Origin of the sequence: Streptomyces sp. NPDC006624 (assembly GCF_040611555.1) — a bacterium.
Taxonomy (GTDB): domain Bacteria; phylum Actinomycetota; class Actinomycetes; order Streptomycetales; family Streptomycetaceae; genus Streptomyces.
Genome location: NZ_JBEXOM010000034.1, coordinates 1 through 56,440 on the forward strand (window position 1 = coordinate 1; position 56,440 = coordinate 56,440).

General features: G+C 72.3%; 49 protein-coding genes and 2 pseudogenes. 29 read left to right on the forward strand and 22 right to left on the reverse strand.

The window, feature by feature from the left end:
• Positions 1 to 88: 88 nt before the first annotated feature.
• Positions 89 to 643 carry an NUDIX domain-containing protein gene (locus ABZY20_RS35285; protein WP_356447297.1) on the forward strand — a complete coding sequence of 185 codons (555 nt, stop codon included), beginning with the start codon at positions 89 to 91 and terminating at the stop codon, positions 641 to 643.
• 70 nt (positions 644 to 713) lie between these two features.
• On the opposite strand, the gene ABZY20_RS35290 is transcribed toward ABZY20_RS35285, so the two are convergent.
• From ABZY20_RS35290 to ABZY20_RS35320, 7 genes are all read right to left on the reverse strand, one after another.
• On the reverse strand, positions 714 to 1,481 hold the full coding sequence (locus ABZY20_RS35290; RefSeq protein ID WP_356447299.1) for an anti-sigma factor: 768 nt from the start codon (positions 1,479 to 1,481) through the stop codon (positions 714 to 716).
• Positions 1,465 to 2,025 (reverse strand): sigma-70 family RNA polymerase sigma factor, encoded by a 561-nt coding sequence (locus ABZY20_RS35295; RefSeq protein WP_356447301.1) that lies wholly within the window; start codon positions 2,023 to 2,025, stop codon positions 1,465 to 1,467. Before ABZY20_RS35295 ends, ABZY20_RS35290 begins: the two co-directional genes overlap by 17 nt.
• A 47-nt stretch (positions 2,026 to 2,072) precedes the next feature.
• Positions 2,073 to 2,756, reverse strand: coding sequence for a class F sortase (locus tag ABZY20_RS35300; RefSeq protein ID WP_356447303.1), 684 nt, complete (start codon positions 2,754 to 2,756; stop codon positions 2,073 to 2,075).
• Positions 2,757 to 2,837: 81 nt separating this feature from the next.
• Entirely contained in the window at positions 2,838 to 3,668 is an 831-nt protein-coding gene (locus tag ABZY20_RS35305; protein ID WP_356447304.1) for a DUF4397 domain-containing protein, read from the reverse strand.
• Between the two features lie 271 nt (positions 3,669 to 3,939).
• Positions 3,940 to 6,252, reverse strand: a complete 2,313-nt coding sequence (locus tag ABZY20_RS35310) for an FdhF/YdeP family oxidoreductase (RefSeq protein ID WP_356447306.1) — start codon at positions 6,250 to 6,252, stop codon at positions 3,940 to 3,942.
• 36 nt (positions 6,253 to 6,288) lie between these two features.
• Positions 6,289 to 6,909, reverse strand: a complete 621-nt coding sequence (locus ABZY20_RS35315) for an SRPBCC family protein (protein WP_356447308.1) — start codon at positions 6,907 to 6,909, stop codon at positions 6,289 to 6,291.
• A gap of 378 nt (positions 6,910 to 7,287) precedes the next feature.
• Positions 7,288 to 7,962, reverse strand: coding sequence for a DUF4232 domain-containing protein (locus ABZY20_RS35320; protein WP_356447310.1), 675 nt, complete (start codon positions 7,960 to 7,962; stop codon positions 7,288 to 7,290).
• A 608-nt stretch (positions 7,963 to 8,570) separates the two neighbouring features.
• On the opposite strand from ABZY20_RS35320, the gene ABZY20_RS35325 reads away from it, so the two are divergent.
• From ABZY20_RS35325 to ABZY20_RS35335, 3 genes are all read left to right on the forward strand, one after another.
• Positions 8,571 to 11,900, forward strand: coding sequence for a S8 family serine peptidase (locus ABZY20_RS35325; RefSeq protein WP_356447312.1), 3,330 nt, complete (start codon positions 8,571 to 8,573; stop codon positions 11,898 to 11,900).
• 187 nt (positions 11,901 to 12,087) lie between these two features.
• Positions 12,088 to 12,345: a DUF5302 domain-containing protein gene (locus tag ABZY20_RS35330; protein WP_356447314.1), complete on the forward strand. Its 258-nt coding sequence runs from the start codon at positions 12,088 to 12,090 to the stop codon at positions 12,343 to 12,345.
• A gap of 359 nt (positions 12,346 to 12,704) precedes the next feature.
• Complete coding sequence (locus ABZY20_RS35335; protein ID WP_356447316.1) at positions 12,705 to 13,238, forward strand: 2'-5' RNA ligase family protein; 534 nt, start codon at positions 12,705 to 12,707, stop codon at positions 13,236 to 13,238.
• 207 nt (positions 13,239 to 13,445) lie between these two features.
• Here the strand turns inward: ABZY20_RS35335 and ABZY20_RS35340 are convergent, their stop codons facing one another.
• The gene (locus tag ABZY20_RS35340; protein ID WP_356447318.1) at positions 13,446 to 14,651 is read right to left on the reverse strand and encodes a cysteine desulfurase-like protein; all 1,206 of its coding nucleotides are present in this window, start codon (positions 14,649 to 14,651) and stop codon (positions 13,446 to 13,448) included.
• A gap of 308 nt (positions 14,652 to 14,959) precedes the next feature.
• Positions 14,960 to 15,232: pseudogene (locus ABZY20_RS35345) on the reverse strand (hypothetical protein); the annotation flags it as partial.
• 267 nt (positions 15,233 to 15,499) lie between these two features.
• On the opposite strand from ABZY20_RS35345, the gene ABZY20_RS35350 reads away from it, so the two are divergent.
• Positions 15,500 to 16,768, forward strand: a complete 1,269-nt coding sequence (locus tag ABZY20_RS35350; protein ID WP_356447320.1) for an NlpC/P60 family protein — start codon at positions 15,500 to 15,502, stop codon at positions 16,766 to 16,768.
• A gap of 116 nt (positions 16,769 to 16,884) precedes the next feature.
• On the opposite strand, the gene ABZY20_RS35355 is transcribed toward ABZY20_RS35350, so the two are convergent.
• Complete coding sequence (locus tag ABZY20_RS35355; RefSeq protein WP_356447322.1) at positions 16,885 to 20,190, reverse strand: CHAT domain-containing protein; 3,306 nt, start codon at positions 20,188 to 20,190, stop codon at positions 16,885 to 16,887.
• A 240-nt stretch (positions 20,191 to 20,430) separates the two neighbouring features.
• Between ABZY20_RS35355 and ABZY20_RS35360 the strand changes: the two genes are divergently transcribed.
• On the forward strand, positions 20,431 to 21,069 hold the full coding sequence (locus ABZY20_RS35360) for a DUF6338 family protein (RefSeq protein ID WP_356447324.1): 639 nt from the start codon (positions 20,431 to 20,433) through the stop codon (positions 21,067 to 21,069).
• A 50-nt stretch (positions 21,070 to 21,119) separates the two neighbouring features.
• Complete coding sequence (locus ABZY20_RS35365) at positions 21,120 to 21,368, forward strand: hypothetical protein (protein ID WP_356447326.1); 249 nt, start codon at positions 21,120 to 21,122, stop codon at positions 21,366 to 21,368.
• A gap of 122 nt (positions 21,369 to 21,490) precedes the next feature.
• Here the strand turns inward: ABZY20_RS35365 and ABZY20_RS35370 are convergent, their stop codons facing one another.
• The 4 genes from ABZY20_RS35370 to ABZY20_RS35385 all read right to left on the reverse strand — a co-directional run bounded on the left by ABZY20_RS35370 (position 21,491) and on the right by ABZY20_RS35385 (position 26,467).
• The gene (locus ABZY20_RS35370; RefSeq protein ID WP_356447328.1) at positions 21,491 to 22,516 is read right to left on the reverse strand and encodes a hemolysin family protein; all 1,026 of its coding nucleotides are present in this window, start codon (positions 22,514 to 22,516) and stop codon (positions 21,491 to 21,493) included.
• Positions 22,513 to 23,847, reverse strand: a complete 1,335-nt coding sequence (locus ABZY20_RS35375; RefSeq protein WP_356447329.1) for a hemolysin family protein — start codon at positions 23,845 to 23,847, stop codon at positions 22,513 to 22,515. Before ABZY20_RS35375 ends, ABZY20_RS35370 begins: the two co-directional genes overlap by 4 nt.
• Before the next feature lie 203 nt (positions 23,848 to 24,050).
• Positions 24,051 to 25,331: a hemolysin family protein gene (locus ABZY20_RS35380; RefSeq protein ID WP_356447331.1), complete on the reverse strand. Its 1,281-nt coding sequence runs from the start codon at positions 25,329 to 25,331 to the stop codon at positions 24,051 to 24,053.
• A gap of 248 nt (positions 25,332 to 25,579) precedes the next feature.
• Positions 25,580 to 26,467 (reverse strand): universal stress protein, encoded by an 888-nt coding sequence (locus tag ABZY20_RS35385; RefSeq protein ID WP_356447333.1) that lies wholly within the window; start codon positions 26,465 to 26,467, stop codon positions 25,580 to 25,582.
• Positions 26,468 to 26,780: 313 nt separating this feature from the next.
• Here ABZY20_RS35385 and ABZY20_RS35390 point away from each other — a divergent pair, with 313 nt between their 5' ends.
• The 3 genes from ABZY20_RS35390 (at position 26,781) to ABZY20_RS35400 (ending at position 28,737) form a co-directional block, all read left to right on the forward strand.
• A complete protein-coding gene (locus ABZY20_RS35390) occupies positions 26,781 to 26,999 on the forward strand; it encodes a hypothetical protein (RefSeq protein WP_356447335.1) in 219 nt (72 codons plus the stop codon).
• Between the two features lie 97 nt (positions 27,000 to 27,096).
• A complete protein-coding gene (locus ABZY20_RS35395; protein ID WP_356447337.1) occupies positions 27,097 to 28,128 on the forward strand; it encodes a sporulation protein in 1,032 nt (343 codons plus the stop codon).
• A 153-nt stretch (positions 28,129 to 28,281) separates the two neighbouring features.
• Positions 28,282 to 28,737 (forward strand): TerB family tellurite resistance protein, encoded by a 456-nt coding sequence (locus ABZY20_RS35400; protein ID WP_356447339.1) that lies wholly within the window; start codon positions 28,282 to 28,284, stop codon positions 28,735 to 28,737.
• Positions 28,738 to 29,360: 623 nt separating this feature from the next.
• Here the strand turns inward: ABZY20_RS35400 and ABZY20_RS35405 are convergent.
• Positions 29,361 to 30,293 (reverse strand): M56 family metallopeptidase, encoded by a 933-nt coding sequence (locus ABZY20_RS35405; RefSeq protein WP_356447340.1) that lies wholly within the window; start codon positions 30,291 to 30,293, stop codon positions 29,361 to 29,363.
• A 6-nt stretch (positions 30,294 to 30,299) separates the two neighbouring features.
• On the reverse strand, positions 30,300 to 30,689 hold the full coding sequence (locus ABZY20_RS35410; RefSeq protein ID WP_356447342.1) for a BlaI/MecI/CopY family transcriptional regulator: 390 nt from the start codon (positions 30,687 to 30,689) through the stop codon (positions 30,300 to 30,302).
• Between the two features lie 112 nt (positions 30,690 to 30,801).
• Here ABZY20_RS35410 and ABZY20_RS35415 point away from each other — a divergent pair.
• From ABZY20_RS35415 to ABZY20_RS35435, 5 genes and pseudogenes are all read left to right on the forward strand, one after another.
• Positions 30,802 to 31,067: pseudogene (locus ABZY20_RS35415) on the forward strand (hypothetical protein); the annotation flags it as partial.
• Between the two features lie 139 nt (positions 31,068 to 31,206).
• Complete coding sequence (locus tag ABZY20_RS35420; protein WP_356447344.1) at positions 31,207 to 31,782, forward strand: TerD family protein; 576 nt, start codon at positions 31,207 to 31,209, stop codon at positions 31,780 to 31,782.
• Between the two features lie 827 nt (positions 31,783 to 32,609).
• Positions 32,610 to 33,191 carry a TerD family protein gene (locus ABZY20_RS35425; RefSeq protein ID WP_356447346.1) on the forward strand — a complete coding sequence of 194 codons (582 nt, stop codon included), beginning with the start codon at positions 32,610 to 32,612 and terminating at the stop codon, positions 33,189 to 33,191.
• Positions 33,192 to 33,259: 68 nt separating this feature from the next.
• The gene (locus ABZY20_RS35430) at positions 33,260 to 33,580 is read left to right on the forward strand and encodes a twin-arginine translocase TatA/TatE family subunit (RefSeq protein WP_356447348.1); all 321 of its coding nucleotides are present in this window, start codon (positions 33,260 to 33,262) and stop codon (positions 33,578 to 33,580) included.
• A gap of 79 nt (positions 33,581 to 33,659) precedes the next feature.
• Positions 33,660 to 33,923 (forward strand): GlsB/YeaQ/YmgE family stress response membrane protein, encoded by a 264-nt coding sequence (locus tag ABZY20_RS35435; RefSeq protein ID WP_356447350.1) that lies wholly within the window; start codon positions 33,660 to 33,662, stop codon positions 33,921 to 33,923.
• Between the two features lie 147 nt (positions 33,924 to 34,070).
• On the opposite strand, the gene ABZY20_RS35440 is transcribed toward ABZY20_RS35435, so the two are convergent.
• The 4 genes from ABZY20_RS35440 to ABZY20_RS35455 all read right to left on the reverse strand — a co-directional run bounded on the left by ABZY20_RS35440 (position 34,071) and on the right by ABZY20_RS35455 (position 40,930).
• Positions 34,071 to 34,469, reverse strand: coding sequence for a CU044_2847 family protein (locus ABZY20_RS35440; RefSeq protein WP_356447352.1), 399 nt, complete (start codon positions 34,467 to 34,469; stop codon positions 34,071 to 34,073).
• Between the two features lie 71 nt (positions 34,470 to 34,540).
• A complete protein-coding gene (locus ABZY20_RS35445) occupies positions 34,541 to 38,776 on the reverse strand; it encodes a trypsin-like peptidase domain-containing protein (protein ID WP_356447354.1) in 4,236 nt (1,411 codons plus the stop codon).
• Positions 38,777 to 39,510: 734 nt separating this feature from the next.
• Complete coding sequence (locus tag ABZY20_RS35450; protein ID WP_356447387.1) at positions 39,511 to 40,572, reverse strand: DUF6745 domain-containing protein; 1,062 nt, start codon at positions 40,570 to 40,572, stop codon at positions 39,511 to 39,513.
• Positions 40,573 to 40,603: 31 nt separating this feature from the next.
• A complete protein-coding gene (locus tag ABZY20_RS35455) occupies positions 40,604 to 40,930 on the reverse strand; it encodes a hypothetical protein (RefSeq protein ID WP_356447355.1) in 327 nt (108 codons plus the stop codon).
• A 288-nt stretch (positions 40,931 to 41,218) separates the two neighbouring features.
• Here ABZY20_RS35455 and ABZY20_RS35460 point away from each other — a divergent pair, with 288 nt between their 5' ends.
• From ABZY20_RS35460 to ABZY20_RS35500, 9 genes are all read left to right on the forward strand, one after another.
• Positions 41,219 to 42,172, forward strand: coding sequence for an STM4015 family protein (locus ABZY20_RS35460; protein ID WP_356447357.1), 954 nt, complete (start codon positions 41,219 to 41,221; stop codon positions 42,170 to 42,172).
• Positions 42,173 to 42,179: 7 nt separating this feature from the next.
• Positions 42,180 to 43,145, forward strand: coding sequence for an STM4015 family protein (locus tag ABZY20_RS35465; protein WP_356447359.1), 966 nt, complete (start codon positions 42,180 to 42,182; stop codon positions 43,143 to 43,145).
• Positions 43,126 to 44,310: an STM4014 family protein gene (locus ABZY20_RS35470; RefSeq protein WP_356447360.1), complete on the forward strand. Its 1,185-nt coding sequence runs from the start codon at positions 43,126 to 43,128 to the stop codon at positions 44,308 to 44,310. Before ABZY20_RS35465 ends, ABZY20_RS35470 begins: the two co-directional genes overlap by 20 nt.
• A 1-nt stretch (position 44,311) precedes the next feature.
• Positions 44,312 to 45,154: an STM4013/SEN3800 family hydrolase gene (locus tag ABZY20_RS35475; RefSeq protein ID WP_356447389.1), complete on the forward strand. Its 843-nt coding sequence runs from the start codon at positions 44,312 to 44,314 to the stop codon at positions 45,152 to 45,154.
• The gene (locus ABZY20_RS35480) at positions 45,151 to 46,530 is read left to right on the forward strand and encodes an STM4012 family radical SAM protein (RefSeq protein WP_356447362.1); all 1,380 of its coding nucleotides are present in this window, start codon (positions 45,151 to 45,153) and stop codon (positions 46,528 to 46,530) included. Before ABZY20_RS35475 ends, ABZY20_RS35480 begins: the two co-directional genes overlap by 4 nt.
• Positions 46,531 to 46,541: 11 nt before the next feature.
• Entirely contained in the window at positions 46,542 to 47,456 is a 915-nt protein-coding gene (locus tag ABZY20_RS35485) for an STM4011 family radical SAM protein (protein WP_356447364.1), read from the forward strand.
• Between the two features lie 168 nt (positions 47,457 to 47,624).
• The gene (locus tag ABZY20_RS35490; RefSeq protein WP_356447366.1) at positions 47,625 to 48,941 is read left to right on the forward strand and encodes a DUF5685 family protein; all 1,317 of its coding nucleotides are present in this window, start codon (positions 47,625 to 47,627) and stop codon (positions 48,939 to 48,941) included.
• A 52-nt stretch (positions 48,942 to 48,993) separates the two neighbouring features.
• A complete protein-coding gene (locus tag ABZY20_RS35495; RefSeq protein ID WP_356447368.1) occupies positions 48,994 to 49,650 on the forward strand; it encodes a hypothetical protein in 657 nt (218 codons plus the stop codon).
• A 227-nt stretch (positions 49,651 to 49,877) separates the two neighbouring features.
• Positions 49,878 to 50,693: a hypothetical protein gene (locus tag ABZY20_RS35500; protein ID WP_356447370.1), complete on the forward strand. Its 816-nt coding sequence runs from the start codon at positions 49,878 to 49,880 to the stop codon at positions 50,691 to 50,693.
• Positions 50,694 to 50,825: 132 nt separating this feature from the next.
• Here the strand turns inward: ABZY20_RS35500 and ABZY20_RS35505 are convergent, their stop codons facing one another.
• Positions 50,826 to 51,557 carry an alpha/beta hydrolase gene (locus tag ABZY20_RS35505; protein ID WP_356447372.1) on the reverse strand — a complete coding sequence of 244 codons (732 nt, stop codon included), beginning with the start codon at positions 51,555 to 51,557 and terminating at the stop codon, positions 50,826 to 50,828.
• A gap of 418 nt (positions 51,558 to 51,975) precedes the next feature.
• Here ABZY20_RS35505 and ABZY20_RS35510 point away from each other — a divergent pair, with 418 nt between their 5' ends.
• The 5 genes from ABZY20_RS35510 to ABZY20_RS35530 all read left to right on the forward strand — a co-directional run bounded on the left by ABZY20_RS35510 (position 51,976) and on the right by ABZY20_RS35530 (position 55,695).
• Positions 51,976 to 52,158: a hypothetical protein gene (locus tag ABZY20_RS35510; protein WP_356447374.1), complete on the forward strand. Its 183-nt coding sequence runs from the start codon at positions 51,976 to 51,978 to the stop codon at positions 52,156 to 52,158.
• Positions 52,159 to 52,263: 105 nt separating this feature from the next.
• Positions 52,264 to 52,812, forward strand: a complete 549-nt coding sequence (locus ABZY20_RS35515) for a MauE/DoxX family redox-associated membrane protein (protein WP_356447376.1) — start codon at positions 52,264 to 52,266, stop codon at positions 52,810 to 52,812.
• A gap of 14 nt (positions 52,813 to 52,826) precedes the next feature.
• Entirely contained in the window at positions 52,827 to 53,369 is a 543-nt protein-coding gene (locus ABZY20_RS35520) for a hypothetical protein (protein WP_356447377.1), read from the forward strand.
• Entirely contained in the window at positions 53,366 to 55,228 is a 1,863-nt protein-coding gene (locus tag ABZY20_RS35525) for an ABC transporter ATP-binding protein (protein WP_356447379.1), read from the forward strand. The genes ABZY20_RS35520 and ABZY20_RS35525 overlap by 4 nt, the downstream gene beginning before the upstream one ends.
• On the forward strand, positions 55,225 to 55,695 hold the full coding sequence (locus ABZY20_RS35530; RefSeq protein ID WP_356447381.1) for a S26 family signal peptidase: 471 nt from the start codon (positions 55,225 to 55,227) through the stop codon (positions 55,693 to 55,695). Before ABZY20_RS35525 ends, ABZY20_RS35530 begins: the two co-directional genes overlap by 4 nt.
• Before the next feature lie 90 nt (positions 55,696 to 55,785).
• Here ABZY20_RS35530 and ABZY20_RS35535 read toward each other — a convergent pair whose 3' ends face one another.
• Positions 55,786 to 56,259, reverse strand: a complete 474-nt coding sequence (locus ABZY20_RS35535; protein WP_356447383.1) for a helix-turn-helix transcriptional regulator — start codon at positions 56,257 to 56,259, stop codon at positions 55,786 to 55,788.
• Between the last annotated feature and the right edge of the window lie 181 nt (positions 56,260 to 56,440).

The following is a 56,440-nucleotide window of genomic DNA, read 5'->3' on the forward strand; positions in this document are numbered from 1 at the left end:
ACCAGCTGTGCCCGGTCGGCTGCTGCCCGGCCCGCGCGCCCCGGCCCGCCGCCGCGGGCGCCGACAGCCCCTACGCGTGAGGAACCCCGTGACCGGCCCCGGCGAGCGCCCCGGCCCCGGCGAGCGCCCCGGCCCCGGCCCCGGCATGGCGGCGCCCGGCGGCGAGGAGGTCGACCGGGTCGACCTCCTGGACCGGGTCGTCGGTGTCACCTCACGCGCTGCCGCCGTACGCAACGGATGGCTGCACCGCGTCGCCGGCGTCGTGTGCCGGGACACGAGCGGCAGGATCCTCGTCGTGCGGCGCTCCCCGCTCCGCCAGCGCTTCCCCGGGCGGCTCGAAGCGCTGGTCGCCGGTGCGGTGAAGGCGGGGGAGAGCTACAGGGCGGCCGCCGTCCGCGAGGTCCGCGAGGAGCTGGGGGTGGTCGTCGAGCCGCGACCGCTGGGCAGGTTCCTCGACGCGGAGAGTCCCACCCCGCATTGGATGGGGCTGTTCGAGTGCCGGATCCCCGCGGTTCGGCTCGTCGTGGACCCGGCGGAGATCGCGGAGTACGCCTGGCACACCCCCGCGGCGGTACGGGAGCTGTGCGCCGCCGGGCTGCTCACACCGGAGAGCGCCCCGGCCCTGAGCCGGGTCCGGGCCTGAGCCGGGTCCGGGACTGACGGCGGGACTGACGGCGGTGATCGCTGGCCACGACGGTTCGCCGGACCGGGGGTCAGCCGGCGTAGGGGCCGCGGACGAGGCTGTCTCCCGAGTGGTCGGGCTTGCCGTTGTAGGGCTGGACGGACACGTCGACCACTGAGTACTCGCCCAGGTCGATGTTGTTCGGCACCGGCAGCGACGCGCGGCCGTCGGGACCGAGCACCCCCATCGAGACGAGTTTGGTGTGGGTGCGGTCCATGAGCCAGACCTCGAAGTAGCCGGAGGTCTGGGGCAGGCCCTCGACCGTGATCCTGAGGGTGCGGTGCCCGTCGCTCTCGCTGAGCCGGGCGTAGCCCGCCGAGTTCGCCTGCAGCGAGTCCAGGCGGCTGCCGTCCGCCACCGACACGCTCGCCGCGTCCCGGGTCATCCACCAGGTGAGGGTGCTGCCCGCGGCGGCACCGAGGAGCGCGGCGCAGGCGGCGAGCGCCACGCTGAAACGGCTCAGCCGCCGGGCCTTCGGCCGGGCGAGGGCCGGAGCCGGACCGCTGTCGTCGTCGGCCGAGTGCGCGGCGGGATCCTCCTGGACGGCGTCCCCGGAGGGCGTGAGCCGATCCTGCGGGTCGAGGTGCAGCTCGCTCGCGATCGAGTCCCACAGGTCGGGCGGCGGCGCGAGCAGTTCGTGCTCCTGCGGTGCGGGCGTCTTCATGGCCGAGACCACGCGACTCAGGGCGGCGAGCTCCTCCGAGCAGCGTGCGCAGGTACGCACGTGCTCGTCGTCCGGAGGGGACGGGCTCTCCCCGATCGCCATCAGTGCCAGTGTCTCCTCATCCGTGTGTTCCACCGTCCACCTCCAACCGGTTCTTCATGCGGATCAGCCCGCGTCGTGTGTTGCTCTTGACGGTGCCCAGCGGCAAGCCGGTGCGCTGGGCGATCTGCGCCTGGGTGAGATCCTCGTAGAACGCCATTCTGAGCACGGTCCGCTGCTGTTCGGGAAGCTTTTCCAGCTCGTCGGCCAGCAGGACGAAGTCCAGCACGGATTCCGCCGGGCCGTCCTGCTGGTGGACGTCCGAGGCGGCCGCCGTGACGACCGCTTCGATGTCTCTGAGGTGCCGGGAGCGCCGGGTGAGCTGGTCGGCCACCTTCTTGTGGGTGATGCCCAGGAGCCACGTCTTGAGGGAACCGCGCTGTGGATCGTAGTTCTTGCGGCCCCGCCACGCTCCGACGAAGACCTGCTGGGTGACGTCCTTCGCCTCCTCGGGATCTCCCAGTTTCCGGGACGCCACGGTGAAGATCAGCGCGCCCCAGCGGCGGTACGCCTCGTTGAGGCACGACTCGTCGCCGTCGGCGAAGCCGAGGCCCAAGTCGTCGTCGGAAACGGAGTTCACAGACGCCACGCTGGCGGCCAGGACCTGGGAACCGCCCCATATCGACGTCACGTTGGCGCCTCCACGGCTGTGACGACCAGATTGTTCTGATATCCGCCGTCGTCGGGTAGGTAAGGGCCGGCGCAGGTGATCAGTGTCAGGACCGCCGGTCCCTCCCTGCGGAAGACGCCCGACGCCGCCAGGTCCCGCTTGCCGACGGTGCGGCGGGATGTGACGCGGTAGGCCACCTCGCTGCCGTCCTCGCGGTTCACCAGCACCCGATCGCCCTGCCGGACGTCGTTGAGGGCCACCAGGACGCCCAGGCCGCGGCCGTCGGAATCCACGTGGCCGACGACCACCGTCGAACCCGCGGCCGAGCCCGGCGCGGGGGAGTAGCGGTACCAGCCGACCTGCTTCGGGTCCTTCGGGACCTCCACCTGCCCGTCGGGCATGACCCCCACGGGACGGATCGCCGCGCGGACGTCGAGCCGGGGCAGCGACAGCGCCGACGGCTCGGGCACCTTCGCCGGAACCGTCGAGGAGGGAGCGCGCGACGGCCCAACCGCCGGCGGCGCGGTCTGCTGCGGTCGGGCGGCCGGCGGGGTACCGGTCGACGGGGTACCGCTCGGCGCGGGGCCGAAGTCCTCGGCACCGGACCGGGCGTCGACGACCAGGACGGCGGACACGACCAGCCCCAGCAGCGCGACGAACAGACCGGCGACGGCCAGGCGCCGTGACGAAGGCTTGCTCATGCGGAAAGACCTCTTCACCGAGAGAAGCGGCAGGGTGCCGCCGCCGAACGAACGGTGGCGGCACCCCACTTGACGAGGTCCCTAGCGAGCGGACGAACGCAGCCGGACCAGCAGACCCGCAGCGGCCAGGGCCGACACCGCGCCCAGAGACAGAGCACCGAGCGGCAGGCCCTCGTTGTGCGCCGCGGCCGCACCGCTCTCGCCGGCCGGAACACCGCTCGGCGCCGAGTGCATGCCGGTGAGGCTCTGCGTCGTGAGCTTCAGGTTCTTGTCGTCCGCGCTGCCCCAGGCGTAGACCACCGTGTTGGTGCCCTCGGCCAGGTCCAGGTCGGCCGGACCGATCGCCACGGTGTCGGTGCCGGCCAGCACCACGTCGGCGGAGACCGTACCGGCGTCCACCTCGCCCTTGGCCTCCTTCGGGTTCACCAGGTCCTCGAACACGGGCTTCTCGCCGGCGCGGACGTCGACCGCCGGAGCGGCGGCGACGTGCCGCACGGTCAGCCGGGCCTTGCCGGCGGGGACCTTGGACATGTCGTTCACGAAGGCGTCCAGCGCCGGTTCGCCGTCGGCCGTCAGATGGGCCACCAGCGTGGCGTTCGCACCCGCGGGAACGTCGACCGTCTTCTCGATGGCGGGCGAACCGTCCGGACCCTCGCCGTCCTTGAAGATCTTGATGTCGTAGGAGCCCGCGTCCAGCTTCATCGGGTCGGTCAGCGTGCCCGGCTCGAAGTCGGGGATCAGTTCCTTGTCCCCGGCGTAGACGTCCACCGTCAGGCCCGGCACGGCGTGCAGCACCGACACCGTGCCCTGATCGTCGGCGGCCTGCTGCGCGGCGAACGCGGGAGCCCCGGCGGTGACGGACAACGCGACGGCGATCCCGGCCACAGTGGCGCCCGCAACACGAGTGGTCATGGCGGTCTTCCCTTTCGATCGAGAACTGCTCGGATCCATGTGGGAAGGCATTCCGCCGACCGGCCGGGGATGGTTTCATCCGCCGCCCGAATTTTTTCGAGGTGCAGGCGACCGCCCGGCCGTGAAGGATCCACGGCTTTCCGACCGGCACGGTGATCAGCGGGCAGGACACGGGCCACCAGCGAGCGGCGGCCTCCGAGGTGCCTGGCCCGGCCGGAACGCCCGAGGGGGCCCGTTGTCCTCGCGGGCCCCCTCGGGATCGTGCCGCCGGTCAGGCAGGCGTGGGCTGCGTCCGGTCGAGGAGGGGGTCGAGACGTACGACGATGCCCTTCGACGTGGGCTGGTTGCTGATGTCGGCGACGCTGTCCAGCGGCACCAGGACGTTCGTCTCCGGGTAGTAGGCGGCGGCCGAACCCTTGGCGGCCGGGTAGGGCACGACCTCGAAGTCCTCCGCCCGGCGCTCCGAACCGTCCGCCCAGACACTCACCAGGTCGACGTGATCGCCCCGGGCCAGGCCGAGTTCGGTCAGGTCGGCCGGGTTGACGAGCACGACACGGCGGCTGCCGTGAATGCCGCGGTAACGGTCGTCGTTGGTGTACGGCACGGTGTTCCACTGATCGTGCGAGCGCAGCGTCTGCAGCAGCAGGTGGCCCTCCGGGGCCCGCGGCACCACACGCTCGTTGCAGGTGAACAAGGCCTTGCCCACCTTGTTGTTGAACACGCCCTCGTTGACCGGGTTGGGCAACTGGAAGCCCCCGGGGCGGGTCACCCGGGCGTTGAAGTCGTGGAAGCCCGGCACGACGCGCGAGATGCGGTCGCGGATGGTGCCGTAGTCCCCCTCGAACGTGGCCCAGGGGATGTCCGGCTCGCCGTCCAGGGTCCGCCGGGCGAGTCGGCACAGGATGGCGACTTCGCTGAGCAGCAGCCGGGAGGCCGGTTCGAGGCGGCCTTGCGAGGTGTGCACCTCGCTCATGGAGTTCTCGACGGTGACGAACTGCTCGCCGTCGGCCTGGACGTCACGCTCGGTGCGCCCCAGCGTCGGCAGGATCAGCGCGGTGTCGCCGCAGACCGTGTGCGAACGGTTGAGCTTGGTGGAGATGTGGGCGGTCAGCCGGCACGAGCGCATCGCCTCCTCGGTGACGTCGCTGTCGGGAGCGGCGCGCACGAAGTTGCCGGCCAGGGCGAGGAAGACCTTGACGCGGCCCTCGCGCATCGCCTTGATCGCGTTCACCGAGTCCAGGCCGTGCGGGCGCGGCGGATCGAAGCCGAACTCCTGCTGCAGGGCGTCCAGGAAGGTGTCCGGCATCCGCTCCCAGATGCCCATGGTCCGGTCGCCCTGGACGTTGCTGTGGCCGCGCACCGGACAGGCCCCGGTGCCGGCACGCCCCAGGTTGCCGCGCAGCATCAGGAAGTTGACGATCTCCCGGATGGTGGGCACGCCGTGCTTGTGCTGGGTGATGCCCATCGCCCAGCAGACGATGACGCGTTCACTCGTGAGGACCTCGTCGCGGACCTTCTCGATCTCCTCGCGCGTCAGCCCGGTCGCCGTGCGCACGTCGTCCCAGTCGACGGCACGGGCGTGCCGGGCGAACTCCTCGAAGCCGGTGGTGTGCGCGTCGATGAAGTCGTGGTCCAGGACGGTTCCCGGCCGGGCGTCCTCCGCCTCCAGCAGCAGGCGGTTGAGGGCCTGGAACAGGGCGAGGTCGCCGCCGGGCTTGATGTGCAGGAAACGGTCGGCGATCTGGGTGCCGCGCCCGACGATCCCGCTCGGCTTCTGCGGGTTCTTGAAGCGCCGCAGCCCCGCCTCCGGCAGCGGGTTGACCGCCACGATCCGGCCGCCGTTGCGCTTCGCCTCCTCCAGGGCGGAGAGCTGACGCGGGTGGTTGCTGCCCGGGTTCTGCCCGACCAGGAAGATCAGGTCGGCGTGGTGGAGGTCGTCGAGGCTGACGGTGCCCTTGCCGGTGCCCAGGGTCTCGCTCAGGGCGAAGCCGCTGGACTCGTGACACATGTTGCTGCAGTCGGGCAGATTGTTGGTGCCGAAAGCGCGGGCGAACAGCTGCAGGACGAAAGCGGCCTCGTTGCTGGCGCGGCCCGAGGTGTAGAAGACGGCCTCGTCCGGGGAGGCCAGCCCTTTCAGCTCCTGCGCGAGGACCTCCAGGGCCTCGTTCCAGCCGATCGGCTCGTAGTGCTCGGAGCCGGGCCGCTTGATCATCGGCTCGGTGAGCCGGCCCTGCTGGTTGAGCCACATGTCCGAGCGGGTGGCGAGGTCCCGGACGCTGTGGTCACGGAAGAAGCCGGCGGTGATCCGGCGCGTGGTGGCCTCGTCGTTGATGTGCTTGGCGCCGTTCTCGCAGTACTCGTTGCGATGGCGCCGGTCCGGGGCCGGATCCGCCCACGCGCAGCCGGGGCAGTCGATCCCGCCCACCTGGTTCATGGTCAGCAGGTCCACCCCGGTCTTGCGCGGGGAGGTCTGCTCCAGGGAGTACTCCAGCGCGTGCACGACCGCGGGGACTCCGGCCGCCCACTTCTTCGGCGGTGTCACGGAGAGGGTGGTCTCCGGCTCCTCACTGGGCGGGTTCTGCATCGGTTCGCCTTTCTCCTGCTTCGTCCGGCACACCGTTCAGCCGACGGGCCACTGGGCCACGCGGCTCCTGGGCGGTTCCGGGTGATCGTGCTGCACGCGGCCGTTGCGGATGGTCCCGCGCCAGGCCCCGCCCTCCTGCCCCAGTCCCTCGATGAACCGCTTGAACTCCATGAGCTCACCGCGCACCACCCGGGCCGCCAGCCGGGCGGCCCCGGACGAGCGGGTGAGGATCCTGGCCGCTCCCCGCGGTTCCAGGAGCATCCGGACGGTGATCGCGGTGCCGCCGGACTGCGTCGGCCTGAACTCCACCTCGCCCTGATGAGAGGGACTCTGCTCCAGACCGCGCCAGGCCAGGTAGGCGTCGGGATCCTGCTCCACGATCTCGACCGCGAAACGGTGACGCAGAGGCCCGTAGCCGAGGGTCCAGGCGGTCACGGTGGGCCTGATCTGCTCGACACCGCGCACCACGCCCGAGAAGCGCGGAAAGGTCTTGAACTGCGTCCACTGGTTGTACGCCGTCCGCACCGGCACCGCGATCTCGACCGTCTCCTCGACGTGCCGCTTGCGCAGCGGACGGCGGCGCGTGACGCCGTCCGTGTCGGTGCGCATCCCCGGGGTGTTCGGCACGGCCTGCCGGGCGTCGTCTTCGTGCGCCATCGTGGTCTCTCTTCCGGTGAGGAGCCGGGCGTGCGGGCACCCGGCCGCCCCTCCTGCGTCAGGGCTTCTCTTCCGGTTCCCCCATCCTGTACTTCGAGTCACCGCGGTGCGTCCCGCTCTCACCGGTCGGCGCGGCCACCGCGCAGGAGAGCCCCACCACCGGATCGCCCCACCCGCACCAGCGGCCGGGCGCCCACCCCGGCCGGTGCCGGCGGGCGAACGGCATCCTTCGCGCGTCGGTCACCTCCAGCTTCGTCCCCTGTACGCCGACCCGCCACTCCCGGTGATCCGGCGGGTGATCGACGCTCCCACCGGAACACCTGGCCGGCGCCACGCTCCCTGCCCTGCGACAACGACGCACCCCGGAGCCGGGACCGATCAGTAGGTGAGTGCGTCCTCGGCGGAGCCGAAGAAGCTGGTGACCTGGCCGTCGTTGACGGTGACGGGGCCACCGTCGATCGGCACCGTCACAGGGCTCTCAGAAGCGGTCAGCGCGACCTCGACCTTGTCGGCGCTCTTGCCGCCCGCGGTGTCCGCGCGCGAGAACATGATCCCGGCGTAGGCGCTTTCGCCGGCCTGCAGAAGCCAGTCCTTGCCGTCGGGCCCCATGTGCTCGGCGGCACCGTCGAGCCCCGGGATCGTGATCACCAGCTCGTTCGCCGGCAGCAGGCAGGGCTCGCCGCCCTCGTTCTTCGCGGTCAGCAAGGCGTGGTTGACCGGCTTGGACGCGACGGTTACATCGAAGCTCAGGTCGGTCGTCTCGCACATGCCCACACCCCCGTCCTGGTCGTCGTCGGCCCCGGACTCCGGTGACGGCGAGGTGCTGCCGGCACCGCCGGACGAGCTCCCGTCGGCGGCGCCGCCCTTGCCCGGACCTGCCGTCGAGGGCTTGGCGGAGCCCTTGTCCGTACCCGCGGCGGACGAGCTCCCTGCCGCGCTCGGAGCGGCAGCGCCCTCCTCCGCTCCGCCCTTGCAGGCGGTCAGCGCCAGGACGCCGAGCGAGAGTGCGGCCAGTGCGGCGGCGGTACGGCGCGGACGAGGTGTGTAAGCCATGAGAAGTCCCCCGGAAGTCGGAATGTTGCGGGGATCATGCCGCACGACAGCGATGCTTCTGCCTGCTCACACCGAGCAGGAGCCGATTCGGAACACGCCGGTGACACTGTGACGCGCCTCGGCATTCTCCGGACGGGCTGACAGAGCGCTGCGTCTCGCCCACGGGTGCCCACGCATTCGGTGCGGCCTGAAAATTCCAGGCGCTCGATTCTACTGAGCCGGCACCAAAAGCACGATAGGCCATCATGCGTCCTCCGTCGGGGCGTTCGACTCAACGCCCCGGGGCCGAACGACCCGACTTCCGCGCACCATGACAGATATTCAGCCACCGTGACGTGGCCAACAACGCCCGGCCTGTATTCCCCGCAACGGAATGCGCGGCAACTACGCTGTTGAGGCGTACAGTTGGGCCGTACGGCCGGGATTCCCGCCATTCGGCCATACCCGGCTTGTTCTCTTCCCGCCCTGCAAGCAACCGTCGTGGCGCAATGCCGGGAAACCTGCTTCTGTGAAGAGTGATGCGCAGCCGCCCATATCTGCTGACGGCTATTCCGTCGGGATGTCCGCGCTGAATTCCGCATCACCGCAACGATGTAGGGGGGAAGACAATGCGCACAGCACGCAGCACGGGCTTGTCGGCCCTGTGCGCGATCGCGCTCGGCGCCGCCTTGGTGACGGCGCCGGCGAGCAGCGCCGGCCAAAGTGCCGACGGCCCGCCGGCGAGTGCCGTCTCACGCACCCTCCCCTCGCGCACCCTCACCTTGGTCACCGGTGACCGGATAGGGGTGGATGCCGAGGGACGAGTGACGACCGTGCGGCCCGGGGAGGGCCGCGAGGACGTCCCGATCGCCGTGCGGCGGATCGGCGAGGACACATACGTGGTGCCGCGGGACACCGCTCGGCTCCTGCGTAAAGGGACGCTGGACCGGCGCCTGCTCAACATCACCCGCCTGCTGGAGAACGACTACGACGACGCGCATCGCCCCACCCTGCCGCTGATCGTCGCCTTCGAGGGAGCCGCGACCGCCACCAGGGCCGAAGTGCGGGAAGCCGACGGCAAGTTCGGCAGAAGACTGCCCAGCATCGGCGCCGACACGGTCGCGCAGCCCCGCCATGACGCGGTGGAGATGTGGCAGGCCCTCACCGACGAGTCCGCCGGCGGCCTGCTGCGGGCCGCGCCGGGCGTACGCAGGATCTGGCTCGACGGCACCGTACGCACCGCGCTGGACCGGAGTGTGCCGCAGATCGGGGCGCCGGAGGTGTGGAAGGCCGGGTACGACGGCACCGGTGTGAAGGTGGCCGTACTCGACACGGGAGTGGACGAAACGCACCCGGACCTGGCGGGACGTCAGGTGGCCGAGCGGAACTTCGGCGCTTCGGCGGACACGGTCGACCGCGTCGGCCACGGCACGCACGTCGCGTCCACCATCGTCGGATCCGGTGAGAAGTCGGACGGCAAGTACAAGGGGGTGGCTCCGGGAGCCCGGATCCTCGACGGCAAGGTGCTCGACGACGAGGGCTACGGCACCGACTCCGGCATCGTCGCCGGCATGCAGTGGGCCGCCGACGAGGGCGCCGACGTGATCAACATGAGCCTCGGCGGCTTCGACACCCAGGGCATCGACCCGCTGGAGCAGGCCGTCAACGCCCTGACGGCCGACAAGGGCGTGCTGTTCGTGGTCGCCGCCGGCAACGAGGGCCCGATGTCCCAGACCGTCCGCACTCCCGGCAGCGCCGCCTCCTCCCTGACCGTGGGAGCGGTGGACAAGCGCGACGGGCTGGCCGACTTCTCCAGCCGCGGCCCCACCGCCGACGGACTGCTGAAGCCGGACCTGACGGCACCGGGCGTCGACATCGTCGCTGCCAAGGCCGCACAGGGCGTCATCGGCAACCCCGGCCAGGACGGGTACGTGTCCCTGAGCGGCACCTCGATGGCCACCCCGCACGTCGCGGGCGCGGCCGCGCTGCTGGCCCAGCAGCACCCCGACTGGACGGCCGACCGCATCAAGTCCGTCCTCACGGCCTCCACCAAGGAGGTCGCCGACCTCGCGCCGACGATGCAGGGCACGGGCCGGGTCGACGCGGCGCAGTCGATCCTGCAGACACTGACCGCCTCCCCGGCCACGCTCGACTTCGGCACCCAGCAGGCCCCGCACGACGACGACCAGCCGGTGACCCGGACGGTCACGTACCGCAATGACGGCGACCGGCCGGTGACCCTGCGGCTGTCGGCGAAGGAATACACCTTCGACGGCAGCCCGGACAGTAACGGCACCTTCTCCGTCAGCCCGGCCACGCTGACCGTCCCCGCGGGCGGCACGGCCGAGGCAGCGGTCACCGCCGACACCAGCCGGCCCGCCGACAACGGCACGCTGAGTTCAGTGATCACGGCGACCGCGGACGACGGCCAGAGCGTCCGGATCACGGGCAAGGTGGTCCGCGAGGTCGACATGTACAAGCTCACGCTCAGGCACACGGGACGCAACGGCAAGGCCACCGCCGACTACTCGACCATGCTCGTCTCCCACAACACGGGGGTCTGGGAGTGGCCGTACGAGTCGGACGGCACGGTCACGCTGCGCCTGCCGGCCGGCAGCTACACCCTCGACACCACGATCACCACGACGAACGGCGAGGAGATCACCGGACTGGACTGGCTGGCGCAGCCGCTGCTCACCCTGAACCGCGACACGACGGTCAACCTGGACGCGCGCAAGGCCAGGCCGGTCGCGGTCACCGTGCCGGACACCAAGGCCGTGCAGAAGTCGGCGGTCATGGGCTACACGCTCCAGAAGGACAGCATGTGGTACGACCAGAGCCACTGGCTGACCTCCTTCAAGGGCTTCCGCACCGCGCACCTGGGCGCCAAGCTGCCGGGCAGCCAGGTGAGGGCCGGCGCCTCGGCGGTGTGGCAGGCCCCCGGGAAGGGCTCCGTGCACACCCACTACCGCATGGTGTGGAGCCGCACGGGCTCGATGTTCAACGGGCTGGCCCAGAAGGTGACCACCGGCCAACTCGCCAAAGTGACCGTGGGACTGGGCAGCGCGCTCACCGGCCGCACCGGGACGCTGAACGTGACGCCGGAATCGGCCGGCGGCCCGTACCTCGGATCGGTTGCCTTCGACCAGTCGCTGCCGGGCACCTCGGTGGAGTACCTGGGCGGCACCGGCGCACGGTGGAGCCTGTACTTCGGTTCGTACACCAGTGAGCAGCGCGACGAGGTGACGTACTACGCCCCGGTCCGCACGTACAGCCCGGGCAAGAGCTACAGCGAGCGCTTCGACACCGCGGTCACCGGGCCCTCCCTGCGGGGGGCGTACTCCGGCATCCGGCGCGACGGCGACACGCTGACCGCGCAGATCCCGCTGTTCGCCGACGGCCGGGACCACCAGGGCGACGTGGCCCTGGGCACCGCCAGGACGGTGCTGTACCGCGGCGGCACGAAGATCTGGGAGTCGAAGTCCGCACCCTACGGAGAAGGCATCCCGGTCCCCGCGGCCAGGGCCGGCTACAAGCTGACCACCGATGTCCACCGCGCGATGGGTACCGCGGCGACCAGTACCCGCGTGACCGCCGTATGGACCTTCACCTCCCAGCGGCCGGCCCGGCCCGGTGAGGAGCGGGTCAACGCCTCGGTCGTCCGCTTCACCCCGGACCTGGGCCTGACGAGCACCGCAAGGAAGGGTTCGTCGGTCAAGGTGCCGTTCACCGTCCAGGGTGCCGCCGCCGGGAAGGGCCTGAAGAAGATCACCGTCCAGGTGTCGTCCGACAACGGCAGGACCTGGAAGTCCGTCAAGGTGACCACGACCTCGAGCGGCCGGTACGTGACCGTCAAGAGCCCCTCCAAGGCCGGCGCGGTCTCGCTCCGGGTCCTGCTCACCGACACCAAGGGAGGGACGCTGACCCAGACCGTCCACCGGGCCTACCTGGTCAAGTGACGAGCGCGCCCAGCGGCGCCGATGGTCCGGTTTCCGCCCCCCCGTAGGGGAGGAAACCGGACCCGCGTCTGCGCCGGCCCGCGGGCGGATCAGGAACACGGGCGAAGGCGGCAGGTGCCACCGACCGCCCATGCCTCGGGCAGGCATGACAAGCTGTGGTCTTCATGCCCGAGCCCAGGAGGTCACCATGGCCGCAGAGTCTCAGTTGCCAGAAGGTTCGGAGCCGGCTGACGCCGATTCGGCCACCGACGAGAAGCTCGCCCTCTCGCCCGACGCCGACGGCCAGTACGACCTGAAGCGCAAGTTCCGGGAGGCGTTGGCCCGCAAGCGCGGTATGCAGGCGGATGCCGCCGACTCGGCAGCGAACCCGCACGCGTCAAAGGTCCGCGGCGCGCACGGCCCGGCCGCGCACCAGCGGTCGTTCCGGCGCAAGAGCGGCGGCTGAGCCGAGAAGGACCGCTAGATGAGGCCGGGCAGGACACGGCTCGGCAGCCACGCCAAAGGGCTGGGCTGTGTCCTGCCGGGTGGGGGAAGGTCCCGTGCGAGCGGTGCGTCAGCGGCCGGGCGCGCCGGGGTTCCGTTCGGCGGGGGTGAACCGGGGTGATCGACCGTCCCCCGGAACCGGGCGTGCGAAGGCGGGTGGCCCGGGCCCGGGCGGCGACCGCTTCTTGCGGCGCTCCTTCGCTTTCGCGGAAGGCGGGGGCGGGCCGCGATGGCGACCGCGACCGTGATCGCCACACCGCCGTCAGGTTCGGCTCACCGATCCAGATGGGGCACACACCAGGCCGTCGGTAGGCTGTGGTGGTGCGCACGGTCGAGCTCCTGTTGGATGAGGCGGCGGATCAGGCGGTTCGCGAGGCGTGGCGGCGGCTGGCGGATGCGGGCCTGCCCAGCCAGGCGCGGCACTCCTCACCGACGAACAGCCCGCACCTGACCCTGGCCGCCTGTCCGGAACTGACCGCCCCGATTCGCTGGGAGCTTTCCGGGGTGGCCGCCGCCTTGCCGCTGCCGGTGCGCTTCACCGGCGTGATCCGTTTCGAGCGGCCGACCTCGGTGCTGGCCTGGGCTCTCGACTGCGGCTTCGAGCTGTCCGGCTTGCACCGCCGGGTGTGGGAGGCGGTGGCCTCCGACAGCCCGCCCGAGACGCTCAACCCGTTCCACGCGCCTGGGCGCTGGAGCCCGCACATCACCCTCGGCCGTACCCGGCGCCCGGGTGCTTTCGCCGGCCGCCGGGTCCCTGAACTGTTGCCGGCGCCGCCGCTGGCGGTCCGGCTCACCACCCTGCGCAGTTACGACACCGCCACCGGCGCCCTGGAGGTGCTGGAGCCCCGCTCCTGAGCCGCGCCCGGCGCTGGAGCGGTGGCGAGGGAGGGCGTCGTCAGCGACCCCGTGCCGGCCCAGGTCGCCCAGCGGGCCGGTGACGGTCCTCTTCGCCCGCCCGTCGGCCGCCGCCACCCGGGCGTGACAGCGGCGGCGCCGGGATCAGAGGGCAGGTCCTTGCGCCGGTCGAGCACGGCAGACGAGCGGGGGGCGGTCCGTGGGGGTTCACCTCTCCAGGAACTCGGCCAGCGCCGCCAGCAGCCGGTCGACGTCCTGCGGGTCGTTGTAGGGGGCCAGTCCGATGCGCAGGCCGCCGGTGTCGCCGAGGCCCAGGTGGCGGGAGGTCTCGATGGCGTAGAAGTGGCTGGAGGGGGCGTGGATGTCGCGGGCGGCGAGGAAGCGGTAGGCGTCGGCGGTGTCGCGGTGCTCGAAGGTCAGCAGGAGGGTCGGGGTGCGGTCGGCGGCCCGGGAGTGGATGGTGACGCCCGGGAGCGCGGCCAGGTGCTTCTCGAGCTGGGTGCGCAGGGTGCTCTCGTGCGCCTCGAGTGCGGTGTAGGAGGCGGCCAGGCGTTCGCGTCGGGTGCCTGCGGCGTTCGTGTCCAGGCCGGCCAGGAAGTCGACGGCGGCCCGGGTACCGGCGAGCAACTCGTAAGGCAGGGTGCCCAGTTCGAAGCGCTCGGGGACCGCGTCGCTGGAGGGCAGCAGCTTGTCGGGGTGCAGGGTCCGCAGCAGCGCGGGCCGGGCGGCCAGTACGCCGTGGTGGGGGCCGAGGAACTTGTACGGGGAGCAGACGAAGAAGTCCGCCCCCAGCGCCGGCAGGTCGACCAGCGTGTGTGCGGTGTAGTGGACGCCGTCGACATGGGCGAGCGCTCCGGCCTCGTGGACCAGGCGGCAGATCTCGGCGACCGGTGGGCGGGTGCCGATCAGGTTGGAGGCGGCGGTGACGGCGACGAGGCGGGTGCGGTCGGACAGCACGGCCCGGATGTCGTCGGCCGTCAGCTCCCCGGTGGCGGGGTCGAACCCGGCCCAGCGCACGGTGGCGCCGGCCCGCTCCGCGGCCTGCACCCAGGGGCGGATGTTGGCGTCGTGGTCGAGGCGGGTGACGACGACCTCGTCACCGGGCGCCCATGAGCCGGCGAGGGTGCGGGCGAGGTCGTAGGTGAGCTGGGTGGCGCTGCGCCCGAAGACGACCCCCGCCGGGTCGGCGCCCAGCAGATCGGCCACGGCCCGGCGCGCCCCGGTGACGATCGTCTCGGCGTTGCGCTCACCCGGCGAGTACTGCCCGCGGTTGGACAGGGGCCGCGCGAGCGCGTCGGCGATCGCGTCGATGACGGGCTGTGGCGTCTGCGTGCCCCCGGGCCCGTCGAAGTGGACGGTCCCGGCGGCCAGCGCGGGGAACCGGGAGCGCAGGGCGGCGATGTCGTACGTCAACGTGGTAGCTCCTGTCGTGGTCCGGGCCAGGGGCACGAGTCAACCTCATCGGTCGGGTCGAGGGGAGATCGGCTTCCGGGGCACCGAGGGGGAGACGGTGGAACGGGGCACGGGCACGGCCTGAGCGGGGTTCGGTGAAGCCGGGCGGTTCCAGCGGCACGGGAGTCCATCGGTGAGCGGATGGGGCTTCGCGCGGGGGAGAGGGAAGCCGAAGCCCTCACCGGACTGGCCCGGCGAGTCCGGATGCTCCAGTGCCCGGTCAAGGATGCCTGCGGCGGCGCGGACCGCCGGACCGCGGCAGCCCTGTCGGACGGGTTCGGCAGAGGGCGCCGGGCCACCTCGTGGGCCCTGTCCGGTGGGACGCCGCGTATGCGCAGGGCCTCCGGTGGGACGCCGCTCATGTGCGGGACCTCCGGTGGGGCGCCGCGCATGCGCGGGACCGTCTCGGCCGGATCCGCAGCGGCCTCGTCGCCGTCCGGCTCCGGGCGGGCGACGCGCAGCTCCACCGGCGACAGCGGGGTGCCGCCCAGTGCGGGCAGGGTGACCGCCGGATCCACGGCGGTGAAGCGACCCGGGGCAATCGCCTCCTGCGAAGGTCACAGAAGCGCGTGAGGCATTTTAAGGGCTTCGATCTTCACCGGAGGGTCACAAGTTGGCTAAGTTGGCCACACTGTGCACGACTTCCACGGATCGAGGGGTCGTGCTCCCGGACGGAAGGAGTGCCCTTTCCATGGCGCTGGAACGAAGCTCGCGCCCCGGAGCGATCGTCGTCCCGGGCAGGACCGGCTCCCTTGCCCTGGAAGCCCTCACTCCCCAGGCCCGGCTCTCGCGGTGGGACGGTGCCCGCGTTGCCGCATGAGAGCGAGAAGCCGAGCCCTGACGAGATCCGACGGCGGATCGACAGCCTCTACGACCGGGCCGAAAGCGACACGGGCACCTTCAATCCGACCCGCGCCGCTTCGCTACCGCGTCAGCGGGAGGCAGCCGCCCGCGACGCGTCCCAGGCGGACGTGGAGCCGGCGGTCGGAGCGCTGGCCAGGCAGTGGTTCGACGTCGCCCGTGCCAAGCTGGGCCCGACGGTGCCGGCGTGGCAGCAGGACCGGAGGCCGCCCGCGCGACCCGGCCGCGCGTCCCAGGCGGCACCCTCCGCGCCCCAGGCGGAACGCCCCGCGGAACCCCGCGCCGCCCTCGAAGCGCCCCGGAAGCCCACCGGTGCCGCGTGGGAACTGACCGGCGGATCGGCCCAGGCGCAGGCCATGAAGTTCCTCCCGGAGCTCTCCGGCCGGCCGGCCGAACCGGCTGCGGCGGACGAGTCCATGCGGGACGACAGCGTCCGGACCGCCGCTGCGCAGCCGTTCCACGACGGCACCGTGGCGGCATGGTCACCGTACGAGCCCGTACCTTCCCCGGAACCCGAGCCCGGTCCCCAGCCCTTCGCGGCGCTGCCCGCCGTCCCAGCCCCCTCCGCGCCCGTTCACGGGGTGGATCTCCCCGTCGGCACGGCGGACACCCACGACGCCGGTCCGGTGACCGGCGCGCCCGCACCGCTTGCCACGGCCCGGCCGGCCGATCTCACCGCCTACCCCACCTCCGGCCCACCGGCGGACGTGACCGCTCCGGCCTGGAGCGTCGGCGTGCCGGAGACACCTGCTCCCGCCCCGCCGGTCCCGGACACCCTCAGGGCACCCGAAACTCCCTCCGCCCCCTACGCTCCCGGCGCTCACGACGAACCCTGGCCGCCGCCGGACGGCGGCCGCAGTCCCCGGGCCGAGCGGGCGTTCGCCTTCGCCCGCGCGCAGATCGGACGGCCCTGCGTATGGGGCGCGGCCGGGCCGGGATCGTACGACGCCCCCGGTCTCACCCAGGCCGCTTGGAAGGCTGCCGGAGTCGCACTTCCCCGGACCAGTCAGGCCCAGTGGGGAGCGGGAGTGCAGGTGCCACTTGCTGACGCCCAGACAGGTGACTTGGTGTTCTTCCACGACGACCTCGGACACGTCGGTGTCTGGAGCGGCGACGGCATGATGATCCACGCCCCGGGGCCGGGAGCGCTCATCCGTGAGGAGTCGGTGTTCTTCGCCGGCCGGTCGGCGGTCAAGGGCGTGATCCGCCCGGCCTGACACCTCTGGCCGATGTCGTCGCGACCCGGCCGGCGTCATCACGCCCCTCCGGCCAACCCGTCCCGGGCAAGGCGTACAAGAACGGCGTGGCGGTCACCGAAGCGGTGCCCGCCCGGCTACAGCCAGTCGCCCACGGCGACGAACGCGCCCCAGTGGTAGAAGTGCCGACGCTCAGCGGGCCTGCCCGCCACCGCCCGTGCCGCCCGGTGCAGGGCGTCGGCGCTGCCGTGCCCCGCGGCGAGCTGACGGTGGAAGACCGAGAACAGGGCGGCGGCGGAGCCGTCGACCACCCGCCACTGGCCGGCGATCACCGTCCGGCTCCCGCCCAGCAGCAGGGCCCGGGTCAGACCGACCGGTTCGTCACCCGCCCGGTACTCGTTCACGCCGGTCTCGCAGCCGCTGAGCACCACCAGGCCCGCGGCCACCCGCCTGCCGATCAGGTCGGAGGCGCGCAGGGTGCCGTCGGCGAGTTCCATGCCGTGCTCGAAGCCGTCGCCGGTGGACAGGCGCCCGTGCCCGGCGACATGGACCAGGGAACGCGAACCCAGTGCACCGAGCACACGGTCGCCGGTGACCTCCGCTCCGGTGGCCGCTTCCACCGACAACAGACGGGCGACGGCCCGAGCCTCGCCGGAAGCCATCGGCAGGTCACCCAGGGAGTCACCGAAGACGGCCGCGGTGCCGGTGCGTGTGGCGGTGCCGCGAGTCCCGCGGTTCAGCAGCTCCAGCAGGGCGGCGCTGCTCGGGCTGTAGGTCACGGGGTTACGCAGCAGCAGCGGCTCACCGGCGACCGGAAGGGTGTGCAGAGGAAGGTCGTGCAGGACCCCGTGCGGCACGAGGCAGACGACGTCTCCGGGCTCCGTCCAGCGGGACAGCGGTGCGACGAGCGAGGCGAAGCCGTCCCAGGCACGCGTTCCGGCGCCGGTGCGCTCCTCCATCAGCGCCCGCACGCCACCGGGCCGGTGGACGTATTGGCCGGCGAACCGGGAGAGCGCCCCGTGATCGAGCGGTACGGCCGCCACCTCGGGCTCGTCCCAGTCCTCACGCAGGCCGAACACCAGCGTCTCGCTGGGCGTGCACCGGTACTCGGCCACCACGAGCCGACGCCCCTGCGTGTGCCGCCGCTCCGCCTGCAAGGCCGCCCGCAGCGTCCCGTACCGCGGCGGCTCGGCCAGCTTGACCTGTGCGTAGGCGTCCAGAGGGCCGCCTCGCAGAGACGCCAGCAGCTGATCGATCTCCTCCCGCAGGGCCAGTTCCCCGGCGTCCGTGGCCGCCGGCCGCTGCTGCAGGTCGCGCTCGCGGGCGAGTTCCGGTGACCGCTGCCCGGCTGTTCGCGTCAGGGCCGTGAGCCCGTCCAGCAGGGTGCGGGCTTTCGCCCGCTCCAGCCATCGCAACGCCTCGCACGGGTCGGCTCTGCGGTGCCAGTGCAGTTCGAACCCGATCCGGTACACCTCGCTCTTGCCGCCGCCGGAGGCGATGCGCGCGACCTGGGTCCGCAGCGCGGGCGTCTGCGCCGTGGCGGACGCCGCCCTGAGCCGGTCGATCTCCTGCGCCGCCTCGAGGAGGAAGGTGGCAGCGCGTCCCCGGAGACGGTCACGTTCCTCGGGGGAGGGCGCATGGCGGTCCCCCGACTCCAGGGCACAGAGGCCGCGGTGGAACAGCAGGCGCCAGATCTCCCCACGGATGCCCGCCGCCACGTACCCGGTCTGCGCCTCCCGCAACCGCCGGTCCGCCTCTTCGTAGAGGTGCAGGCCACCCGTGCGGGCGATCTCCATCAGCACCAGCGCCTGGTAGCTCAGGGTGTAGGCGAGCTGGAACCCCAGCCCCAGACCGCGAGCCAGCTCCTCCGACCGCGTGAGCCAGTGCCCGCACCGCTCCCAGTCGCTGTCGAAGAAGGCGGCCTGGCCCCGCTGCTGGAACACCGAGATCAGGTGGTCGCGCGCTTCGAGCGTGCGCAGGGGCAGCAGCAGTTCCACGGCACGGTCGAACTGGCCGTCGGACTCGACGGAGGACAGGGCCCCGCAGCCCCCCTGTTTGCGGGCGAGCACGGACACCCAGGCGCGCAGGGCGAGGCATCGGGCCTCGTCGGCGGGTTCGCCGACGACACGCGCGGCGTCGGCGCCGCGCACCAGCTCCGCGTCGGCCGCGATGCTGTCGGTACGGGCGAGCAGGTTGGCGAGGGAGAGCGACACCTGAGGCAGCAGGGTGCTGGGGGAGGGGTGTGCGCGCAGCTCGCGTGCGACCTCGCGCAGGAGGGCGACGGCCTCCTCGGTGAGCTCCATGGTGGCCAGCACCGAGGCGCGCACCACGGCCTGACCGGGGAACATCCGGTCGGTCACCAGGTCCGCGCCGGCGGTGAGGGCCTCGGCGCGGCCCTGTTCGGCGCCACGGAAGGCACTGTCCACGTCACTGATCGCGAGCGCCTCGTCCGCCAGCGGGTGCCCGACGCGCTCGGTGAGTGCGGACGCTTCGACGCGGGCCCGCTCCCGGGCGGAAGCGTCCCCCTGACGCAGATGCCAGACCTCCAGTGCCTGCCACACCGCCAACTCCTGCCCCACGGCCAGTCCTTGGCGGAAGTGGATGGCGGCTTCCCCGGCGAGTGGTACGCCGTCGGGCACGCCGTACTCCAGGCACAGCCGGCCCATCACCCACAGTGCCCGGCCTTCGGCGAGGCATCCTCCGGCCTCCGCCAGGCCGTCTGCCGCCCTCTCCAAGGCTTCGGCGAGCGGCACCACGTCGGCGTCCTGCTCGCCGAACTCCCGTGCGAACCACACCTCCAGCTCCAGCTCCGCCGACGCGAAGGCCGTCTCGGCGCGGGAGAGCGCGTCGCCCCGCCGTTCGGCTTCCCCCGCTGCGGCTACCAGCAGCCGGCGGGCTCGCGGTACGTCGCTGCCGGGGCCGCGGGTGAGGAACGACGCCGCGCGCCGCAGGACGCGGTCCGCTTCCGCGGGCAGGCCGGCACGACGATAGCCGACGGCTGCCACTTCCCACGCTTCGCCCACCAGCCCGCCGGACTCGGGCAGTCGGCCACGCAGGACGCATTCCAGTCCCAAAGCCTGCGCCCGCAGGTGGGCCGCCGTCGCGGCCGCGGGGGAGTGCTCGTCGGCCTCGGCGGCGCGGTGCTCACCGTGACGGAGGAACGCGTCGAGCACCGCAGGAGTCAGCACGGCGTCCGTCGCGTGCAGGGCGGCGAAACGGCACCACAGCCCGGCGACCCCGTCTCCCGGGAACCGCCGCCGGCCCGCTTCCGCCAGGACGAGCGCATCGCGTACGAGCCCCTGCTCGAGGCGGCAGCGCAGAAGCAGGGTCCAGGTCTCCTCGTCGGCGGTGTCCGGGTCCACCGCCTCCAGCACACCGGCGTACCGCTGCCGCTCCAGCAGCCGACGGATCCGCTCCGCGCCGGGAGCAACCGCGTGCGTCATCCCCACCCCCGTGAAAAGCCAAGCACACGGCTGGCAAGGGCAGGCCGCGTTCACGGATTCTCCCGGACCCGATCCGGGCACACGCCTCGGGCCGGAATTGGTGAGGACGCGAAACGACGGCTGCGGAGCGGGCGTCGGACATCCGGGCGGACGTGGGCCGCTCAGCAGGTAGGGACGCCTCCCTGCCCCGACAACGGCGTTCCCGGCGACACCGGTTGCCCCGGGTGCGAGGCTGGCCGGATGCAGACGCCGTCCTCCGTCCAGCAGTTCGTCCTCTTGGTGCTTCTCGTCCTCCCGGGGGTCACGTTCCAGTACCTGCGCGAGCGGTGGCGGGGCCCGGTGCCCGGTGAACGCCAACTCGGCGAGCGGGTGTTGAGAGCCGTCACGGCGAGCGTGGCACTGGACGCCGTGTACGCCGTGGCCGTCGGCCCGCACCTGGTCGGCACCTTCCGCCCCGAGAAGGACGGCGGCTCGCTCTTCACGGCCCTCGCCGAGCAGCCGCGGGCGGTCGGGCTGTGGGCCGGGCTGCTCTTCCTCGGCGTGCCCGCCGCCGGCGCCGCGGCCGTCTCCTGGTGGCAACGACGCCGCACGACAGCCGTCTTCCGCCCCGCTCCCACGGCCTGGGACCACGTCTTCGGCCATTCCGGCGACGGCAGGCCGTGCTTCGTCCGCGCACGGCTCAAGGACGGCACGTGGGTGGGCGGCTGGTACGACAGCCGTTCGTACGCGTCCGGCTACCCCCACGCCTCGGACCTCTTCCTCCAGTGGTCCTACGAGATGGGCAGCGACGGCAGCTTCGGACCCCCGGTCACGGGAACCGCCGGTGTGTACCTGCGCGTTGAGAACATCGACGTACTGGAGCTGGTCGACGCGCCGTAGCCGTCCGGCCGCACGGCCACCAGCCCGTCAAGGAGGAGGGGACCCCAGTCATGTCCGATCAGCGCGTGCCGGACGAGGAGCTGACCGCGCAGGAGCGCGCCTGGCTCGACGCACCGGGAGACGACCGCGGTTTCCAGCCGACCGGTCCCGAGGCGGGGACGGTTTCCACCCCGCCGGCGCCGCCCGGCGGCAGGGCCGGCGCCTCGCCGATGCCGCAGGCGGAGGCCGAGCCCGCACCGGCGGCGCCTCCTGCCCAGCCGGCGGACGGCTCCGGCACGTCGGCGGGCGACCAGGACTGAACAGCCACCCACCGCGCGCCGTACCCTGCGCCCCTGCGCCTCGGGGCGGGCCCCTGCGCCTCCTCGTCCCAGAGCCGGAACCGCGCGAGGCGCCGCCGTCGCTCCTAGAAGCCCGGCGGCTCTCACGCGGTGGCCGGGGCGGCCGGGCCGACCAGTTCGGACAGGACGTCCTCCATGGTCACGAAGCCGATGACCTTGCCGCTCTCCCCGACGACGGCGGCCAGATGGCTGCCCTCGGCGCGCAGGGCGGTGAGGGCGTCGTCCAGCGGGGTGTCGATGCGCACGCGGGTGACCTTGTGCAGCGCGGAGCGCGGGAAGGGCCGGTCGCGGTCGGTGGCGCCCAAGGTGTCCTTGATGTGCAGGTACCCCAGGACGACGCCGTCCGCGCCGGTGACCGGGAAGCGCGAGAAGCCCGCCTCGGCCGCCAGCCGTTCCAGCCTGGCAGGGGTGACCGAGTCGTCGACGGTACGCATCCGCTGCGCCGGGACGACGATCTCGCCGACCGGCCGGGTGCCCAGCTCCAGCGCGTCCCGCAACCGCTCGCCGTCGGCCGGGCTGAGCAGGCCGGCCTCACTGGAGTCGACGACCATGCGGGCGAGCTGGTCGTCGGTGAAGACCGACTCGACCTCGTCCTTCGGCTCCACCCGCAGCAGCTTGAGCAGGGCGTTGGCGAAGGCGTTGATCCCGAACACGAACGGCCGCAGCGCCCGCGTCAGCGCCACCAGCGGCGGGCCCAGCAGCAGCGCACTGGGGACCGGGGCCGCCAGCGCGATGTTCTTCGGCACCATCTCGCCGATCAGCATGTGCAGATAGGTGGCGAGGGTGAGCGCGATGACGAACGCGATCGGGTGCACCAGGCCGTGCGGAATGTGAGCGGCTTCGAAGCCGGGCTCCAGCAGGTGCGCGATCGCCGGCTCGGCGACCGCGCCCAGCACCAGCGAGGAGACGGTGATGCCGAGCTGGGCGGTGGCCATCATCGCGGACAGGTGCTCCAGTGCCCACAGCGTCATCCGGGCCCGCTTGTCGCCCGCCTGGGCGCGCGGCTCGATCTGGCTGCGGCGCACCGAGACCAGGGCGAACTCGGCACCGACGAAGAACGCGTTGGTGAGCAGGGTCAGGGCGCCGATGGCCAGTTGCAGCGCGGTCATCGGGCTTCCTCCATGAGCTGGGCGGGCAGGGCTGCCGACTCGGTGAGGCGTATCCGGTCGGCGCGGTGGTGCTCGACCTCCAGCACCTCGAGCTGCCAGCCGTCGAGGTGCACGACGTCTCCCTTGCCGGGGATGCGGGCCAGACGCGTGGCGATGAGCCCGGCGACCGTCTCGTACGGCCCTTCCGGCGCGCTGAGTCCGATGTCCGTGAGCTGGTCGAGGCGGACACTGCCGTCCGCCTCCCACACCGCGCGCCCGTCCCGCGTCGCCGGAGCGGGGACGAGGTCGGGTGCCTCGAAGGGATCGTGCTCGTCGCGCACCTCGCCGACCACCTCCTCGACGATGTCCTCCACGGTCGCCACACCCGCCGTGCCGCCGTACTCGTCGATGACCACGGCCATGGTGCGGTGCTCGCGCAGCCGCTCCAGCAGCCGGTCGGCGGTGAGGCTGTCGGGTACCAGCAACGGCTCCGCGGTCAGCTCCGTGACCGGCGTGGCCGCCCGCTTCCCCGGCTCCAGGGCGAGCACGTCCCGGATGTGGACGGTCCCCACCACCTCGTCCAGGCTGTGGCGGTAGACCGGGAAGCGGGACAGCCCGGTCGCGTGGGAGAGGTTCGCGGCGTCGGCGGCGGTCGCGTGCACCTCCAGGGCCTTCACGTCGACCCTCGGCGTCATCACGTTCTGGGCCGTCAGTTCACCCAGGTGCAGGGTCCGCACGAACAGCTCGGCGGAGTCCGCCTCCAGGGCTCCCTCGGCGGCCGAGTGCCGGGCGAGCGCGCCCAGTTCCTCGGCGGTACGGGCGGAGGCCAGTTCCTCGGCGGGCTCCAGACCGAGGCGGCGGACGAAACGGTTCGCGGTGCCGTTCAGGTGCCCGATGAACGGGCCGAACGCGGCCGTGAACACGCGCTGCGGACCGGCGACCACCTTGGCCACCGCCAGCGGCCGGGAGATCGCCCAGTTCTTCGGCACCAGCTCGCCCACCACCATCAGCACGACGGTGGAGACGACCACGCCGAGCACCGTCGCCACCGACGAGGCGGCAGCGCCCAGGCCGATCGCCCGCAGCGGGCCGCGCAGCAGCGCCGCGAGGGACGGCTCGGCGAGCATGCCGATCACCAGGGAGGTGACGGTGATGCCCAGCTGGGCGCCGGACAGCTGCAGCGTGAGACGCCGTACGGCCTTCAGCGCACCGTCCGCGCCACGCTCGCCCGCCTCAGCGGCGCGCTCCAGGTCGGCGCGCTCGACGGTGGTCAGCGAGAACTCGGCGGCGACGAACACCGCGCAGGCCAGTGTGAGCAGGAGGGCCAGCAGGAGCAGCAGGACCTCGGTCACCGTGCCACCCCCGCTCCCTCGATCGCGGGAGTCCGGCGGGCCGTGGCACGGCTGGTACTGGGAGGCTCACCCATCGGGGGTACGTCGCTCCTTCTCGTTGCACAGGTGGACAGTGGGTGGAAACAGGATCGCCTGCTTCTACACCAACTGTAAAGGAGTCGCAAAGCGCGTCCCCCGCCCACCCCTGCCCGGCGGAGTACGGATCACCGCGGCCGGTGGCGCCGCAGCCGGACGGCCGTGATGGCGTGCCGGTGGACCTCGGCGACCTGAAAGGTCCAGTCCGCGAGCCGGACGCTGTCTCCCGGCTGCCCGGGCAGGTGCCCCAGCTGTGCCAGCACGAGGCCGGCGACGGTCGTGTACGGGCCGTGTGCGAGATCCCCGATGTCGATGCCCAGGTCGGGAAGGTCATGGACCGGGAAACCGCCGGGCACGAGCAGGGACCCGTCGGACTGGGTCCTGACGGTCGTCAGGTCGGTGTCGGTCTCGTCGTAGATCTCGCCGACGATCTCCTCCAGCAGGTCCTCGATCGTGACGATGCCGTCGACGGAGCCGTGCTCGTCGACGACGAGGGCGAACTGCTGGTGGGCGGCCATCATGCGGCGGAGGGCTTCGGAGACCTTGGTGAAGTCGGAGAAGTAGGGCGCGGGCCGGGCGAGGTCGGTGACGGGTGCGGTGTCGTCGGCGGTGGTCAGATCGCGCAGGTGGACGATGCCGACGACGTCGTCGATACGGCCGGAGCGCAGGACCGGGGCGCGGGAGTGGCCGGAGCGGGCCAGGTCGAGCCGGGCCCGAGCGGCGGGCAGATCGTCGGGCAGGCCGAACACGGCGCGGCGTGGGACGACCACGGCGCGCAGGGTGCGTTCGTGGATCTCCAGGGCGCTGGACATGATGGTGCGCTGTTCCGCGGTGAGGCCGCGCTGACTGACGACCATGTCACGCAGTTCCTCGGTGCTCGGAGGCCTGCGGGTCTCGCGCGGATCGCCCCCGAACATCCGGACGAGCAGGTCGGTGGCTCGGCTCAGCGCCCAGACGGCAGGACGTGCCGCCGTGGCCAGGACGTCCAGGGGAGTCGCCGCCAGCAGGGACCACCGCTGCGCGTACTGCATCGCCAGCCGCTTGGGAGCCAGCTCGCCCGCCACCAGGGTCACGAAGGTCAGAACCAAGGTCACCAGGGCGATGGCCAGCGGCTCCGCGGCCCCGCCGGCGAACCCGAAGAAGGGCGCCAGCGGCTCCGCCAGCGATACCGCGGCCGTCGCAGAGGCCAGGAAACCGGCCAGGGTGATGCCGATCTGGATGGTGGCCAGGAACCGGTTGGGGTCCTGAGCGAGGCGCACCAGCCGCGTCTCCCGTGCTCCGCCGCCCTCGCGCAGCCGGCGCAGTTGGCTCTCCGTCAAGGAGACCAGCGCGATCTCGGTGCCGGCGAACAGCGCGTTGAGCACGATCAGCGCTGCGATGAGGGCGATGTCGAACCCGTACCCGTCCATGCTTCCACCGTGTCACCCAGCGGGCTGCTCCACCGCACGACAGGCGCACGTCAGCGCACGTCAGCGCACGACAGGCGCGCGGGCCGGGCTCGTGACGCGTTCCCAGGGGCCGTCGGCACCACCGGACGGCACTCCCCGCGCGATGGCCCTCGCCGTGCGCGGTCCCGCCCTCGACCGGCGCGCACCCTCCCGCCGCGCAGGCGCCCCCGCACACGCAGGGCCCACCGCGGCCCGCTGTCCGCCGTGTGTCAGCGACGGGCGTCCGCGCCCCGCACCACCGCCACCGGACCGTGCGCGTGATGCAGCAGTGCCTGGCTGACCGACCCCAGCAGCAGCCCGGCGATACCGCCCCGTCCCCGGGCGCCGACCACCGTCAGCCGGGCGGAACGGCTCGCCTCGATCAACGCCTCGCGCGCCCCTCCGTGCACCACCTCGTGCCGTACGGTCACATCCGGGTGGCGCTCCCGATGGCCGGCCAGCACCTCGGACAGCAGGCGTTCCTCGCCCTGTGCGAGACCGGCCGGTCCGTCCGCGGAGCGCACCGAAACGTCCCGCGCGGCGGGCATCGGCGTGTTCCGCGCGGTCCGGGCGTGCACGGCCACCAGACCGGTCCGGTGCAGCGCGGCCTCGGCGAAGGCGAAGTCCACCGCCCGCTCTCCCGCCGGGGAGCCGTCGACGCCCACCGCGACCGGGCCGTCCGCACGCGGCTCCTCCCGCACCACGAGCACCGGGCACCGGCCGTGCGCCGCCAGATGCACCGCCGTCGAGCCCACCAGGAGCCCGGTGAACCCGCCCGTCCCGCGGGACCCGACCACCACCAGCTCGGCGGCACGCGACTGGACCTCCAGCACCGTCAGGGGTTCACCCGGCACCACGGCGGTCGAGACCGTCACCTCCGGCTCGGCGGACCCGGCGCGCCCCACCGCCTCGGCCACCAGCCGCTCCACCGCGCTCCGCACACCACCCGCCGGCGGGCCCAGCGGCGACGAACCCGGCGGCGGATGCATCGCGGGCCACAGGAAGGCGTGCACCACCCGCAGCTCGGCGCCTCGCAGCCGCGCCTCGTGCGCCGCAACCTCCACCGCCGCCAGGCCCGACGCCGACCCGTCCACACCCACAACCACCCGACCGGCCACGATGCCTCCCGGATCCCGGACGCCAGCCCCCTCACCACCACCTTCACGCCGTCCGCTCCGCCCCGCCAGAGAAACCCGGGCCCATGGCCGGGACCCTTCGGTCCCTCTCCCCGTCCCCGCCCGCACGTCTCGGACGGGGCCCGGCTGCAGGGAGCACCTCGCCGCGCGCGGCCTCGCAAGAGCGGGTTTTCGGCCGTTTCCCCCGTCCGCGGGCTGACCATGCTTCTCCCGGCCCGCCACGGCTCTATGCTTCTACTCGTTTGTAGAAGGCCCGCGGCAGGGCCGGGCCTCACGCACGCGGAAGAGGACACGCATGGCTTCGATCGACCTGGACAAGGTGCTCGACAAGGCCTGGGCGGACAAGAGTCTGTCCGAGATCCTGGCCGCTCCGGTGGGGGCGCTCAAGGGTGTTTCCGACCGGGACGGCGAGCTGCTTCAGGAGGCGTTCGGGGTCAAGACCGTAGCCGACCTGGCCGAGTTGAAGTACGTCCGCTGGGCGCAGGCCCTCGCCGCGCTGGATGCGGCCAAGTAGCGCCTCCGCGCACACAGCCGCGGGGCCGCGCGCCCGCCCCGGCGCGCGGCCCCGCACCCGAACGAGACACACGCACGCATAAGGAGTGGACGCCATCATGGTGTTCAAACGACTGCTCGGATCACTGGGCGTGGGCGGACCCACCGTCGACACGGTCCTCGACCCGGGAGCCGCCCGCCCCGGCGGCGCGCTGACCGGCCAGGTTCACCTCAAGGGCGGGGACGCGGACTTCGACATCGAGCACATCACCCTGGAGCTCGTGGCGCGGGTGGAGGCCGAGCACGACGAGGGCGAGAGCGAGGGCGTCGTCGCCTTCGAGCGGTTCACCGTCGGGGGAGGCTTCCGGCTCGGCGCGGGCGAGCAGCACGGCGTCCCGTTCACCGTGACGCTGCCGTGGGAGACACCCGTCACCGAGCTCTACGGACAGGGCCTGGGCATCGTCCTCGGCGTACGCACCGAGCTGGCGGTGGCCGGCGCGAAGGACAAGGGCGACCTGGACCAGCTGAACATCGCCCCGCTGCCGGCGCAGGAGGCGATCCTGGAGGCCCTCGGGCAGCTGGGCTTCGGCTTCAAGTCCGCCGACCTCGAGTACGGACGCATCGGCGGCACCGGCCAGCAGCTGCCCTTCTACCAGGAGATCGAGCTCACCCCGGCGCCGCAGTACGCGCACCAGGTCAACGAGATCGAGGTGACCTTCCTGGCCCACCCGGGTGGCATGGAGGTCGTCCTGGAGGCCGACAAGCGCGGTGGCCTCTTCTCCGGCGGCCATGACGCCCTGAACCGCTTCACCGTCGGCCATCACGACTCCCGTGACTGGAACGCCGAAGTGGACGGCTGGATCCGCCAGTTGGTCGAGCAGCGCGCGGCGCACGGGTCCCATGGCGCCTACGGTCACGGTTCCCACGGTGCCTACGGTCACGGTGACCCGTACCCCGGGCACGGGGACGGCGGACACCACGGTCACGGTGACCACCACGGCGGCCACCACCGTTCCGGCCCCGGTATGGGCACCGTCGTCGCCGCGGGTGCCGCCGGACTCGCGGTCGGTGTCGTCGGCGGCATGGTCGCGGCCGAAGTCGTGGACGAGGTCGGGGACTTCTTCGAGGGCGAAGAGGAGGACGAGGGCTGACACCGGGCCGCCCCGGCGGAGGGCCGAGGGCGCGGCAGCAGGGAGCGGGAGGCGCAGGTACCCGCTCCCTGCTGGTAACTTCTACAGTGCTGTAGAGGAAACGCCGCCCGGAGCATCCGGTCCGGGCGTCCTCCCGACCCGTACGGAGTTCTCATGACCCTGTGGGACCGCCTCAAGGAGTCCGCATCGACGATGCAGACCCAGCTCATGGCGAAGAAGAACGACCTGAAGAGCGGCGCCTTCCGCGACGCGAGCATGGCGATGTGCGCGCTGGTCGCCGCCGCGGACGGAACCGTCGACCCGTCCGAACGGCAGCGCGTGGCCCAGCTCATCGCCACCAACGAGGTGCTGCAGAACTTCCCCGCCGACGACCTGCGCCGCCGTTTCGAGGAGAACCTGAACAAGCTCACCGCCGACTTCGACTTCGGCAAGGTGAGCGTCATGCAGGAGATCGCCAAGGCCAAGAAGAAGCCGGCTGAAGCCCGGGCCGTCATCCAGATCGGCATCGTCATCGGCGGCGCCGACGGCGACTTCGACAAGGACGAGCAGGCCGTGGTCCGAGAGGCGTGCTACACCCTCGATCTGCCGCCGCACGAGTTCGACCTCTGACCGACCCGGACCGCGCGTCCGGCCGGCGCCTCTTCGGCGCCGGCCCGGCGCGATCCGGGGGAGCGGAGCAGCCGCGCCGGACGCCGGCTGATCCGCGGGGCGGAGCCCTGTGGTGTCCCCCGGCGCGGAAACCACCCGCACCCGCGCCGAACGCCCGCAGACCTCCGCGTCCACCTTGTACCGCCCGTCCGCGTCGGTCGCCGAGTCGCCGAGCGGGCGCCGGTCCGCACCGGAGCACGCCTGCCCGAGCGGGCGGATCGTGCAGGTCTCCCCGTACCCGAGCGCCGGCGCGGCCGAACGCCCCGCCTGCCGCTCTCCTCGGTGCCCCGGACGGCACCCGGCCGGCTCCGGAACTCACCTGCTCCGGAGCTCACCTGCTCCGGCAACTCACCGGCTCTGGCGACTCGCGGCGGACGCCCGGGAGCCGGTCGCGGTCCCCGCGGGGTACGCGGGCCGGTTCCGAATGCGGCGCCCGGGCGGGGAGGGGCATGGCCGGGCTCCGCAGGGCGTCCTGACGGCCGGCTGGTGCTGGTCGGCTCTCTGCTCGCGTTGCCCGCCGCGGCGAGAAGCGTCACCGGACACCCGCCCTGCTCATCGAGCGCCCCTGACGCCCGCCGCCCGCGTCAAAGAGGCGTGGCCGCGTGCAGGATGAGGGCCATCGTCACGGCGGAGTTCGCCGAGGACATCGCCGACACGACCGCCCCCGCCGCCGCGCCCCACGCCGCCACACCCACCGACGTGAACAGCGGCGGCCAGCTGCGTACCGCGGGGGCGGGGCCCAGCAGCGCCGCCACCCGGCGCGGCACCGGGCCCGCCGCAGCCACGCCGGCCAGGGTCGCCACCGGAGTGCCCCGGGAGACCAGGGCCGCCTTGCCGATCGCGCACGCCACGGTCCGGCGGCTGCCGACGGCCCGGGCCGCGTCCTCGTCCGCCCATCGCTCCGCGGTGTACGACACCGCCGTCCGCAGCGGACGCAGAAACGGATTGGCCTGCGCGGCCAGCCGGGCCGCGAGGAGGAAGCGGTGGTGGCGGGCGGTCAGATGGGCCCGTTCGTGCGCGAACAGGGCCCGGCGCTCGGCCGGTTCGAGGCAGTCCAGCATGGCCGTGGTCACCACCACGCGGTCCCGGCGGCCGCCCGGCAGCGCGTAGGCGTAGGGAACCACGTCCGGAAGGACGGCCACCTCGGTCTTCCGCAGCCCGGTCAGCGCCCGGTGGGCGCGACGGCGCACCCGCCCGTGCCGCCACAGCGTCCGGCCGCATGCCACCAGCACCGCGCACAGGGCGGGAATCGCCGCCTTGCCGACGACCTCGTCGTACGGGACCGCCTCGCGCACCTCGGGGTCGGACCAGCCGTCCGGCAGCGGGTTGCCGGGCAGTTGGGCGGTGCCGACCACCATCACCAGGCCGAGGCACAGCGTGCTGCACGCAGCCATCAGAGCGGCCACCCCGGTCAGCAGCCGGGTCGCGGTCCGCGGATGCAGATGCTGCTCGGCCAGGCGCGCGATGGGCCACGCCGTCAGGGGCAGCACCAGCGGCAGAAAGACGAACACCCCCATGAGGCTTCAGTCTTCCCCTTCGCTCCGTGGCTGACCCAGCAGTTCCCGCAGCAGCCGTTCGTCGTCGGGCCCCAGGCCGGTCACGAAACTGGCCAGCACGGCCTCCCGGTCGCTTTCGGAGTCCAGCACCCTGCGCATCCTGTGGGCGGCCAGCCCTGCCTGGTCCGACGCGGAAGTCCAGGTGAAGGAGCGCCCCGCGCGCTCCCGCGTGACCGCCCCCTTGGCCAGCAGCCGGGTCAGGATGGTGATGACGGTCGTGTAGGCGAGGTCTCCGCCCAGTCGGTCCTGCACCCAGCCGGCCGTCGCCGGTCCGTCCGCCTCCCTGAGCGCCGACAGGACCAGTGCCTCCAGCTCACCCTGCCCCCGTCGCCGGGGACGCTGCCGCTGTTCCGTCACGCCCTGTCTCCCTTCCACCGCCGTCCGTTTCCCGAGCCGACATCGTATAGACGCATCCCGGGGCACTGCGGCGTCCGGCGAGTCTCGACAAGCCCGTCCTGGCCTCTACGAAATTGTAGAAGCTGCGCTGCTCCCGGCCGTCCTGCCCGGTCGCGATCGAGGCGGCTGTGTCGGCATGACGTTCACCGGCATCGCCGGTGCCTTCGTCGGCGGCCGGCTGTCGTCGCACCTGTTCGACCTCGCACCTGTTCGACCTCGCGCGTTCTCGACCGGCCGGTCCGGCGGGAGTTCTTCGACGTCGCGACCTGGGGCTCGGCCGTCGCGGGCGCGCTCGTGCTGCTGATGGCCCATCGCCTTCCCATCGGCGATGCACGGGACTGGCGAGGGAGGACCGCGCGACCGGACCGAACCCCGGGGGTGGCCGCGTCCCCCTTCCACTTTCTCTACAGTGATGTAGATTCGTGAATCGTGGCCCGTGCCGTTGGCCTCGATCGCACCTGCCGAGAAGGAGCACGCAGTGGGAGTTTCCCTGTCCAAGGGCGGCAACGTCTCGCTCAGCAAGGAGGCGCCGGGCCTCACCGCCGTCCTGGTCGGTCTGGGCTGGGACGTCCGCACGACCACCGGCACCGACTACGACCTCGACGCCTCCGCCCTGCTCCTGGACGCCTCCGGCAAGGTGCCCTCGGACCGGCACTTCGTCTTCTACAACAACCTCAAGAGCCCCGACGGCTCGGTCGAGCACACCGGCGACAACCTCACCGGCGAGGGCGAGGGCGACGACGAGACCGTCAAGGTCGACCTCGCCGCCGTACCCGCCGAGGTCGACCGGATCGTGTTCCCGGTCTCCATCCACGACGCAGAGAGCCGCGGCCAGAGCTTCGGCCAGGTCCGCAACGCCTTCATCCGGGTCGTCAACCAGGCCGGCGGCGCGGAGATCGCCCGCTACGACCTGTCGGAGGACGCCTCCACCGAGACCGCGATGGTCTTCGGGGAGCTCTACCGCCACGGCGCCGAGTGGAAGTTCCGCGCCGTCGGCCAGGGATACGCCTCCGGACTGGCCGGCATCGCCACCGACTTCGGCGTGAACGTCTGACGCCATGCGCACACGGTGCCGGACCGGCATCCGAACGGGGCCGGCCTGGCGCGGCCTCCGCGCGGCACCGAGGACGTCAGCGAAGCCTTCCACCCGTCAGGAGACCATGTGGCCGCTCCACCGTGCCGTCACCCGGAGGGCAGGCCGGACTTCGAGGCGGTGCCGCCCCTGGCGCTCGGCGCCGCGTACCCGCAGGCGGAGCTGAGGGCCGACCCCACCGGCCGGACCCATCGCGGGCCGGCGCCTGTGCGCGCTCGGAGGCGTCGAGGAGACAGCCGAGCAGACAGCCGGGGAGACAACCGCCACGGCCCGTGCGAAGTATGGCGCGTACCTCGCCCTGCGGACACCGGCACGGCCGGGGCCGCCGCGCCGCCCCGACCCCCGCAGCCTGCTGCCCGCCCTGGCGGTACCCACTCCGCTCGTGGCCACCGCATCCGCTGCGGTCCTGCTCCTCCTCGGCCACCTGCTCCGGCTGTCCGGCACGAAAAGCGCCCTGTCCGGCACGGAAAGCGCCCGGCCCGACTCGCTGGGCGGAGCCGGATGGGTCCTGCCCCTGAGCGGGCACCAGCGCCCTGCTCGCCTTCGCCGCACTGCCGAGAACGGCGGTGGGCGGCCGTGACGGGTCTGCGCGGCCCTCGCGTCCGCCGCGGACACGGCCGGACGGGCACCAGCCCGGACATCAGGCCCTGCTCGAGCGGGGCATGCTGACCAACCTGCGCCGGCCCCGGCGCGAAGGCCCGGCCCAGTGCCGCGCCTTTCCGTGGGCCGCCCACACTTCCCCCTCCCACGACGCACGCACCATCAGTAACCCAAGGAGCACCCGTCCCATGTCGGTGAATCTGAACAAGGGTCAGCAGATCAGCCTCAGCAAGTCCGACGGGACCGTCCTCAGGTCCGTCCGCATGGGGCTGGGCTGGCAGGCCGCACCCCGCAAGGGCTTTCTCGCCAAGCTCACCGGGACCCGGGAGATCGACCTGGATGCCTCCGCCGTCCTCTTCGCCGCCGGCAAACCCACGGACGTCGTCTTCTTCCAGCATCTGATCAGCGACGACGGCTCGGTCCGGCACACCGGCGACAACCTCACCGGCGGCGTGGGCACGGGCGACGACGAAGCCATCCTGGTCGACCTGGCCCGCGTGCCCGGCCACATCGACCAGATCGTCTTCACGGTCAACTCCTTCACGGGCCAGACCTTCGCCGAGGTGCAGAACGCCTTCTGCCGCCTGGTCGACGAGACGACCGGTGCCGAACTGGCCCGCTACACGCTCACCGGCGGCGGCGACCACACCGCCCAGATCATGGCGAAGGTCCACCGCTCCGGCGGCGGCTGGCAGATGAAGGCCATCGGCGAACCCGCCACGGGCCGCACCTTCCAGGACCTGCTCCCGGCCATCTCCCCCCACCTCTGAGCGTCACCGCCGCCACACCCGCGCCGCCCCGGCCCCGGGCCCGGTCCCGGAGAAGAGAGCAGGACACCATGTTCGGACTGAGCGAACTCGCCGTCATCCTCATCGTCGTCATAGCCGTCATCGTCGCCAAGAAGGGCCCTGAACTGGCCCGCTCCGCAGGCAAGTCGGCCCGCATCCTGAAGGCCGAGGCCCGTGCCATGAAGAAGGAGGAGAACGAGACGGCGCCGGACGCGCCGGACACGTCGGGCACGTCTCCCAGGATCATCCCGGGGGAGACCGCCATGCCGGGCACCGGCTCGACTGCTCCCGGTACGGAACGGCCGCCGGCGCCCGCGCCCGAACGAACCGAGCACGCGGGCGGTACGCCCCCGCGGGACGTCAGTCCGTAGGGCACTGCTCTCCCAGGACTGATTCCCTTTCGGACGGGCAGTCGCAAATCACCGCCAACGAATGGATTATGGGACGGACATGGAGATCTCAGGCATCATCAGCGCCCTCGTCATCGGCATCGTGATCGGCGTCCTCGGCCGGCTCGTCGTGCCCGGCCGCCAGCGCATCGGCGTCCTCTGGACCATCCTGATCGGCATCGTCGCCGCGTTCGCCGGGACGGCCGTGGCGTCGGGCTTCGGCGTGGCCGACACCGACGGTGTCGACTGGATCGAGTGGCTCTTCCAGATCGCCCTCGCCGCCCTGGGCGTGGCGGCGGTCAGCAAGGTGAAGCCACGGCGCTGAGCCGCTTCGCCGGGCGGGCGTTCGCATCGCGAATCGGCGACGCCCCTCTGGGGCGGGCCGAGGAAGTCACGGGAGCGCCCGCCGCAGTTGAGTGACGACGTCCACGAAACCTTCCGCGCCATGACCGAGGCCGAAGCCCCCGACCTGTCAGGACGCGGACGCCTGACCCTGACCCTGCCCCTGTTCCGGCTTCCACGTGGCCGTGACCGTCAGATGCGCCTGCCCGCTGCCACTGACAATGCCGAGTTTCAGGTCGTGTCCGAGCTGGACGCCGAAGGTGACGGACACCTCGCCGGGCGGGGTCGCCCCCGTGACGACCGCGTCGTGCACATCCTGGACCAGCGAGCCGAGGGGCTGCAGCGTCGCACGCAGCGCGGCGGCGACGGCAGCGTCCGCCCGCCGGTTCCTGGAGACAGGAACGAGCGGGCCCATGCCGTCCGGTGCCCTCTCAGCGTCGGAGACGGGACGCCCCGCGGGTTCGACCAGGAAGCGAACTGTGGTTCCGTCCGAGAGCGCGAAATCCTGTGCATCGTTCATGCGGATCATTCTGGGGGAGAGACCATGGCCGGACAGCGGAGTTACCGGACTCGGTCGCAGCCCTCTCTCATGGCGGCAGGTCAGGAACAGGGCGGCTGTTCCGGGGTCCCGTCCGGGAGCAGTTTGCGCTCGGCGGGTGTGTAGTCGCGGCTCGCGACAGCGCACAGGGCCCGGAACTGGGCCTCGGGACGGAGGTCGAAGGACCGGCGGCGCAAGGTCAAAGGCTCCTGCACCGCTCCGAGGATCACCGTCAGGCGGCTTCCCCGCACGGAGGCCGCTGCCCCGTCGGGGACGTGCAGAGTGGTGGAGTTGCCGGCATCGGACAGGTCATGGATCGTCACTTGGCCTTTGCGCGAGGTGAGGACACGGTCCCCGTCGCTGATGCCGATCAAGCGCCCGTCCGCGGCACCGGGCGCCCTGCCCTGCAGTTGCCTGCGCCCGTCGACGTCCCACACCCGCACCTCTCCGCCGCTGTTCTGGACGGCAAGACGGGAACCGCGCTCGTCGAAGGCGAGCGGACCGTTCGACGGGTCGTCGCTGGTGAAGAACGGTGCCGTGATCAGGAGCCCTGACAGGGTCTTGATGTGCCGGGGCGCTCGGAGGTCCCACAGCAGGACGTCACCGAACGCGGCGCCACGCCGCGTCACCGCCGCGACCTGACCGGGATGGTGCGGCCGAGCGATGAGCCGGCCCCGGGTGAAGATGTCGTCCAGGGTGCCGGCGCCCGCCCGATCCGGATCGGGATAGGCGGGGATCGGCCGTGTCAGGAGGCTCGCGTCCGCGGCGTCGACCCGGGCGAGGTGACCGTCGACCGTCAGCAGCGCCAGCTCGCTGCCGCCCAGGGCTGCGACTTCCTCCACCTCGTCCCCTTGATGCCCTTGTGCCTTCGCTGACGCCTTCGTCCCGGGCAGCACACCGTCGAGTGGCACCTTGTCCTTCAAGTTCCGTACCGGGTAAGAGGCGAGAAGGTTGCCCTGCCTGCTCCACACCACGACCCGCTGCGAATCCGCGGTCCAGGAGGGCACCCAGGTCGACGCGCCGTTAGCGAACGGAAGCGGTACGGACTGCCGCCGGGTGCCGGACAGGTCGACGAGCTGCAGGCTGCGCCTGTCCGCGACGGCCACGAGGCTCTGGTCCGGGGACATGCTGGAGGCCACGTCACCGTCCGGGGCGGTGAGGTGTCCACGCGGGTACCGCTCGGCGCGCACGATCATGAGCGCGGTGCCGAGCGGCGCCAGGACGACCGCCTCACCGTCGTCGCGGGGTACCACCGCGAGACCCGCGCCCGAGAGGTCCGCGTCACGGGCGCTGGGAATGCGGGCGATGTGGGCTCGCCCGGTGTTGAGGTCGGTCAGGATCTTCTCGTCGTAGAGCCCCACGTCGGTGCCGCTCGAGGAGTCGTCCGACGACACGTGGAAACGCCGGGTGCTGTCCATGAGCCCGGAGACGTCGGGAAGGTCGGTGCGACGGCCGGGGGTGGCTCCGAGCGGCTGGGAGTACGAGGTGTCACCGTCCTGACGGACGAGGAGTTCGCCGCCGGCCTCCAACCTGGCACCCGAGCCCAAGTCGTTGTCGACCGTGGCGGTGTACCGGAGCCGAGACCTGCGGAGGTCCTTGATCTCGATCCGCTTGTCCTCCGCGCCGGGGGTGTACCTGATGGTCGCGACGGAATCCGGGTCGGAGGTGAACGCCGCCTCCGCCACGCCTCTCTCGGGGACGAGCCCGTCCGGTACGCGGATGCGAGCACCCGACGCGGTCTCCCATGCCTCGGCGAACGCAGGCGGGCACTTCGGGAGTGGGGAGCAGCCGGACGAGGGCTTCACGGTCACCAGGAGCCGCTCGCTGTCGCTGCTGAAGTCCAATGTGCCGTTCACCGGCCCGGCCGACGTGTGGACCGTGCGCAGCAGTTCGGGGTGAAGGGAGCCGTCCAGCCGCCACAGGCGCACCACGTCATGGGAGCTCATGGCGGCGAAGAAGCGGCCGTCCGGGCTCAGAGCCGTCTCGCGGACCAGTCCCTTGGGGACCCCGCTCAGCACTCGTGTCCGTGGCGTTCCGTCCAGGGCACCGGTGACCACGGTGTACATGGGGTGGTCGCTGCTGCGCGTCGACGCGACCACCAGCACACGACCGTCCGGTGTGGCCGTCATGCCCGTGGCGCGCCCCTTCCAGACCGACGGGTGGCTGGCCAGCAAGTGCTGTCCACGCACGTACTGATTCAGCAGCACCTGACGTGTCGTCGCGGTCGGCTGGGCGTGGTAGGCGGCCAGCGCGAGCTGAAGCGCCGTGGCGGGATCGTCCGGCGGGCGCGCCTCGGATGCCTGCGCGAGGAGGCCCGCGGCCTGGAGACGAAGCTGCTTCTCGGCACGCTGCAGGCCGCGCCAGGTGGAGATCGCCAGGACGACCGAGAGCGCCGTGAGGACGGCGAGTACTCCTACCGCCGCCCTGCGAACCCGGATCCTGCGCCGGGAGTGACGGTGGCTCAACTGAATGTAGGTGCGCTCCTCTGCGGAGATGTCCTGGCGGTGTCCCTCGAGCTTGAGGTCCGCCTCGGCCAGGTCCGCGCCGCTGAGCAGGCGCGCGGGATCGCCCTTCTGGGCCTGCCAGCGGCCCACATCGGCGCGGAGTTGCTCCTGCCAGGCACGGAAGTCCCGGGACTCCACGAGCCATGTTCGAAGGAGCGGCCAGAGATCGGTCAGTGCTTCGTGTGCCAGGTCGACGATCTCCTCCTGTCCGGATTCGCCCGGGGCGTGTGACAGGACGAGGAGTTTCCCGGATCGGGTCAGCTCGCGGACGAGTGCGAGGAGTTCCGGAGCGAGTTCGGTGGTGCGGGCGGGCCTGCGGACGAAGGCGTCGCCGTCCCCCGGCCTGGCCAGCTGCGCGAACAACCGGGGAGCAAGCTGTCGCTGCTTGCGCGTCAACTCGGCGTACACACCGTCCGCGTGCCCGACCAGGGCCCCCGCCACGCCTCCGAGCGCGTCGTAGGCGGCATGGGTGAGCATCGAGCCGCTGCGCTGGTTCCACAACTCGGTCAGGGCGAACTGGACCAGCGGCATCCGCCCGGGCTCGTTGCCCGCGTCCGCGACGATCCTGTCGGGCAGTCCCGGCTCGAACCACAGCCCCGGTACGGCGTCGACGGGAGCGGTCACCGCGCGCCTCAAGTCGTCGTCGCTCAGCGGCGCGAGGAACTGCACGGCATCGCTGACGACGTCGGACGTACCAGCCGTCACCAGCACCTCCAGGGAGTCGGGACGCGCCGTGGCGACGACCCGCAGGGCCGCCGCGCCTCGCCGGCCGGTGAGGCCGGAGAGCATGCGGAACAGCTCGCGTGCTTCGGCCGGCTCGGCGCGTGCGTACTCTTCGAGCTGGTCGACGAAGAGCACGTGCCCGGCGCTCGGGCCGCGGGCCAGGAGCCGGACACGCAGCTCCGCGAGGACGTCGTCGCCGTCGCCGAGGAGCTGGGCCACATCCTCCGCCCTGGTCAGACGATCGATCTCGCCGAGCCCCGGCTCCAGGACATCGGTCAGGGCGCGGGCGAGAACGGAGGCCGCCCGAGCGCCCGGGACGGGACGCAGTTCGGAGACGCTGACACCTTCGCCCCGCGACCGGGGCAGCACCCCGGCCCGAATCAGGGAGGACTTCCCACATCCCGAGGGCCCCACCACCAGCACCACCGGCCGCTGGTGAAGGGCCTCCATCACCCGGCCGGTGTCGGCGTCACGGCCGTGGAAGAACTCCGCCTGTTTCTCGGTGAAGGGCTCGAGTCCTTGAAAGGGGCAGCGGGCCGGCATGATGTGCTCGTCGATCAGAGCGGCCGACGGCAGCAGATAGGCGGTGCTCTCCCCGCGGTGCGCGGCGACGGTCATGCCGACGACCCCGCCCTGGGTGTCGTCCCACACCGGGGAACCGCTGAATCCCTCCGTGACGCGGGGCCCCGGAAGGTGCGCCTCCATCTGCAGGAGCCCGGCGCCCTGGCCGGCGCGCAGGGTGCCCCGCACCCAGACTCCCTGGTCCGCGCCATCCGGGTGTCCGAACACCCGGAACGGATGCTCCCAGACCGCGGTGCCGTCGACGAGCCCCGCCGGCCTCGCGCCCTCGACAGGCCGGTCGAGCCGCAGCAGGGCGACATCGGCTCCACCGAGCCGCCAGGAGAGCACACTGGCCCGCGCGGAGGGGCGGGCGGACAGGAGCGGGAAGTCGAGGTTCACCGACCCTCCGGGCGCCTCATCCACGGGCGCCGGGAGGGCCAGGGCCTCTTCGACGACGTGTGCGCAGGTGCACACCAGGTCCGCGGCGATCAGGAATCCGGCGCCGGACACATCTCCGGAGACCGAGCGTATCCGCACCTGCGAGGTCCCCAGAACATCGCTCCGCCACTCCGCGGCCATGGTCCTGCATCCCTCCGTCTCTGGACAACGGACCCACGATCCACCGCCAGTGCGGGGCAACACAACTCGCCTCGCTGGTACTGCCGTTGATGACTGGAAGCATGTCGAACTCGCGCGTTTCGGGCAGCTGCTCGGACGAAATCGACGACGTCGGCGGAGCACTGCGGACGATGAAGGGCCCGCGCAGGCCGGAGATCGGTTCTCCGGGACGGAGCCGATGCTGTCCGCGGGAGCAGATGCTCGGTCCGAAGCCCGTCGCTGGGCCGGGGAGTGCGGGGCCGCCGGGGCCCGGGGAGGAACTGACACCCGCGAGACACCGATGCGGCGCACCCGCCGGTCGCGGCGGTGTTTAGGGAGAGAGGAACCCAGCGATGAGACTGCCGACCCCGACCCCGACCCCGACCCCGCCCCCTACCCCGACGCCGAAGGCACGGCCGACCGCGGCGGTTGTCGCGATGGACGTGCCTCGGGCCGGCGTGGTTGGGGGGGGGAGTCCTACCCGCTATTACTCCACGAACGGGAAACGCCCTCCCCCTTCGCGGAGTCGGACTGCTTACCGGAGGTCCGTCACGGCAAGCAGACGCTGGAGTGCCTTCCATGGGCCATCCGGGCACGACAGGCGCAGCCCGATGACTGACTCGGCGGGTTGTCGGCCGGCCGCCCGCTCACGTCTCCCTCTTCGGCGCGTAATCCGCCTCCTCCATCCCGAAGGTCCAGGCGACGCCCTCGCGCGCGGTGCGGACCCGTGGGGGGACCCGCAGCCAGTACACGCGGTGGGTGCCGTCGGGCTCCGGCGTGGAGTTGACCACTTCCACCATGGCCAACGGCTCGTCGCCGTCCAGTTCGATGCGCCAGAGCACGCCTGCCTCGTCCCGCTGCACGGGTTCGGCGCCGGACTCCGCCAGATACCGGTCGTAGCCGTAGTGCTCGAGCATCACGCGGCGCAGCTCGGCGTTCTCCTCCTCGCGTATCCGCGAGGGCGTCAGACCGGCGAGTTCGGCAAGGAACTCGGCCGGGACCGGCATGCCGCGCCAGGCGTGCAGGGCGAATCCGTCGGGGAAGGCCAGCGCCGGTCCGTCCGCGCGGTCGAGCCTTCCCGCCTCGTCCCGGTGCAGTTCCACGGGGCGTTCGCAGACGACCGCGGTCCTCTCGTACGGCCACCACCAGCCCGCGGCGCGCGTGACGGCGGCGATCCCGTCGAGCGTGTCCGCGCCGTCCTGGCCGTCGAAGGCGGCCAGCCAGGCCGCGTCGTGCTGGCCCAGGACCGCGTCGAGCAGCACGAGCCGGACGGCCTGCTCACCGCCCTCCTCCTCTGCCGAGGCATCCACCACAGCGGTGCGGATGCGCTCGGTCAGCATGGTGGCGCCGTCCCACAGCTGGGCGCCCGTCAGCGCCCAGTGCTCGGCCCAGCCGGCCGGCCCCAGCCGGTCCAGGACACGCTCCCGGACGGCGGCCCACGGCCGGGTGCGCACTGCCTCGCGGACGCTGCGGCCGGCCGATCCGTCCGCCGTGACCCGGGCGGCCAGGACCGCGCCCTCGCGGGGCGAGTCCGCCCAGACGATGCGCTCCGGCTCGGGCAGGCCCGCCAGCCGGTAGGCGAGGCGCACGCCCGCCTCGGCCGCCGGGCGGTCCGCGGGGCCGGTGGCCGAGGCCACCTGACGCCACCCGGCCGCGGTCTGCGACTGTCCGGTATCCGGCTGTGCGGTCTCCAGCTGTGCGGTCTCCATCGGTGTCGTCACCGCTCCACTCCCCGTTGTGTCAATCCGCCACGACGCGGACCGCGCCGGGCACGTACTCACGCTGGCGCACCACGCGGTACCAGCCCTTGGGCAGGGGTATCGCCGCGTGCTCCTCGTGCACCACCCGTCCGCCGTCCGGGAGGTGGAGCCAGGAGGCTCCGAACGGCCCGGCCTCCCGGACCAGCGTCCCCGGACCGACCACGGCGTGGGCGTGGCCGGTGACCTCGCCGAGGGCCAGCACGAGCCTGCCCCGCGCGTCCCGCGGCTGCTGCGGCAGCCGGTCCGTGCCCGACGGCACGGCCTCGCGCGCCACGGGCACGATCAGGACGTCCCCCTGCCGGTACATGCGTGTCTCCCTTCCCCGCCGGCACCTCGCCGACCGATGACCACGACGCTACGCCGAGGGTCTGACAACGCGTCGGGAACGCCTCCCGGACCACCCTCGACCTGACCTGACCTGACCTGACCTGACCTGACCTGACCTGACGTGACCTGACGTGACGTGACCTGACCCGAGCCAACGCCAGCGTCGCCGCCGGCGCCCTGCGCACAGCCCGTCGTCGGCGTTGTCAGAGCCGCTTGGTAGAAATCTCGCGAGCACTTCACCGTGTCCGGTTCCCAGGAGGCCAGCGCCATGTCCCACGTCCAGCATCTGCAGGAACTGCTCGGCCTCCCGGCCTTCGACTTCCCCGCTCCCGGAGAGCGGCGGGACCTGCCGGAGGCGGGCGCCGTGGCCTGGCGGCTGGCCGTCGATCCCTACGAGACGCAGGCGGAGAAGTTCGGGGACATGTGGGACCGCTTCCTCGGCTCCGTCGACTGCGCCGGTGTCCGCGCGATCGTCGTGGGCCAGTGGGGCGAGGCCTACGAGGAGGACTCCAGCGACATCGTCCGGCGCCTCGTGGACGCCCGGGACCGGCTGACCGGACTGCGAGCCGTGTTCATCGGGGACCTGGAGATGGAGGAGGCGGAGATCTCGTGGATCGAGCAGTCCGACGTCACTCCCGTCCTCGACGCCTATCCGCTGCTGGAGGAGTTCGGGGTCCGCGGCGGCACCGACCTGCGTTTCCCGGCAGTCGCCCACCAGCGTCTGCGCGTCCTGCGCTTCGAGGCCGGCGGCCTGCCCGGCGAGGTCGTGCGCGGCGTCGCCGCCAGCGACCTGCCCGCGCTGGAGCACCTCGACATATGGCTCGGCGTGCAGGAGTACGGCGGCGACGCGACGGTGGCCGACCTCGCGCCGCTGCTCACGGGGGGCCGCTTCCCCGCGCTGCGCCATCTCGGGCTGCGCAACAGCGAGATCCAGGACGAGATCGCCGCCGCCGTCGCCGCCGCACCGGTCGTCGCCCAGCTGACGTCGCTGGACCTGTCCCTGGGAGTGCTCACCGACGAGGGGGTGACGGCGCTGCTCGGCGGCCAGCCGCTGACCCACCTGACCCGGCTCGACCTCCACCACAACTTCGTCACCGAGCCGGTGGCCGAGCGGATCCGCGCGGCGCTGGAGCCGTCCGGCGTCGAGGTCGACCTGTCCGAGCCCGGTGACCTGTGGGAGGACGACGGCGTCGTCCACCGCTTCACCGCCGTCGCGGAATGAGGCCGTCATGACCTTCGCCGACCACTTCGACACGTTCCACGGGCTGCCCGTCCACACCCTGCCCGAGCCGGGTGACGAAAAGCTGCCGCCCGCAGGCGGCGTGGCCTGGCGGCTGGACTGCTACGAGGCCGGGGAGATGCCGTTCCCCGAGCTGTGGCGGAGCTTCACCGACCGGGTGCCGAGCACGGAGGTGCGGGCCCTCGTGCTCGGGCCCTGGTGGGACGACGAGTACAGCGAGCTGCGTCCGGCGCTGGAGCTGATCGTGGCCGACGCGCCGCACTTTCCCGCGCTGCGGGCCCTGTTCCTGGCCGATGTCACCGGTGAGGAGTGCGAGATCTCCTGGCTGCAGCTCACCGATGTCACCCCGGTCCTGGAGGCCTTCCCCCTGCTGGAGGAGTTCGCCGTGCGCGGCGGAGACTCCCAGGGACTGGGCGAGGAGCCGTTGTCGCTGCGGCCGGTGCGCCATGACGCGCTGCGCGTGCTGCGGTTCGAGTCGGGCGGCCTCCCGGGGCAGGTGGTCCGGGCGGTAGGCGCCAGTGAGCTGCCCGCCCTGGAGCATCTGGAGCTGTGGCTCGGTGTGTCCCAGTACGGCGGTGACGCCACGGTGGCCGACCTCGCGCCGCTGCTGGCCGGGGGCCGCTTCCCGGCACTGCGTCATCTGGGGCTTCGGAACAGCGAGTTGCAGGACGAGATCGCGACAGCGGTCGCCTCGGCACCGGTCGTCGCGCAACTGGAGTCGCTGAGTCTGGCCCTGGGCACCCTCACCGACACCGGTGCCGAGGCCCTGCTCGACGGCCAGCCGCTGACCCACCTGAAGCGGCTGGACCTGCACCACCACTTCCTCAGCAAGGCGTTGACCGACCGGCTCCGTACGGCAGTGGGTTCCGCCGGGACCGAGGTGGACCTCTCCGCGCAGCAGACGCCGCACCGCTGGCGCGACGAGGAGTGGCGCTATGTCGCTGTCTCCGAGTAGGACCGCGCCCGCCCGCGGCCCCGACGGCCCGGCACCCGGCGGCGGATTCCGGTTCGCCGTCGTCGGCAATCCCGGGAACCGGCGCACGACGATGTTCACCGACGCCGTCCGGGCGGCCGGCCACCCTGCGCCCCGCGTGCTCGCATGGCGGGACGTGCTGCGCGGACGGTACGCCTTCGCCCCGGGCGAGTTCGTCCGCATCGACTCCCCGGGCGAGGACGCCGAGGTCGACCGGCTGCTGCGCGACACCGACGACCCCACCCGGGTCGAGGGGACGGCCCTGTGGCACCGCCGTTTCACCGCCGCGGTCCGGGAGGTGACCGGCGGGGCACACCGTGCGGGCGCGTTGACCTCCGCGGACCCGGAGGAGATCGCGGTCCTGTTCGACAAACGGCGCTGCCACGCCCGGCTCGCCGCCGCGGGAGTCCCGGTCCCGCCGGCCCTGGCCGGTCCGGTCGACGGCTGGGGCACGCTCAGGGAACGGCTGGGGGAGGCCCGCCTGTCCCGGGTGTTCGTGAAGCCGGCGCACGGCTCGTCGGCCGCCGGTGTCGTGGCGCTGTCGACGGCGGGCCCCGGCCGGATCAAGGCGACGACCTCCGTGGAGACCGCCCCGGACGGCCGCCTGTACAACTCCCTCCGGGTGCGTCAGTACACCTCGGAGGCCGAGGTCGCCGCCCTCGTCGACGCGCTGGCCCCGGACGGCATCCACGTCGAGCGGTGGCTGCCCAAGGCATCGCAGGGCGGCCGGGCCGCCGATCTGCGGGTGGTCGTGATCGCGGGACGCGCCACGCACGCCCTCGTACGGACCAGCCGGCACCCCATGACGAACCTGCACCTCGGCGGAGCGCGCGGCGACATGGTGGCGGCACGTGAGGCGATCGGGGCTGCGGGCGGCAGTTTCACCGACGTACTGGACACCGCCGAGCGGGCCGCCGCGTGCTTCCCGGGCACGGTGTGCGTCGGCGTGGACATCCTGCCGTCCACCGGGTGGCGCCGCTTCACCGTCGGGGAAGTGAACGCCTTCGGCGACCTGCTGCCCCGTCTCACCGGCCTGCCCGGCAGCGGTGCCGAGGGCCTGGACACCTACGCCGCGCTGGTCGCCGCGGCACCGGCCGCCGCACGGCGCGCGGAACGCGAGGAGCACCACCATGACACCAGCGCCTGACATGAACGAGGTCGTGGGCAGCCACGACCTGCTGCTGGTCACGCTCGACACCCTTCGCTACGACGTGGCGCAGGAACTGGCGGCGGCCGGCCGCATCCCCAACCTGGCCCGGCACCTGCCCGGCGGCGCCTGGGAGCGCCGGCACGCCCCCGGCAGCTTCACCTACGCCTCCCACCAGGCGATGTTCGCGGGCTTCCTGCCGACTCCGGCCGCTCCGGGTCCGCATCCACGGCTCTTCGCCGCCCGTTTCGCGGGCAGCGAGAGCACGGCGGACGGCACCTTCGTCCACGACACCGCCGACCTGGTGTCGGGCCTGGCAGCCGTGGGCTACCGCACCGTCTGCATCGGCGGCGTGGGCTTCTTCAACAAGCAGGCACCGCTGGGCTCCGTCCTGCCCGGGATGTTCCAGGAGAGCCACTGGGAACCGGAGTTCGGGGTGACCTCTCCCACCTCGTTCGAGGCGCAGGTGGCCCGCGCCGAGAAGGTGGTCGCCGGCCTGCCCCGGGAGCAGCGGCTGTTCCTCTTCGTGAACGTGGCGTCCCTGCACCAGCCCAACTGGTTCCACCTAACCGGGGCCACCCGCGAGTCCGGCGACACCAGGGACAGCCACGCCGCGGCGCTGGAGTACGTGGACCGGCACATGGGACGGCTCCTGGCGGCCGCATCCTCCCGCCGCCCGTGCTTCGCCATCATCTGCTCCGACCACGGCACCGCGTACGGCGAGGACGGCTACACGGGCCACCGGATCGGCCACGACGTCGTCTGGACGGTCCCCTACGCCCACTTCGTCGTCGAGTCCCGCGACGACTTGCTCAGCGACCCCCTTACCGGCGAGGACCGATGACCAGCACCGACGTGGCGACCACACCCGCCGTCCGGCCGACCGCACCCGCCGTCCGGCCGTACGGCCAGTACGTGTACGCCTATCCGCACAAGACCGCGTACCGCCCGCTGAGCGGCGAGCAGGCGTCCCTGCGGGCGCTGTGGGCGGGCGAGCCGAAGGACGCCCTCTCGCTCTACTTCCACATCCCCTTCTGCGAGGTGCGCTGCGGCTTCTGCAACCTCTTCACCCGGATCGGGGCGCCGGACGGCCTGGCCACCGCCTATCTCGACGCCCTGGAGCGGCAGGCGGGCGCCGTGCGGGAGGCGCTGGGCGACGGGGCACGGTTCGCGAACGCGGCGTTCGGCGGCGGCACACCGACCTTCCTCACCGCGCCGGAGCTGGAGCGGCTGTGCGACCTGGCCGAACGGGGACTGGGCGCCGACCTGCGCGCCATCCCGCTGTCGGTGGAGGCGTCCCCCGCCACGGCGACCGCCGACCGGCTGGCCGTGCTGGCCGCCCGCGGCGCCACCCGGCTGAGCCTGGGCGTGCAGAGTTTCGACGACGCCGAGGCGCGCACGGCCGTACGCCCCCAGCGCCGGGCGGACGTGGAGGCCGCCCTGGCCCGGATCCGCGACGCCGGCATCCCCGTCCTCAACATCGACCTGATCTACGGCATCGACGGCCAGACCGAGGAGTCCTGGACCCGTTCCCTGGACGCCGCCCTCGCCTGGCGGCCCGAGGAGCTGTACCTGTACCCCCTCTACGTACGGCCGCTCACCGGTCTCGGCCGGCACCGCGACCGGACGTCCGGCGAGGCCGAGTGGGACGAACAGCGGCTGCGGCTGTACCGGCACGGCCGCGACCACCTGCTCGCGCACGGCTACGAGCAGGTGTCGATGCGCATGTTCCGCCGCCCCGGCGCCCCCACCACCGGCGGTGGGGACTACGCGTGCCAGACCGACGGCATGGTGGGGCTCGGCTGCGGCGCCCGCTCGTACACCTCCACGCTGCACTACTCCTTCGACTACGCGGTGGACATGCACCGCATACGCGCAATCATCGACGAGTACACCGCGCGCTCGGCGGACGACTTCCGCCATGCCGACTTCGGCTGGGAGATGACGGGGGACGAGTCCCGGCGCCGCCACCTTCTGCAGTCGCTGCTGCAGGCCGAGGGCATGCCGGTCGCGGACTACCGGTCCCGGTTCGGCACCACGCCCGGCGACGACTTCACCGACGAACTGGCCTGCTTCCGCCTGCGGGGCTGGCTGGACGACTCCGCCGGCCCGGAGCTGCTGCGGCTGTCCCCCGAGGGCCTCGCCCACTCCGACGCGCTGGGCCCCGAACTGTTCTCCGCCGCGGTGCGCGAGCGCATGGCCGCGTACGAACTCAAGTGACGAGAGCCCTCATGGACCTGACGATCCTCTACCGCGGCCCGCTGGCGTCGTGCGACTACGACTGCCCGTACTGCCCCTTCGCCAAGCGCCGCGACAGCCGCGCCCAGCTGTCCGCCGATCGCACGGCACTCGAACGGTTCGCCGCCTGGGCGGCCGCACAGCACGACGACCGTCTCTCCGTGCTGTTCACGCCGTGGGGCGAGGGGCTGGTGCGCTCCTGGTACCGGCGGACGCTGGCGGACCTGAGCCGGCTGCCGCACGTCCGCCGCGTGGCGATCCAGACCAACCTCAGCTGCCGCACGGACTGGCTGGACACCGCCGACCTGGACACCCTCGCGCTGTGGTGCACCTTCCACCCCGGGCAGACACCGTACGAGCGCTTCCTGGCCAAGTGCCGCGACCTGGCCGCCCGCGGGGTCCGCCACAGCGTCGGCGTCGTCGGCCTGCCCGGGCACCTGGAGACCGCGCGCCGCCTGCGCGCCGACCTGCCCCCGCAGGTGTACCTGTGGGTCAACGCCGCGGAGGGGCACACCTACACCGACGCCGAGGCCGGCGAATGGACCGCCCTCGACCCGCTCTTCCCCTACAGCCGCCACCCGCACCGCAGCGCGGGGCTGCCCTGCCGCACGGGAGAGTCCGTCATATCGGTGGACGGCGAGGGCACGGTACGCCGATGCCACTTCGTACGGTCGGAACTGGGCAACCTGTACGACGGCTCCTACCGGCGGGCGCTGCGACCCCGCGCCTGCCCACTGGCCGTGTGCGACTGCCACATCGGTTACGTCCACCTGGAGACACTGCCGCTGTACGACGTCTTCGCCGGCGGAGTCCTGGAGAGGATCCCCGCCGGGCGAGCACAGCCGCGCCCGCACGAAGACCCGCAGGCTCACGGGAAGCACCGCCTCTCGCCGGGGACGCTCCGCTGATGACGACATCTGCGCACGTCAGAGCGGCGAACCACTCGCAGAACCACAGGCGTTGCGTCTAGCATGTCGGCCGCGCGCAGACGCAGACATCACTCACGCACGGCCGCGCGTCCATGAGCCATCCATCTGGTCGTGTCCTGACAGCTGTCACCACGGGGGGAACGTCGAATGTTCGGAATCATCAGACCATGCCGCCATCGTCTGGGTGAGGGCATGCGCACCGAGTGGATGGCGCATCTGTGCGGCCTGTGCCTGGCACTGCGCGGCGAGTACGGCCAGTTCGCACGGATGGCCACCAACTACGACGGCCTGGTCATCTCCGTGCTGACCGAGGCTCAGTCCGAACGCACCGGCGACTGGCGGCGAGGCGCCGGACCGTGCCCCCTGCGGGGGATGCGCTCGGCGGACGTCGCACAGGGCGAGGGCGCACGCCTGGCGGCCACGGTGTCCCTGGTGCTGGCCGCGGCGAAGATACGCGACCACGTCGCCGACGGCGACGGCCTGCTGGGACATCGCCCGATGACACTGGCGGCACGCCGCATCGCCCACAGCTGGGACCGTGCGAGCACCGCAGGCGGCCGACGGCTCGGCTTCGACACCGCGGTCCTGCTCGGCGCGGTCGAACGCCAACCGGAGATCGAGCGGCTGACCAGCCCCGGCACCTCCCTGCTGGCCGTCACGGAGCCCACGGAGACGGCGACCGCCGCGGCCTTCGCACACACCGCCGTCCTCGCCGGGCGCCCGGACAACGCCGCACCACTGGCGGAGGCCGGCCGCCTGTTCGGCCGGCTGGCGCATCTGCTGGACGCGATAGAGGACTTCGACGCCGACGAGGCGTCCAACGCCTGGAACCCGATCGCCGCGACCGGCACGGACCGCGCCGAAGTGCGCCGGCTCTGCGACGACGCCGTCCACGGCATCCGACTCGCCCTGGACGAGGTCAGTTTCGTCGACGGACAACTGGTACGGGCGCTTCTGGGTGATGAGCTGGAGCGTGCCACCGACCGCGCCTTCGACCCCCGACACCGCCACCACCGGACACCGGGCCCTCGCATGCTGCCCTGGCTCGGACGCCGCACGGCGACGCGGACACCCCCGGAGACCGGTACCGCCTGCGGCACCGCAGCGCTGACGGGCGTCGCCCCGGACGGCGCCTTCATGGCGTCGGGCCGCCCGTCGGAAGGACAGTGCCGGCGTTGCGGCCAGTGGCGCCGACTGTGCGCCGGCTGCGGGGTGTGCTCCAACTGCTGCCTCTGCATCGAGGACGAGGAGCCCTGGCAGTTCGGCGACGACAACCGCAACGGCGGCTCGAACCGTGAGGGTTCCGGCGGCGACGGCTGGTTCGGCGGCCGAGGCGACGGCAACTTCAGCGGCTCGGGCGGACGTTCGGGCGGCGGCGATCGCGGCTCCGGTGGTTCCGGCGGCGGCTCGGGCGACGGCGGCTGCTGCAACCCGTGCAAGTGCTGCTGCGACTGCTGCGACTGAACGACGGATGAGCAGCCAGAGGCAGGCCCCGCCCCCGGAAGGAGAGTGGCCGATGAACGAGGGGCGCAGGGAAGGGCTGGAGCGCATCCGCTCCAAGCTCGAACTCCTCACACAGGTGGAGGCCGAGCACGACTTCGGGGTGATCATCGAGGCGTCGAGAAACCCGGAACCCGTTCCGGCACTGCCGCAAGGAGTCACCGAGGTCTTCAGCCTCTTCTCCCGACTGGGCGCCAACCACTTCCGCTTCTTCCAGCCCGACGACATCCAGACCCCGGCCATATGGGAGGCCCGGGCGACCGCTCCGCAGTGCCCACTGGGCACCCCCCTGACCATCGGCTGCGAGCGCCACCGCGTTCCGGCCGACATCGAATGCGGCTCCGGCATCTGGCTCGACCCGGACGACGGAGACGTCTACTACTGCGACATCGACGACTACATCCACCTGTACAAGCACCCGGACGAAACGATCGACATCCTGGTGTTCGCCGACGACATCGTCACCTTCTTCGACCGCTTCGTCCTCGGACCGGCCTACCCCCAGCTGGCCACAGCCATGATCGGACCGGGCGCGGTCCTGGACCGCGACCGACGCGGCCGGTACCGGGACAAGTGGTTTCGGCTGCTGGTGGAGAGCGGCCTGGCCGGCACCGACGACCACAAGGCGATCTGGGAGATGCCCGATGTGACCCGGTTGACCCTGAGCGATTGAGGACCGTGTCCTTCGTGGTGCGGCAGACGTCGCCATGCCACGGGGGCCAGGTACGTGGATCTCGCCCCCGCCGGAACCTCGTGCAGGCGTTGCCGGACCCGGGCGTCGTTCCAGTCCCGCGGTCGGCGCCGGCAGGGCTTCGCACAGGCGTGCGTGATTCCGTATGATCTCGGCGCGAGGCGGTGCCGTTGTGGCTGAGTGCTCGCCCAAGAACCTCGGAGAACCCCATGCGCCGTCCTCTCGCTCTCGCCGCTGCCGCCGCGCTGTTGTGCGCCGGCTGTTCCACGGCTGACGCCGGAAGTCGTGACAAGCCTGCGGCCGCGTCACCGTCACTGTCTGCCGGCTCGTCGCCCGGCTCCGGCTCCGCGGTACGGGCGGCCGTCGCGGCGCTCCGCGAGGACAGCGCCCGCTTCCGCCAGGAGTTCGAACTGGAGGGCGAGGGGCAGGTGTACCGTCTCACCATCACCGGTGCCTTCGACTTCGGCGCGGACAAGGGCCACCTGGCGGTCGAGCTCCCCGGCGGCGCCATCGACCACAGCGACCAGGTCTTCGCGAATGACAGGATCTACATCAGCGGTGTCCAGGGAATCGGCGAGGACGCCTGGGGGGCCATGCCCCGGGGCAAGGCGGAGGCCCACTACCTGCTGCGGGCCCCGCTCAACGACCCCGAGCACGTCCTGCGGCAGGTCGCCGCGATGCGTGAGATCTCCCGGGAAGGCGAGGAGAACGTCCAGGGGGTGCGTGCCGTGCGCTACCGGGGCATCCTCGACCACGAGACCGTCACCCTGCGGATGGCGACGGAGGTGCGCATGAGAGTGGACGAGGCCCGCGACACTTTGGGCAGCGACGTCCCCGTCTTCGCCGACGCGTGGGTCGACGGCCGGGGCCGGCTGGTGCAGGCACGCCTGAGCGTGAACATGTCCGGTATGGGGGTGACGCTGACCATGGGTCTGTCGGACATCGGCAAGCGGGTCCGCGTGACGGTTCCCCGAGCCGCGGACACGGTCCCCGTCACCGAGGTCGGCGGCATCCTGAACGGCTGAGTCGGCCGGCCGCCGGCTGAGCCTGACCAGTCCTGTGTGCCGCCGGTGTCGGGGAGGTCGCAGGGCGTCCTCGGAGCGTCCAGACGATCACGCGTTGAGCCCGGCAGGCGCCGGTGCCCCGTGATGGCGCACTCAGCTGACGGCAGCGAGCTGCCGAGCGAAGCGGCGAACGGCATCAGTGAAGGCGTCTGGGGCGTCGAAGTTCGCGAGATGCCTCGCTCGCGGGATCAACTCGATGCGAGCCTGGGGATGAGCGCGGGCGAAGTCCGCCTCGCCGCCCCGGAAGACGGCGTCCTTCTCGCCGTTGAGGATCAGTACCGGAGCCTCCACGAAACGCATCGCACCCGCGTCGAAGCGTCCCAGGACCTCGCCCCAGGCTGCTGGCAGGGTATGGAAGGCGTAGCCGGAACGCATGGTCGCCTCCACCACTTCTGGCGGGTAGAGCCGCCGCAGTAACCGGTCGTTCCACTGGGCCAGCCGATCCGCCGGTATGCGAGGGACCAGCCCGGCTACCCACCGATAGGGCGCTGCCCAGATGCCGCGGGTGGAGGCGCTGGCTCCCGCGAGGATCAGCCCGCGCAGTTGTTCTGGACGGCGCCGCGCGAACTCCATCGAGGCGTAGCCGCCGAGCGAGTGCCCGACGACCAGAGCCGGCCCACGGTCGAGGGAGTCCACCGCGGAAGCGATGATCTCTGTCGCACTGCTCAGGCTCCAGGCCTGAGCCGAGCGCTTCCCATGGCCGGGCAGGTCGACGGCGGTTACCGGGAATTCGTCCCGGAGCGCAGCAAGCTGCACGCTCCACTGCCCCGCGCTGAACCGCGTCCCGTGAACGAAGACTATGGGCACTGCATCCGCTGCCGCCATCAGCTCCCCCAGGGTGGTACCGTCCAGCCGACTCTACCGGCGCGGTCTCCCTCGCGACGAAGCGAGCCGGCAGTGCTTGACCAGTCGACTGCGGTGCTTGGAAGTCGTTTTGATGGCGTGAGCGCTCGTTGAGTCGCGCGGATGTCGGCGGCGAAGGTGCCCAGGTCCATCACCACCTCACGGCGGTCCGGGAAGCGCAAAGACCGCGTGCGCGTACGCAGACGCTCTCCCATCCTCCCTGTTCGGGATGTGTTCGGAAAGCGTCGGAGCACCGTTCCGGCGTTGTAGTCGTGTTCAACCCCACCCCAGACTCGTGCTCGTTCATCCGGCCCGCTCACCGGGTCGGGTCAGGCCCCCTCACGACCCCGCCGGACATCTCTCTCCGGGGCACGAGGGCTGTCGACAACGAGGAGTAGTCATGCTCAACAAGCTCGGAAACCTCGGCGCCTCCCTGCTGGAACGGTTCCTGCCCTCCGCCGACGCGGACGCCCTCAGGTGCATGGTGCGCTGCAACGCGGAGGGCTTCTGGCAGGACTGGTGCTGCGACGACAACGGCCGGAACTGCCACTGGCGCGGCGAGCCGTCGATCAGCCCCTGCTGACGGCGACGCACCGCTGACCGGGGAGGGCGTACCGAGAGGTGTGCCCTCCCTCCTGTGACGACGGGGCGCCGGCCGACGGATCCCGGGGCCCTGAGAGAGGTGGCAATGAACTACTTCGCTCACGGTGTGCGCGGGCTGCTGACGGCCGTCTTCCTCATCGCCGTCCTCGGCAAGGCCGGCAAGGCCGGGGCGTTCTCCGCCTTCGCCGACTCGCTGCGACCCCTCGCCGCGGCGCCGAGGGCAGCCGTGCGGGCGGCGGCCCTGACGGTGGTCGCGGTGGAGGGCGCCCTCTGCCTTGCGCTGATCCTGCCGTACACCCCGGTGACACTTGCGGGTCTGCTGGCGGCCACCGCGCTCCTTACGCTGTTCGCCCTCGTCATCGCGCGGTCGGTGCACGAGGGAACCACCGCGTCCTGCCGGTGCTTCGGCCGCTCGTCCACGCCGCTGGGCCGGACGCACGTCCTGCGGAACGGCCTGCTGGCGTCCGTCGCAGGGATCGGCGCGGCGGCGGTGGCGACTGGTCCGGCCGGTGCGTCGAACGTCGGGATGGCTGCGGTGGCGTGGTGCGCGGGTGCGGTGGCCGGCGTGCTGGTCACCGCGGTGGACGACCTGGTGAGTCTGTTCCGGCCCGCTTCCCCTTTTACGACTGAGTGACTGAGAGGTGCCGGATGGCTGCTCTGACCGCGGCAGTAGTGCTCGTCGGCATGCTGTGCGCAGTGGACCTGCTGCTCACCATGGGAGTGATCAGGAGGCTTCGGGAGTACGGCCCGGACGGGCCCGCACGTGTGCCGAGCAGGGGCATGACGCCGCTGCGTCCCGGAGAGGAACTGCCCGCCTTCACCGCCGTGGCGGTGGACGGCGCACGGGTCGGCAGGTCCTCACTGCCCGATGGGGCGCTGATCGCCTTCCTCTCCCCGAACTGCGAGCCGTGCCGGGCCAAGCTGCCCGAACTCGTCGCCCATGCCGCCGCCGACCCCGGCGGCCGGGAACGGACGATCGCCGTCGTCGTCGGCGAACCGAAGGAGTGCGAAGGCTTCGTCCGGGAGCTGAGCCCGGTGGCTCGGGTCGTCGTGGAGCCCAAGGGGGGCCCGGTGTGCGCGGCCCTGCGCGTGGACGCGTTCCCCACGACCCTGCGCATCCGCTCGGACCGGGGCCGTACCGAAGTCATCGGTCCCGTGCCGGACCTGACGCGAGAGGCGACCCCGCGATGAAACGGTCCCTGCCCGGGCGCCGGGGCGGGCTGCTGCCGGCCCTCGCCCTGGCGGCCGGGGCCGCTCCGGCCGCGTGCGCGCTGTATGCCGTGCTGAGTCTGGCCGCCGGTCTGCTGGGGGTCGCCGTAGCGTGGCTGACCAAGTCGGTGCTGGACAACCTGGGATCGAGCGAGGGCATGAGCGCGTTGCTCGCCCCGGCGTTCGGACTCACGGTCGTCGGCGCCGTCGCCGCCCTGCTGCCGCACGTGTGCCGCTACCTCTCCGCGGAGGTGGACCGGCGTACCGCACTCCGCGCCGACGCCCGGCTCTTCACCAAGGTGGCGGGCTTCCCCGGGCTGAGGCGCTTCGAGGACCCGGACTTCCTGGACCGGCTGCGACTGGCCCGGCAGGGCGGTGGCCGCGTCCCCGCGCAGGTGTTGAACGCGGCACTCGGTCTGGCACGGTCCGCGATCACGGTCACCGGCTTCCTGGGTTCCCTGCTGGTACTGAACCCGGTACTGACCGTCCTCGTGGCCGCCGCCGGGGTGCCCACGCTCTGCGCGGAGATCGCCCTTGCCCGCCGGCGGGCGGGCGTCGCCTGGCGCGTCGGGGCGACGGAGCGGCGGGAGTGGTTCTACGGCGGCCTCCTGGCGGACGCCGAAGCGGCGAAGGAGGTGCGCCTGTTCGCGATCGGCGGCTTCCTGCGGGACCGGATGCTCGCCGAGCGGCGGACCGCGGACGCGGCCCGCAGAGCGGTGGACCGGCGCGAGGTCGCCCTGCAGTCCGGCCTCGGTCTGCTCGCTGCACTGATGACGGGCGGGAGTCTGCTGTGGGCGGTGCGCGCGACGTACCGGGGCGAGTTGTCGGCGGGTGACGTCACACTTCTCGTCGCCGCCATCGCCGGGACCCAGTCCGCGTTCGCCGCGGTGGCGCACGAGGCGGCCCGTGCCAGTGAGTCACTGCTGATCTTCAGCCACTACCGGCATGTGATCGAGACCCCGCCGGACCTGGTGCTCGCGCCGGCCCCCCACCCGCTGCCCACGCTGCGCCGGGGCATCGAACTGCGCGACGTGTGGTTCCGGTACTCGGAGCGGCATCCCTGGGTCCTCAGGGGCGTCAACCTCACCATCCCCCACGGCAGTTCGACGGCCCTGGTGGGCCTCAACGGGTCGGGCAAGACAACGCTGGTCAAACTGCTCTGCCGCTTCTACGATCCGACCCGGGGCGCCATCCTGTGGGACGGCGTCGACCTGCGCGAGGTCGATCCGGCGGCACTGCGCGACCGGATCACCGCGGTGTTCCAGGACTTCGTGCAGTACGACCTGACAGCGGCCGAGAACATCGCGCTGGGCGACCTGACCGCGCTCGACGACGAGGAGCAGATCGTGTCCGCTGCGCGGCGGGCCGGGGCGCACGACACCCTGAAGGCGCTGCCGAAGGGCTACCGGACACCACTGACCCGGACCTTCTTCACGGAGGAGGACAAGGACGACCCCGAGTCGGGTGTGCTGCTGTCCGGCGGCCAGAGCCAGCGTCTGGCGCTGGCGCGGGCCCTGCTGCGGGGCACCCGGGACCTCATGATTCTCGACGAACCCTCCGCGCGACTGGACGCCGAGGCCGAGTACGAGATCCACACCTCGATCGCGCGGCACCGCGGCGGCCGGACCAGCGTCCTGATCTCCCACCGGATGGGCTCACTCCGCAATGCCGATGTCATCGTCGTCCTCTCCGGCGGGCGCATCGTCGAGCGCGGCGACCACGCCCGGCTGCTGGCGGCCGGTGGCGAGTACGCGCGGCTCTTCGCGCTCCAGGCCGCGGGCTACCTGCCCGAGGCCGCCGGACCGTCCGAGGGCGCAGCGCTGACGGAGGTGTCACCGTGACCGCCGGGCGGAACCTCCGGGTGGGTGCGGTGGTGCTGGCCGTCCTCGCGGCCTGCGGGACGGGCGCCGCGCGCCGTCTGCTCGTCGTCACGGTGCGGGGGACGAGCATGACCCCCACGCACCACGACGGGGACCGGCTGCTGGTGCGCCGTACGCGCACGGTGCGCCCAGGACAGGTCGTGGTGGCGCTGCGCCCCCGGTCCCCGGCGGTCTGGAGGGAGGACCGGCACAGTCCGCTGATCGTGAAGAGGGTGGCGGCGCTGCCCGGGCAACCGGTGCCGCCCGGCTCGGTCCCCCCACTGGCGCAGGGCCGGGAGGGGCGGGTGCCGACGGGCCGCGTGGTCCTCCTCGGCGACAACGCCGCCGCCAGCGTGGACTCACGCCGGCTGGGCTTCCTCCCACTGGGCGACGTGCTCGGGGTGGTGAGCTGGTCCCTGCCCCGGCCCGGGAGCGAGCACGGACGGTGAAGGCCGTGGGTTGCCAGCGGTGAGCGTGAGGTACAAGCGGCCGTCGGGCTTACCGTCACCGCGATCAATGAGCGCTTCCCAGGCATCCGTTCAGTGCGTTCCCCGGCCGTGGCGTGGCCGTGTGGCCCTGCTGCCGAGTCGTTTGCCGAGCCACCAGGAGGTCAGGCAACCGGCGGCGAACACCGCGGCGACAGCGGCGTCGGCCATCTGGTGACGGCCGTCGGTGCCCTCCCCGTCGTTGACAGCCGGCCCTGTCGCCCCGTCCGGGCCGGCCGGCGTCCACGCTGCCCGGACGATCCCGCTGCGCGCACGTAACCAAGCGTCCGTTTCGTCCTCACCTCCGCAGACCCGCACGAACGCCCGTACGACGTCCTCCCGGGGCAAGGTGGCGCGGCCCAGTACGGTCGCGAGCGTGCTGGAAGGCAACGAGTCGCCGTTCCGCTGTGCGCGAGCCGCGATCTCCCGGTAGGTCAGCCCCGACCACGCCTTGAGTGCACGCATGCGGTCCACGAACGACCGGGGGTCGGAGACGTCGTCGGGGCGGGGCGGACAGTGATGCGTCATCTCATGGCCTCTCGTGAGGGGCGGCGGAAACGCCGGCGCGGCGGTGCAGCCCGATGGTGACCATCGGCTTTCCCGGCCGCAAGACACCTACGGCCCCCTTGGTGTCCCGGACACCGATCACCCCTGTCACCTGCGCGTTCCGGGCTGTCCCGGACAGCCCGGGAGGCTTTCCGGCCCGCTC

Excerpts from the sequence above, each read along its gene's own strand:
- ABZY20_RS35300 (WP_356447303.1), bottom strand. The coding sequence starts at position 2,756 with ATGAGCAAGCCTTCGTCACGGCGCCTGGCCGTCGCCGGTCTGTTCGTC.
- ABZY20_RS35305 (WP_356447304.1), bottom strand. The coding sequence starts at position 3,668 with ATGACCACTCGTGTTGCGGGCGCCACTGTGGCCGGGATCGCCGTCGCG.
- ABZY20_RS35310 (WP_356447306.1), bottom strand. The coding sequence starts at position 6,252 with ATGCAGAACCCGCCCAGTGAGGAGCCGGAGACCACCCTCTCCGTGACA.
- ABZY20_RS35315 (WP_356447308.1), bottom strand. The coding sequence starts at position 6,909 with ATGGCGCACGAAGACGACGCCCGGCAGGCCGTGCCGAACACCCCGGGG.
- ABZY20_RS35320 (WP_356447310.1), bottom strand. The coding sequence starts at position 7,962 with ATGGCTTACACACCTCGTCCGCGCCGTACCGCCGCCGCACTGGCCGCA.
- ABZY20_RS35325 (WP_356447312.1), top strand. The coding sequence starts at position 8,571 with ATGCGCACAGCACGCAGCACGGGCTTGTCGGCCCTGTGCGCGATCGCG.
- ABZY20_RS35330 (WP_356447314.1), top strand. The coding sequence starts at position 12,088 with ATGGCCGCAGAGTCTCAGTTGCCAGAAGGTTCGGAGCCGGCTGACGCC.
- ABZY20_RS35355 (WP_356447322.1), bottom strand. The coding sequence starts at position 20,190 with ATGACGCACGCGGTTGCTCCCGGCGCGGAGCGGATCCGTCGGCTGCTG.
- ABZY20_RS35360 (WP_356447324.1), top strand. The coding sequence starts at position 20,431 with ATGCAGACGCCGTCCTCCGTCCAGCAGTTCGTCCTCTTGGTGCTTCTC.
- ABZY20_RS35365 (WP_356447326.1), top strand. The coding sequence starts at position 21,120 with ATGTCCGATCAGCGCGTGCCGGACGAGGAGCTGACCGCGCAGGAGCGC.
- ABZY20_RS35370 (WP_356447328.1), bottom strand. The coding sequence starts at position 22,516 with ATGACCGCGCTGCAACTGGCCATCGGCGCCCTGACCCTGCTCACCAAC.
- ABZY20_RS35380 (WP_356447331.1), bottom strand. The coding sequence starts at position 25,331 with ATGGACGGGTACGGGTTCGACATCGCCCTCATCGCAGCGCTGATCGTG.
- ABZY20_RS35390 (WP_356447335.1), top strand. The coding sequence starts at position 26,781 with ATGGCTTCGATCGACCTGGACAAGGTGCTCGACAAGGCCTGGGCGGAC.
- ABZY20_RS35395 (WP_356447337.1), top strand. The coding sequence starts at position 27,097 with ATGGTGTTCAAACGACTGCTCGGATCACTGGGCGTGGGCGGACCCACC.
- ABZY20_RS35400 (WP_356447339.1), top strand. The coding sequence starts at position 28,282 with ATGACCCTGTGGGACCGCCTCAAGGAGTCCGCATCGACGATGCAGACC.
- ABZY20_RS35405 (WP_356447340.1), bottom strand. The coding sequence starts at position 30,293 with ATGGGGGTGTTCGTCTTTCTGCCGCTGGTGCTGCCCCTGACGGCGTGG.
- ABZY20_RS35425 (WP_356447346.1), top strand. The coding sequence starts at position 32,610 with ATGTCGGTGAATCTGAACAAGGGTCAGCAGATCAGCCTCAGCAAGTCC.
- ABZY20_RS35430 (WP_356447348.1), top strand. The coding sequence starts at position 33,260 with ATGTTCGGACTGAGCGAACTCGCCGTCATCCTCATCGTCGTCATAGCC.
- ABZY20_RS35435 (WP_356447350.1), top strand. The coding sequence starts at position 33,660 with ATGGAGATCTCAGGCATCATCAGCGCCCTCGTCATCGGCATCGTGATC.
- ABZY20_RS35440 (WP_356447352.1), bottom strand. The coding sequence starts at position 34,469 with ATGATCCGCATGAACGATGCACAGGATTTCGCGCTCTCGGACGGAACC.
- ABZY20_RS35450 (WP_356447387.1), bottom strand. The coding sequence starts at position 40,572 with ATGGAGACCGCACAGCTGGAGACCGCACAGCCGGATACCGGACAGTCG.
- ABZY20_RS35455 (WP_356447355.1), bottom strand. The coding sequence starts at position 40,930 with ATGTACCGGCAGGGGGACGTCCTGATCGTGCCCGTGGCGCGCGAGGCC.
- ABZY20_RS35460 (WP_356447357.1), top strand. The coding sequence starts at position 41,219 with ATGTCCCACGTCCAGCATCTGCAGGAACTGCTCGGCCTCCCGGCCTTC.
- ABZY20_RS35465 (WP_356447359.1), top strand. The coding sequence starts at position 42,180 with ATGACCTTCGCCGACCACTTCGACACGTTCCACGGGCTGCCCGTCCAC.
- ABZY20_RS35470 (WP_356447360.1), top strand. The coding sequence starts at position 43,126 with ATGTCGCTGTCTCCGAGTAGGACCGCGCCCGCCCGCGGCCCCGACGGC.
- ABZY20_RS35475 (WP_356447389.1), top strand. The coding sequence starts at position 44,312 with ATGAACGAGGTCGTGGGCAGCCACGACCTGCTGCTGGTCACGCTCGAC.
- ABZY20_RS35480 (WP_356447362.1), top strand. The coding sequence starts at position 45,151 with ATGACCAGCACCGACGTGGCGACCACACCCGCCGTCCGGCCGACCGCA.
- ABZY20_RS35485 (WP_356447364.1), top strand. The coding sequence starts at position 46,542 with ATGGACCTGACGATCCTCTACCGCGGCCCGCTGGCGTCGTGCGACTAC.
- ABZY20_RS35490 (WP_356447366.1), top strand. The coding sequence starts at position 47,625 with ATGTTCGGAATCATCAGACCATGCCGCCATCGTCTGGGTGAGGGCATG.
- ABZY20_RS35495 (WP_356447368.1), top strand. The coding sequence starts at position 48,994 with ATGAACGAGGGGCGCAGGGAAGGGCTGGAGCGCATCCGCTCCAAGCTC.
- ABZY20_RS35500 (WP_356447370.1), top strand. The coding sequence starts at position 49,878 with ATGCGCCGTCCTCTCGCTCTCGCCGCTGCCGCCGCGCTGTTGTGCGCC.
- ABZY20_RS35505 (WP_356447372.1), bottom strand. The coding sequence starts at position 51,557 with ATGGCGGCAGCGGATGCAGTGCCCATAGTCTTCGTTCACGGGACGCGG.
- ABZY20_RS35510 (WP_356447374.1), top strand. The coding sequence starts at position 51,976 with ATGCTCAACAAGCTCGGAAACCTCGGCGCCTCCCTGCTGGAACGGTTC.
- ABZY20_RS35515 (WP_356447376.1), top strand. The coding sequence starts at position 52,264 with ATGAACTACTTCGCTCACGGTGTGCGCGGGCTGCTGACGGCCGTCTTC.
- ABZY20_RS35520 (WP_356447377.1), top strand. The coding sequence starts at position 52,827 with ATGGCTGCTCTGACCGCGGCAGTAGTGCTCGTCGGCATGCTGTGCGCA.
- ABZY20_RS35525 (WP_356447379.1), top strand. The coding sequence starts at position 53,366 with ATGAAACGGTCCCTGCCCGGGCGCCGGGGCGGGCTGCTGCCGGCCCTC.
- ABZY20_RS35535 (WP_356447383.1), bottom strand. The coding sequence starts at position 56,259 with ATGACGCATCACTGTCCGCCCCGCCCCGACGACGTCTCCGACCCCCGG.